Origin of the sequence: Mucilaginibacter sp. CAU 1740 (assembly GCF_039839285.1) — a bacterium.
Lineage (GTDB): Bacteria > Bacteroidota > Bacteroidia > Sphingobacteriales > Sphingobacteriaceae > Mucilaginibacter.
In genome coordinates this window covers 461,371-519,041 of sequence record NZ_JBDOQS010000002.1, presented here as the reverse complement: position 1 = coordinate 519,041, position 57,671 = coordinate 461,371, and the positions used below count along the sequence as shown (strand labels likewise).

General features: G+C 42.7%; 51 protein-coding genes (1 of these 51 running past the window's edge). 15 read left to right on the top strand and 36 right to left on the bottom strand.

Translation table 11 applies throughout. The features are described from left to right. Positions 1 to 350, top strand: partial view of an Hsp70 family protein gene (locus AAFN85_RS06460; protein ID WP_347526223.1) — the 3' end only. 919 nt of this gene lie to the left of the window's left edge; only the last 350 of its 1,269 coding nucleotides appear in the window; the start codon falls outside the window, past its left edge; its stop codon occupies positions 348 to 350. Here AAFN85_RS06460 and AAFN85_RS06455 read toward each other — a convergent pair. Together AAFN85_RS06455 and AAFN85_RS06450 are read right to left on the bottom strand one after the other, a co-directional pair. Further along, the gene (locus tag AAFN85_RS06455; protein ID WP_347526222.1) at positions 347 to 1,258 is read right to left on the bottom strand and encodes a helix-turn-helix transcriptional regulator; all 912 of its coding nucleotides are present in this window, start codon (positions 1,256 to 1,258) and stop codon (positions 347 to 349) included. The two genes, AAFN85_RS06460 and AAFN85_RS06455, sit on opposite strands and share 4 nt — an antisense overlap. 51 nt (positions 1,259 to 1,309) lie before the next feature. Further along, positions 1,310 to 2,125 (bottom strand): SDR family oxidoreductase, encoded by an 816-nt coding sequence (locus AAFN85_RS06450; protein ID WP_347526221.1) that lies wholly within the window; start codon positions 2,123 to 2,125, stop codon positions 1,310 to 1,312. A gap of 403 nt (positions 2,126 to 2,528) precedes the next feature. Here AAFN85_RS06450 and AAFN85_RS06445 point away from each other — a divergent pair, with 403 nt between their 5' ends. Beyond that, on the top strand, positions 2,529 to 2,897 hold the full coding sequence (locus tag AAFN85_RS06445) for a DUF2200 domain-containing protein (protein ID WP_347526220.1): 369 nt from the start codon (positions 2,529 to 2,531) through the stop codon (positions 2,895 to 2,897). Positions 2,898 to 3,037: 140 nt separating this feature from the next. On the opposite strand, the gene AAFN85_RS06440 is transcribed toward AAFN85_RS06445, so the two are convergent. The 10 genes from AAFN85_RS06440 to fbaA form a co-directional block, all read right to left on the bottom strand. After that, complete coding sequence (locus AAFN85_RS06440) at positions 3,038 to 5,713, bottom strand: ThuA domain-containing protein (RefSeq protein ID WP_347526219.1); 2,676 nt, start codon at positions 5,711 to 5,713, stop codon at positions 3,038 to 3,040. Positions 5,714 to 6,091: 378 nt separating this feature from the next. Next, positions 6,092 to 8,404: a glycoside hydrolase family 3 N-terminal domain-containing protein gene (locus AAFN85_RS06435; RefSeq protein ID WP_347526218.1), complete on the bottom strand. Its 2,313-nt coding sequence runs from the start codon at positions 8,402 to 8,404 to the stop codon at positions 6,092 to 6,094. A gap of 176 nt (positions 8,405 to 8,580) precedes the next feature. Continuing rightward, entirely contained in the window at positions 8,581 to 10,389 is a 1,809-nt protein-coding gene (locus AAFN85_RS06430) for a RagB/SusD family nutrient uptake outer membrane protein (protein WP_347526217.1), read from the bottom strand. A gap of 19 nt (positions 10,390 to 10,408) precedes the next feature. Next, positions 10,409 to 13,759: a TonB-dependent receptor gene (locus AAFN85_RS06425; RefSeq protein WP_347526216.1), complete on the bottom strand. Its 3,351-nt coding sequence runs from the start codon at positions 13,757 to 13,759 to the stop codon at positions 10,409 to 10,411. A 203-nt stretch (positions 13,760 to 13,962) separates the two neighbouring features. Then, entirely contained in the window at positions 13,963 to 15,156 is a 1,194-nt protein-coding gene (locus AAFN85_RS06420) for a FecR family protein (RefSeq protein WP_347526214.1), read from the bottom strand. Between the two features lie 59 nt (positions 15,157 to 15,215). Beyond that, positions 15,216 to 15,806: an RNA polymerase sigma-70 factor gene (locus AAFN85_RS06415; protein WP_347526213.1), complete on the bottom strand. Its 591-nt coding sequence runs from the start codon at positions 15,804 to 15,806 to the stop codon at positions 15,216 to 15,218. A 299-nt stretch (positions 15,807 to 16,105) separates the two neighbouring features. Next, a complete protein-coding gene (locus AAFN85_RS06410) occupies positions 16,106 to 16,678 on the bottom strand; it encodes a hypothetical protein (protein WP_347526212.1) in 573 nt (190 codons plus the stop codon). An 87-nt stretch (positions 16,679 to 16,765) separates the two neighbouring features. Next, positions 16,766 to 17,191 carry a GNAT family N-acetyltransferase gene (locus AAFN85_RS06405; RefSeq protein ID WP_347526211.1) on the bottom strand — a complete coding sequence of 142 codons (426 nt, stop codon included), beginning with the start codon at positions 17,189 to 17,191 and terminating at the stop codon, positions 16,766 to 16,768. After that, complete coding sequence (locus tag AAFN85_RS06400) at positions 17,157 to 17,666, bottom strand: low affinity iron permease family protein (protein WP_347526210.1); 510 nt, start codon at positions 17,664 to 17,666, stop codon at positions 17,157 to 17,159. The genes AAFN85_RS06405 and AAFN85_RS06400 overlap by 35 nt, the downstream gene beginning before the upstream one ends. A 105-nt stretch (positions 17,667 to 17,771) precedes the next feature. Continuing rightward, positions 17,772 to 18,851, bottom strand: a complete 1,080-nt coding sequence (gene fbaA, locus AAFN85_RS06395) for a class II fructose-bisphosphate aldolase (protein ID WP_347526209.1) — start codon at positions 18,849 to 18,851, stop codon at positions 17,772 to 17,774. 269 nt (positions 18,852 to 19,120) lie between these two features. Here fbaA and accD point away from each other — a divergent pair, with 269 nt between their 5' ends. Continuing rightward, complete coding sequence (gene accD / locus AAFN85_RS06390) at positions 19,121 to 19,966, top strand: acetyl-CoA carboxylase, carboxyltransferase subunit beta (protein WP_347526468.1); 846 nt, start codon at positions 19,121 to 19,123, stop codon at positions 19,964 to 19,966. 144 nt (positions 19,967 to 20,110) lie between these two features. On the opposite strand, the gene AAFN85_RS06385 is transcribed toward accD, so the two are convergent. From AAFN85_RS06385 to AAFN85_RS06325, 13 genes are all read right to left on the bottom strand, one after another. Beyond that, positions 20,111 to 20,869 carry a DUF2807 domain-containing protein gene (locus AAFN85_RS06385; protein ID WP_347526208.1) on the bottom strand — a complete coding sequence of 253 codons (759 nt, stop codon included), beginning with the start codon at positions 20,867 to 20,869 and terminating at the stop codon, positions 20,111 to 20,113. A gap of 18 nt (positions 20,870 to 20,887) precedes the next feature. Continuing rightward, positions 20,888 to 21,259: a GntR family transcriptional regulator gene (locus AAFN85_RS06380; protein WP_347526207.1), complete on the bottom strand. Its 372-nt coding sequence runs from the start codon at positions 21,257 to 21,259 to the stop codon at positions 20,888 to 20,890. A gap of 6 nt (positions 21,260 to 21,265) precedes the next feature. Then, positions 21,266 to 22,162, bottom strand: a complete 897-nt coding sequence (locus tag AAFN85_RS06375) for a hypothetical protein (RefSeq protein ID WP_347526206.1) — start codon at positions 22,160 to 22,162, stop codon at positions 21,266 to 21,268. 7 nt (positions 22,163 to 22,169) lie between these two features. Then, on the bottom strand, positions 22,170 to 23,003 hold the full coding sequence (locus AAFN85_RS06370; protein WP_347526204.1) for an ABC transporter ATP-binding protein: 834 nt from the start codon (positions 23,001 to 23,003) through the stop codon (positions 22,170 to 22,172). A 219-nt stretch (positions 23,004 to 23,222) separates the two neighbouring features. After that, positions 23,223 to 23,423, bottom strand: a complete 201-nt coding sequence (locus tag AAFN85_RS06365) for a hypothetical protein (protein ID WP_347526203.1) — start codon at positions 23,421 to 23,423, stop codon at positions 23,223 to 23,225. A 77-nt stretch (positions 23,424 to 23,500) separates the two neighbouring features. Further along, a complete protein-coding gene (locus tag AAFN85_RS06360) occupies positions 23,501 to 23,737 on the bottom strand; it encodes a hypothetical protein (protein ID WP_347526202.1) in 237 nt (78 codons plus the stop codon). Positions 23,738 to 23,752: 15 nt separating this feature from the next. Further along, complete coding sequence (locus AAFN85_RS06355) at positions 23,753 to 24,166, bottom strand: hypothetical protein (protein WP_347526201.1); 414 nt, start codon at positions 24,164 to 24,166, stop codon at positions 23,753 to 23,755. A 149-nt stretch (positions 24,167 to 24,315) separates the two neighbouring features. Then, positions 24,316 to 25,329: a type IX secretion system membrane protein PorP/SprF gene (locus AAFN85_RS06350; RefSeq protein ID WP_347526200.1), complete on the bottom strand. Its 1,014-nt coding sequence runs from the start codon at positions 25,327 to 25,329 to the stop codon at positions 24,316 to 24,318. Positions 25,330 to 25,332: 3 nt separating this feature from the next. Then, the gene (locus AAFN85_RS06345) at positions 25,333 to 28,890 is read right to left on the bottom strand and encodes a PKD domain-containing protein (RefSeq protein ID WP_347526199.1); all 3,558 of its coding nucleotides are present in this window, start codon (positions 28,888 to 28,890) and stop codon (positions 25,333 to 25,335) included. Between the two features lie 99 nt (positions 28,891 to 28,989). Next, positions 28,990 to 29,445: a response regulator gene (locus AAFN85_RS06340; RefSeq protein WP_347526198.1), complete on the bottom strand. Its 456-nt coding sequence runs from the start codon at positions 29,443 to 29,445 to the stop codon at positions 28,990 to 28,992. An 82-nt stretch (positions 29,446 to 29,527) separates the two neighbouring features. After that, the gene (locus AAFN85_RS06335) at positions 29,528 to 30,232 is read right to left on the bottom strand and encodes an NUDIX domain-containing protein (RefSeq protein ID WP_347526197.1); all 705 of its coding nucleotides are present in this window, start codon (positions 30,230 to 30,232) and stop codon (positions 29,528 to 29,530) included. Positions 30,233 to 30,515: 283 nt separating this feature from the next. Further along, the gene (locus AAFN85_RS06330) at positions 30,516 to 32,276 is read right to left on the bottom strand and encodes an ABC transporter ATP-binding protein (protein WP_347526196.1); all 1,761 of its coding nucleotides are present in this window, start codon (positions 32,274 to 32,276) and stop codon (positions 30,516 to 30,518) included. Positions 32,277 to 32,319: 43 nt separating this feature from the next. Then, a complete protein-coding gene (locus AAFN85_RS06325; protein WP_347526194.1) occupies positions 32,320 to 34,074 on the bottom strand; it encodes an ABC transporter ATP-binding protein in 1,755 nt (584 codons plus the stop codon). Between the two features lie 236 nt (positions 34,075 to 34,310). Between AAFN85_RS06325 and AAFN85_RS06320 the strand changes: the two genes are divergently transcribed. The 5 genes from AAFN85_RS06320 to AAFN85_RS06300 all read left to right on the top strand — a co-directional run bounded on the left by AAFN85_RS06320 (position 34,311) and on the right by AAFN85_RS06300 (position 40,289). Then, the gene (locus AAFN85_RS06320) at positions 34,311 to 34,946 is read left to right on the top strand and encodes a MarR family winged helix-turn-helix transcriptional regulator (RefSeq protein WP_347526193.1); all 636 of its coding nucleotides are present in this window, start codon (positions 34,311 to 34,313) and stop codon (positions 34,944 to 34,946) included. A gap of 672 nt (positions 34,947 to 35,618) precedes the next feature. Continuing rightward, positions 35,619 to 36,218, top strand: a complete 600-nt coding sequence (locus AAFN85_RS06315; RefSeq protein ID WP_347526192.1) for a GNAT family protein — start codon at positions 35,619 to 35,621, stop codon at positions 36,216 to 36,218. Positions 36,219 to 36,323: 105 nt separating this feature from the next. Then, complete coding sequence (locus AAFN85_RS06310) at positions 36,324 to 37,013, top strand: ABC transporter ATP-binding protein (RefSeq protein WP_347526191.1); 690 nt, start codon at positions 36,324 to 36,326, stop codon at positions 37,011 to 37,013. Between the two features lie 4 nt (positions 37,014 to 37,017). Then, positions 37,018 to 39,576, top strand: coding sequence for an FtsX-like permease family protein (locus AAFN85_RS06305; protein ID WP_347526190.1), 2,559 nt, complete (start codon positions 37,018 to 37,020; stop codon positions 39,574 to 39,576). A gap of 20 nt (positions 39,577 to 39,596) precedes the next feature. After that, positions 39,597 to 40,289: an arylesterase gene (locus AAFN85_RS06300; RefSeq protein ID WP_347526189.1), complete on the top strand. Its 693-nt coding sequence runs from the start codon at positions 39,597 to 39,599 to the stop codon at positions 40,287 to 40,289. A 12-nt stretch (positions 40,290 to 40,301) separates the two neighbouring features. Here AAFN85_RS06300 and AAFN85_RS06295 read toward each other — a convergent pair whose 3' ends face one another. The 4 genes from AAFN85_RS06295 to AAFN85_RS06280 all read right to left on the bottom strand — a co-directional run bounded on the left by AAFN85_RS06295 (position 40,302) and on the right by AAFN85_RS06280 (position 45,011). Next, positions 40,302 to 41,378, bottom strand: a complete 1,077-nt coding sequence (locus tag AAFN85_RS06295; protein WP_347526188.1) for a hypothetical protein — start codon at positions 41,376 to 41,378, stop codon at positions 40,302 to 40,304. A gap of 2 nt (positions 41,379 to 41,380) precedes the next feature. Next, the gene (locus tag AAFN85_RS06290) at positions 41,381 to 42,457 is read right to left on the bottom strand and encodes a hypothetical protein (protein ID WP_347526187.1); all 1,077 of its coding nucleotides are present in this window, start codon (positions 42,455 to 42,457) and stop codon (positions 41,381 to 41,383) included. A gap of 229 nt (positions 42,458 to 42,686) precedes the next feature. Beyond that, a complete protein-coding gene (locus AAFN85_RS06285) occupies positions 42,687 to 43,967 on the bottom strand; it encodes a serine hydrolase domain-containing protein (RefSeq protein WP_347526186.1) in 1,281 nt (426 codons plus the stop codon). A gap of 75 nt (positions 43,968 to 44,042) precedes the next feature. Then, a complete protein-coding gene (locus AAFN85_RS06280) occupies positions 44,043 to 45,011 on the bottom strand; it encodes an aldo/keto reductase (protein ID WP_347526185.1) in 969 nt (322 codons plus the stop codon). 91 nt (positions 45,012 to 45,102) lie between these two features. Here AAFN85_RS06280 and AAFN85_RS06275 point away from each other — a divergent pair, with 91 nt between their 5' ends. After that, positions 45,103 to 45,447 (top strand): helix-turn-helix domain-containing protein, encoded by a 345-nt coding sequence (locus tag AAFN85_RS06275; RefSeq protein ID WP_347526184.1) that lies wholly within the window; start codon positions 45,103 to 45,105, stop codon positions 45,445 to 45,447. 48 nt (positions 45,448 to 45,495) lie between these two features. Here AAFN85_RS06275 and AAFN85_RS06270 read toward each other — a convergent pair whose 3' ends face one another. Beyond that, positions 45,496 to 46,533, bottom strand: a complete 1,038-nt coding sequence (locus tag AAFN85_RS06270) for a substrate-binding domain-containing protein (protein ID WP_347526183.1) — start codon at positions 46,531 to 46,533, stop codon at positions 45,496 to 45,498. Between the two features lie 241 nt (positions 46,534 to 46,774). On the opposite strand from AAFN85_RS06270, the gene AAFN85_RS06265 reads away from it, so the two are divergent. The 3 genes from AAFN85_RS06265 to AAFN85_RS06255 are packed head-to-tail and all read left to right on the top strand — an operon-like array spanning position 46,775 to position 49,997. After that, positions 46,775 to 47,122 carry a hypothetical protein gene (locus tag AAFN85_RS06265; RefSeq protein WP_347526182.1) on the top strand — a complete coding sequence of 116 codons (348 nt, stop codon included), beginning with the start codon at positions 46,775 to 46,777 and terminating at the stop codon, positions 47,120 to 47,122. Positions 47,123 to 47,134: 12 nt separating this feature from the next. Continuing rightward, positions 47,135 to 48,649 carry an FAD-binding protein gene (locus AAFN85_RS06260; RefSeq protein ID WP_347526180.1) on the top strand — a complete coding sequence of 505 codons (1,515 nt, stop codon included), beginning with the start codon at positions 47,135 to 47,137 and terminating at the stop codon, positions 48,647 to 48,649. Positions 48,650 to 48,656: 7 nt separating this feature from the next. After that, positions 48,657 to 49,997, top strand: coding sequence for a hypothetical protein (locus tag AAFN85_RS06255; protein ID WP_347526179.1), 1,341 nt, complete (start codon positions 48,657 to 48,659; stop codon positions 49,995 to 49,997). 69 nt (positions 49,998 to 50,066) lie between these two features. Here the strand turns inward: AAFN85_RS06255 and AAFN85_RS06250 are convergent, their stop codons facing one another. Next, complete coding sequence (locus AAFN85_RS06250) at positions 50,067 to 51,035, bottom strand: hypothetical protein (RefSeq protein ID WP_347526177.1); 969 nt, start codon at positions 51,033 to 51,035, stop codon at positions 50,067 to 50,069. Positions 51,036 to 51,311: 276 nt separating this feature from the next. On the opposite strand from AAFN85_RS06250, the gene AAFN85_RS06245 reads away from it, so the two are divergent. Further along, positions 51,312 to 52,619: a PQQ-dependent sugar dehydrogenase gene (locus AAFN85_RS06245; RefSeq protein WP_347526176.1), complete on the top strand. Its 1,308-nt coding sequence runs from the start codon at positions 51,312 to 51,314 to the stop codon at positions 52,617 to 52,619. Between the two features lie 72 nt (positions 52,620 to 52,691). Here the strand turns inward: AAFN85_RS06245 and AAFN85_RS06240 are convergent, their stop codons facing one another. Further along, positions 52,692 to 53,213, bottom strand: coding sequence for a hypothetical protein (locus AAFN85_RS06240; protein ID WP_347526174.1), 522 nt, complete (start codon positions 53,211 to 53,213; stop codon positions 52,692 to 52,694). Positions 53,214 to 53,572: 359 nt separating this feature from the next. Here AAFN85_RS06240 and AAFN85_RS06235 point away from each other — a divergent pair, with 359 nt between their 5' ends. Together AAFN85_RS06235 and AAFN85_RS06230 are read left to right on the top strand one after the other, a co-directional pair. Next, complete coding sequence (locus tag AAFN85_RS06235; RefSeq protein WP_347526172.1) at positions 53,573 to 54,157, top strand: Crp/Fnr family transcriptional regulator; 585 nt, start codon at positions 53,573 to 53,575, stop codon at positions 54,155 to 54,157. 70 nt (positions 54,158 to 54,227) lie between these two features. Next, complete coding sequence (locus AAFN85_RS06230; RefSeq protein ID WP_347526170.1) at positions 54,228 to 54,554, top strand: multidrug efflux SMR transporter; 327 nt, start codon at positions 54,228 to 54,230, stop codon at positions 54,552 to 54,554. 107 nt (positions 54,555 to 54,661) lie between these two features. On the opposite strand, the gene AAFN85_RS06225 is transcribed toward AAFN85_RS06230, so the two are convergent. The 4 genes from AAFN85_RS06225 to AAFN85_RS06210 are packed head-to-tail and all read right to left on the bottom strand — an operon-like array spanning position 54,662 to position 57,530. After that, positions 54,662 to 54,904: a hypothetical protein gene (locus AAFN85_RS06225; RefSeq protein ID WP_347526169.1), complete on the bottom strand. Its 243-nt coding sequence runs from the start codon at positions 54,902 to 54,904 to the stop codon at positions 54,662 to 54,664. 34 nt (positions 54,905 to 54,938) lie between these two features. After that, positions 54,939 to 55,688 carry an ATP-binding cassette domain-containing protein gene (locus AAFN85_RS06220; protein ID WP_347526168.1) on the bottom strand — a complete coding sequence of 250 codons (750 nt, stop codon included), beginning with the start codon at positions 55,686 to 55,688 and terminating at the stop codon, positions 54,939 to 54,941. After that, positions 55,685 to 56,554, bottom strand: a complete 870-nt coding sequence (locus AAFN85_RS06215; RefSeq protein WP_347526167.1) for an ABC transporter permease — start codon at positions 56,552 to 56,554, stop codon at positions 55,685 to 55,687. The genes AAFN85_RS06220 and AAFN85_RS06215 overlap by 4 nt, the downstream gene beginning before the upstream one ends. Position 56,555: 1 nt before the next feature. Further along, positions 56,556 to 57,530: an ABC transporter substrate-binding protein gene (locus AAFN85_RS06210; RefSeq protein ID WP_347526165.1), complete on the bottom strand. Its 975-nt coding sequence runs from the start codon at positions 57,528 to 57,530 to the stop codon at positions 56,556 to 56,558. Positions 57,531 to 57,671: the final 141 nt, after the last annotated feature.

Below are 57,671 nucleotides of genomic sequence, written 5' to 3'. Positions count from 1 at the left end.
TTCAATCTATCGAAAAAACAAAGATCACCCTTACTGCCGAAGATAACGCACCATTCAGTTATCATAAAATGGACATCAGCATTGATGAACAGATAAGCCTTGAAAATTATGAGCAGATCATAGCCAAAGATGTAGACCGCATAGCCGGTTACCTGGATACATTCCTCGCTCAAAACAATATCAACCCGGAAAACATCGATAGTATGTTTTTAACCGGCGGTACATCCATGGTGGGCGCTATTCAAAAACTGTTCAAGAACAGGTTTCCGCATGTTAAACTTAATTCGGGAGATAACTTTAAAAGCGTGGCTACGGGCTTAGCCTACAGTGGATATTTATTTGAGGATTAGTTCATCCCCCTAAACTCAACCGGCGTTTTTCCGGTTTTTTGTTTAAAGAGCTTGTTGAAATACTGCGGATACTCAAACCCTAACGAATAGGCTATTTCCCCTACCGATCTGTTGGTACTCAGCAATATATTCTTAGCCTCTTCAATCAAATGAAAATGGATATGATCCTGGGTGTTTTTACCGGTTTCTTTTTTGAGCAGATCGCTCAGGTAGCCCGGGGATAAATACACTTCGCCTGCGAGATATTTCACTGTAGGCAGGCCTTTTTCGCTAAGGTTGTTTGTTTTGAAATAATCATTCAGGATCTTTTCAATTTGAACAACTACCGAACTGTTGGAACTTTTGCGGGTTATGAACTGACGACCGTAAAAGCGGGTACAATAGTTTAAAAGCAGTTCGATGGTTGAAACAATGATGGCCTGGCTGTGGATATCGATATTTTCCTGTAGCTCGGCCCCGATCTTCAACACGCAATCATGTAATATTTGCTTCTCCTTATCCGATAAATGAAGGGCCTCGGTAACCTCGTACGAGAAGAAACTGTAATCCTTCATTTTATCATTTAAGGAAGTAGTGCGGATCAGATCCGGGTGAAAAAACAGCCCCCAGCCCTGAAGCCCATCTGGCTGACCTTCGTCATTATCCATTTCAATGATCTGGTTGGGAGCCATACAGATCAGGCTGCCATCATTAAAATCTACTACTTTACGGCCATACCTTACGTTATTACCCGGATAAACTTTAAAGATAAGCGCATAAAAATCGGCCGAAAGCCTCACTCCCGCCGGGATATGGCTTTTGGCCTCGCTAAAATCAACCGCTGCCACCAGTGGATGGCGCACCGTCCGCTCTAATCCGAAGAATTTAAGTAAAGCCGAGATATGTTCGAGGTGGATAAAGCTGCTCATAATTATAAAGGTAAAACTTTGCGGCATTGCGTAAGCAATGCCGCAATTAAATTAGATACCAAATTGATTTTTGATGGCGTTAAGAAAAGTTTCGTCATCAGCCTCATCACGCAGGCCTACTATCGCTTTAGCATCTTCGCCGGCAGTATAACGCAGCTGATCTGTACCATCGGTTGCAGCCTGGTAAATAACATTAGCTACCACACTTGCCGGCGACGCGCTCTCAAACATAGTGCCTACGGCGGCCATTACCTTGCCTAATAAGGGCTGATATTCGGTAAGGCTTTCATCGTTGCTGATATCGATAGAGCGGCTGGTAAAATCGGTAGCGATTGCGCCAGGTTCAACTATTTTCACCTTGCCGCCAAATTGCTCAACTTCGTATTTTAAAGCCTCAGAGATACCCTCAACCGCGAATTTAGTTCCGTGATAAAGTGCCCCTAACGGGAAACCCATTTTGCCGCCTATAGATGAAATATTAACGATAGTACCGCTTTTATTTGTTCTGAAATGTGGCAACAAAGCTTTGGTTACATCCAAAAGGCCAATAACGTTTGTATCAAACTGGCGAACGATCTTCTCTCTCGAAAATGCCTCCAGCGGGCCGTAAGCACCGTAACCGGCATTGTTTAACAGAACATCAATTTTGCCGAATGCCTTGATGCCTTCATTTACGGCATTGGTGATCGAATCCTGATCCAAAACATCCAGTTTGGTTACTAAAACATTACCTGATGATGTTAGCTCGGTTTCGTTTTCGGGGTTGCGCATGGTGGCTATAACGTTCCAACCTTTGGCTAAAAATAGTTTCGCGGTTTCTTTTCCTATGCCGGTACTTGCGCCGGTTATTAAAATTGTCTGGTTCATTTTTTTGTGTTTTAATTATGATGTAAAGGTCGGTAGTGGCAGGTGGGCACCGATAATACTAATTAAGGTTAGTTGTATGCTTTTTGCTGATTCGGGTTATTTGATCAGGGAAATCGCTTTTAACAAATTTTCGATACGAGGCTCCTATGGAGCCTTTAAAATCTCTTCAAATTTTCTCTACAAACACGTTACCCCGCCGGGGTACTTTTACAACTCCGTTAGGAGTATCGTGTTTATAGCAATATATTCGAATCGAAACAGGCTCCATAGGAGCCTCGTGTTTTAAAAGCGATTTCCCTGGATATATGATGAGTTTAAACCTCCAGTTTTCCGAAAAAACATAACTTTACGTTAATTCATTACAAGCATTAACCAGCTGCAATAACCTTTCATTATCAAGAAAATGAATACCAGTAATACACACGATGAGCGCATAGCGAAAATGATATTTGGATCGGTATATCCATTATATATCACCAAAGTGGAGAAAAAAGGCCGCACCAAGGCCGAATTGGATGAGGTTATTAGCTGGTTAACGGGCTTTACAGAAGATCAGCTTCAAGATCATATCGCTCAAAAAGCAACCTTCCAAACTTTTTTCGATCAGGCTTCGCTAAATCCTAACGCATCGCTTATTACCGGGCTTATTTGTGGGTATCGTGTTGAGGAGATCGAAAATCCCCTAACACAAAAAGTACGCTACTTAGATAAACTGGTAGACGAGCTTGCCAAAGGAAAGAAAATTGAAAAAATATTGCGGGCGACTATTTAAAACGTGCGATTACTTCACAAGGCATGTAAACCAGCTATTGGGTGAGGCCGTTTGTTATATAGCCAAAACCTAACTGCCAATAAACAACAATACCACCTCATACAAAGTACAAGGTGGTATCGCGCTCAAAACAAGATCTATTATTTCAATGAATAGATCCAGTTGATGATCTGTTTTAGCTCGGCAGGCTTCAGGTTAGGATGGGCGGGCATATCTACATCTCCCCAGTTACCGTGGCCACCTGCAATCACTTTTTTGGTAAGGCGATTGGTTGAACTTTCAGTATTAGGATATTTTTTGGCTACTTCTGTAAATGCCGGACCGACAGATTTTTCGGCCACTTTATGGCAGGCCTTACAATCTAACGATAACATCAATGCCATACCCGCGCTGTTTGCCTTCATGTTGGCCAACTTTTTCTGCATATCCGGCGAATCTTGTCCGGCCAAAACGACTATGCTTTTGCTGATAACAGCAGCTCCCTCTTCGTCCTCAACCTTTACGGTTACGTTGTAGTTGCCACGTTTAACATAAGTATAAGGTAATTTAGGGACTGTGGTGGTTTTCTTTACACCGTTACCTAAATTCCAGGTATAGGTCATTTTGTTGTTCTCGGGATCGGAAGCGGCAACTGTAAATGTTACTTGCAGGGGTAGCTTGCCGTACAATTTGTTAGCAGCGATGCTTTTTACTTCCGGCGCGCGGTTGCCGGTATTGTAGTCGATCCGTGCTAAACCGGCATCTTTGTTTTTACTGAACCAGCCCGAACCGTACTCTAACACATAAATACGACCATCCGGCCCTAATTCCATATCAATAGGCGAGTTAAACTTGGTACCGGCCATAAACGGCTCCATCTTATCCAGATCGCCGTTGGGTTGCAGGGTAAGTACTTTTATCCAACCGCGGATCCAATCGTAAAAGAATACCTTCTTGTTATAATAATCAGGCATGCGGGCACCTTTAGGAAACTGGTCGGCATAATAAATAGGTCCGGCCATGGCGGTACGCCCGCCGGCACCCAATTGCGGAAACTCTTTCGATTCGGCATAAGGATACCAGATCAAAGCCTTTTGCGCTGGCGGTAGTTCCCTGATCCCGGTGTTATTTTTTGAATCGTTAATGGGATGTAGGGGATCAAACTCTGGTCCCGATTCGCCGGTTGCGTAGTTATAAGGATGGTAAGGAATGTTGGGGCCTATAAAAAGGGGCCAGCCAAAATAACCCGCTGCTTTGGCCTGGTTAAATTCATCGTAGCCCCGTGGCCCCCTTGTAGCTAAGCTATCATTATTGGCATCGGGGCCAACCTCGCCCCAGTACAGGTAACTATTCTTTTTATCTACGGCTATGCGGTATGGGTTCCTGTCGCCCATTACATAAATTTCGGGCCTGGTGTTGGGAGTGCCAGGCTTAAATAAATTGCCCGAGGGAATAGTGTATGTACCATCGCCTTTTATTTTTATCCTTAATATTTTACCTCGCAGATCATTACTGTTACCTGCCGAACGCCTTGCATCGTGATTTATAAAACCAGGGCGGTCATCTAAGGGAGCAAAGGCATGGGTATCATAAGGTTGTTTTTTACCTTCATCAAAAGGTGTGCTGTTATCGCCGGTTGACAGGTACAACATATGGTCAGGCCCGAAGGCTACAGAACCGCCGGTATGGCAGCAAATTTCGCGTTGGGAGTATAGCTGCAATACAACTTTTTCGGTTTTGTTATCAATAGTATCGCCGGTTACCGTGAAGCGGGAAAGGCGGTTAACCGAAGTATCTGCCGGGCTGTAATAAATATAAACGTAATGATTATCCTTAAAATCAGGGTCGATCTGTAAACCTAAAACACCTTCTTCGGCATTAACACCTTTGGTGTGGCTTTTAAAATAGGCATCCAGAAAACCGGCTTGTTTTACCTTTTTGGTATCGTATTTATATAACATGATCTCGCCCCGGCGCTGGGCAACCAGGATATCCAGGTTAGGTAATACGGCCATTTCTGTTGGTTCGAAAAATACGCCTTGTATCAATGAGGTTTTGCTGAAGCGGTTTTCTTCAGGTACGCGTAACGCCGTACATTTTGAATAATCGGGTAATTTATTGTCGCCAATAGCATATTGGATCCCGCCCAGCAAGTGCTTCAAGTAAACGGGATCACTGTACGACTCATCGGTATGGCCAAGCTCGGTGTAAAAAGCCCTTCCGTTCTCAAAGTTATGGTACCAGGCCATTGGATGGTTAGCTCCGTTTTTGCCTCCTTTGTAGCTTTCCTCGTCAATATTTAAAAGTACATGAACATCAGGGTTTATCTGTTTAAAGTTATACCATTCGTCGGTACGTTTCCAATTCTCGGGTAAATTACGGGTAGCCGGATGCTTTTTATCTATCACTTTCAAAACAGCTTCCTGTATAGCAGGGTGGCTATCAAAATAGCCCCCCACTAAACGGCCGTACCAGGGCCAATCGTATTCGGCATCGGTAGCGGCGTGTATGCCCACAAAATTGCCGCCTGCCTGCATATAGCGTTCCAGATCGGCCTGCTGATAATTATTGAGCATATAACCAGTGGTGCTCAAAAACACCACTGCCGAATATTTAGCCAGATTAGGTTCTGTAATTTTCGCAGCGTCGGACGTGGTATCAACCAAAAAATCATTTTCGGCCCCCAGTTTCATAATAGCAGCGGCACCAACCGGGATAGATGCATGGTGAAAACCGGAAGTTTTGGTAAATACCAGTATTTTAGGTTTGGGCGTTATTTTGGCAAAACAAAATACCAGCACACAAAGTGTGAGTAATAAAGTAGGTTTTAATCGCATAAATTAAATTAGAATTAGGGCTGTTATCAATTGGATTTTTCGCGGCCAAATCTAATAAAAACAATCGATTGCGAAAATGTATAACCCAATTATTACATAACTTTTCTACGTGGATAATGAAGCAGTAACATTTAATAAAAATTGTCATTTCGATAGAGCCGGGAGGGAAAGAGCGCGGGAGCGAAAGAGAAATCTTCTACGCCTTGCTAAGCTGTAAAGCAAGGTGCAGAAGATTTCTCCTCACCCCAAACGCGCAATCCGATCCTTGTTCGTCGAAATGACAATTGGGTTTTATAGATGAGGTTACTCAGTTATGTTTTTAAAGGTGATTTATGCCTAAGCAATTATCATTACCTTAAAAAATCCACTGACATTAGTTTAGTTTTTATACTCCAATTGCTGTTTCAATACAACTTCATTGGCCGCTTTAGCTATCATCACATCAAATGTTCCCGGCTCGGTAACCAATTTCATCTGGCGGTTCCAGATAGCGATATCCTTAGCGTTAATGGTGAAATTAACTGTTTTGGTTTCTCCCGGTTCAATGGCTATTTTGCTGAACCGCTTCAGGGCAACAACCGGTGTACTCACCGAATTTACCTTATTGCCCAGGTACAGCTGCACAACTTCTTTCCCCGCTATCTTCCCTGTATTTTTTACATCAACAGAAACAGTTACCTGCTCATCTTTACTGAACGTTGTTTTTGATACTTTAAGGTTACTATAATTAAAAGAAGTATAGCTCAAACCAAAGCCGAAAGCAAACAGCGGATCGGTAGATGAAAACACATAATCCCTACCCGGTTTTTCAATTGTTCCCGGCTCGCGGTTGTTTCCACGGGATGAGTTTACATAGTTGTAAAATACAGGGATGTGACCGGTTGATTGCGGCACAGTCATGTTAAGCCTTCCCGATGGATTCACTTTACCAAACAAAATATTGGCGATAGCAGTACCGCCTTTTTCGCCGGGATACCAGGCCTCCAAAATAGCCGGTACATTCTCTTTTTCCCAGCTAATACTCCATGGGCGACCATTCTCTAACACCAGTATAACAGGTTTGCCGGTTTTATAAACCGCCTGTAACAATTCGCGCTGAACGCCCTGCGGACCGATATCGGTAACATCATACCCCTCGCCGCAGGTAAAAGGATCTTTAGGTTCATTGCCCGGTGCTTTTCCGTTCCAACCCACACCCTGAAATACAACACTTGTTGTACCTAACACTACAACTATCGCATCACTTTCATTAGCGGTTTTTACAGCCTCGTCAAAACCGCTTCTGTCAAGGCCGGTAAGTTCGCATCCCTGGGCATAATTCACCTTAACATCATTACCCACAAACTGCTTTATGCCTTCCAGTACATTTACGCCCGATAGGTTATCCCTTGTAAAGCTATAATCACCATATTGAACCTTATTGGCATTTGGGCCAATAACCGCTATGGATTTCAGCTTACTAAGATTCAAAGGCAACAGGTTATTGTTATTTTTTAATAGTACGATAGATTCTTCGGCTATTTGCTGCGAAAGTTTGATATGATCGGCAGTATGTACCCTATCTTTTATGCGCGCGGTATCGGCCAAAGGTTTTTCGAAAAGCCCGGCTTTAAACTTAAGGGTTAGGATACGTGCTACAGCAGTATCAATTTGAGCTTCTTTGATCTTGCCTGCTTTAACCAACTCAATTAAATGAGGATATATATCAGGGCGGGCAGCTTCCAGATCAACACCGGCAGTGATACCGAACATGGCTGCATCCGCCTTGGTTTTAGCGATCTTATGAAAATCAAACAGTTGGCTCAGGCCGCCGTAATCAGAGAAAACGTAACCTTTAAAATTCCATTCTTTGCGTAACACCTGTTTTAATAAAAACTCGTTGCTATGGGCTGGAACGCCGTCTATTTCATTGTACGATGGCATAATAGCAGCAATATTAGCATCCTGCACAACATCCCGGAAAGGTGCTAAAAACATGCTGCGGAGTTCGCGTTCACCTATTTCGGCAGGCGCTATGTTAATGCCGGCAATGGGCTTGCTGTAAGCCGCGAAATGCTTGCCGGTACACATTACTTTATCAAATGCAAAACCGTTTCGTGTTTGTGCGGGATTGCCCTGCATCCCCCTTACAAAGGCCGAACCAAGCTGGCCTACCAAATAAGGATCCTCGGCTAAACATTCTTCTACCCTGCCATAGCGTGCATCCCTGATCAAATCAAACAATGGTGACAATGCCTGATCAACACCCGATGTTGATGCCTCGTAAGCTATCGCCTGCCCCATCTTTTCTATCAGCGCCGGGTTCCAGGTGCTGCCCTGCGCTATAGCTTGCGGAAAGGTTGTTGCACCCGCGGCAAGCTGCCCGTGCAAACACTCGCCTATCTGTATCGGCGGGATGCCTAAGCGTGTTTGCTCGCGACTGTATTTTTTTGCGGCCGCCGATTTTATAGCTACATCCCTCACGTTGGTAAAAGGGCTTTCCAATACCCCGTAGGCAATTTTGCTATCCTTAGCTTCGGTAAGCGACGACATACTCATCTGCCCTATTTTTTCTTCGAGGGTCATTCGTTTTAATAGGTCGGCCACACGTTTCGGTACAGGCGCTTTAGGGTCTTTGTAAAGCTGGGCATTTGCCGTTATGGCAAGCCCCAGGCTTAACACGGATAGGAAGATGGATTTACGATTGAGCATCTGATTTTATTTTAAGTTGAAATATCCGGCCTTTGCGGGCCGGATACTTTTTAATGCTTTAAAATACCGGTGCAAGCTTGCTTACACCGGTTGCCACGGGCTATTATATTAGGGGTATTGTTTTATTCCCAATAAATAAAACAAACAAAGTATAATTTCCGGGGTTATTTATTCACTTAATAATTAGGATTCTGCTTAACATTCGGGTTCCTGTCAATTACCGGTTGCGGTATTGGGTTCAGGTTCATTTTTGATGTAAACACATGTGGGTGCCCTAACAATACAGGTTCATATTTCCACACACCTTTATTATCGGTTGGCGAAGTATTGCTGATCTTCATGCCATGCCTATCTACATTAAGCACATCAACGCCTATCCCCCAACGCACAATATCATAATACCTTTTGTTTTCAAAAGAAAGCTCCACCCTGCGCTCGTTACGGATAACGTTGCGCATTTGTACCTGGCTTAAATTCTGGCCGCCATAGGTAGCCTCAAGCGTTGGCAAGTTTGATCTTACCCTGATCTTGTTAATAGCCGAATAAACATCGGCATTAGGGCCGGTCGCTTCGTTTCGCGCTTCAGCATAATTTAACAACACCTCGGCGTATCTGAAGTAAACATAGTTGATACCATTGCTATTGCCACCCGAAGGTACAACATCCGGGTTAAGGCGTTTTCTGAAATAATAAGCAGTGTTTGATACATCTGATGAACCAAAGTCGATCTCGTTCAACGATGGGTGAACCTTATCTATCCTGGTGTAGATAGTATCAGTTCTGCTCATCCAGTTTTGTTTGTACGGAGCACCATCATAAACTATCCAATCGTAAAAACGCTTCTCACGGTGTAAGTACGGATGCTGGGGGTCATAGCCCGATTTTGGATCGCTGATAGGCAAACCGTTATCCATCCTGAATTGATCAACCAATTCTTGCGTAGGGTCGTAATTTCCCCAGGTGTAATACTGGCCCAATATGTAAACCGGTCCGCCAAAAAGGTTATATGCACCACCCGTAGTATTGGCAACTTCCTGTTTATCAAATATAACTTCGGAGTTGTATTCGTTAGTTTCCTTCCAAAAGGTTGTCATATCCGGAAACAAGGCATAAGTACCTCCCAGTTCGTCAATAAACTTTTTGTTGGTTGCCGCGGCTTTTGCATAACGGGCCACATCTGTACTGCCAAAACTGAAAAATTTGTTAGGATCAGAACCTATCACCGGCGAACCTGTATTGAACGATGGGCTTGCGGCATACAACTCGATCCAGCCTTTTAAAGCCAACGCCGCACCTATCGTAGCGCGACCGGCATCACCTTCGCCCGAATTATATTTTTTTGCGAGATATTTGTTATTCACCACCGAATCTAACTGGGTATCGATAAAATTAAAGGTATCACCAAAAGTGCTCCTCGCTTTAAACAAATCGGCCTGGCTATCTTTAGTCCTATCCTGTGGTACAGTTATTATTGGCAAACCACCAACATGCATCCACAAATAGCTATAAAAAAATGCACGCAGAAAACGCACTTCATCAATCCTTTTATTCCTGTAATTTTGCGACAGATTTTCCGGGTGCGCGTTTACCTGTTGTATAAAAGTATTGCACTTTCTGATCTTCTGGTAAACCGCGTCCCATTCCTCGTAATTTGATGCACCACCATCGTTTTCCTGTGGGGTACCGTCTTCAACGCCCGGACCGATAATGCCTTGTCTCCAGCGCCATGATTTCCAGTATGGGCCGCCATCGTTATCATCGGTATAGCTATCTAAAGGGTCGGGGGTATCACCCTGGTCGTTTATCTGGTGGTAAATATCATTTAAAAACAGATCGGCAGTGGTTTCGCTGCTCCATTGTACGTCGCCTGCGATAGAATCTTTGGGCGCATTATCAAGGTATTTTTTGCAGGATGCTATAGGGAGCACCAATACGACCAGCAACAGCCAGCTATAATAGGTGCTATTTTTATTTAATTTCTTCATGACTTTAATTACGCTATGGTTAAAAAGTTACGTTCAGACCAAAAATGAAGGCTTTTTGAACAGGGTACGATTCTTCACGTGATGAGTAACCTGTTTCCGGATCCATAAACTTAAGCGGGCTTGCAGTAAACACATTCTGTCCCGAAACATATAAACGCAAGCTTTGGATGCTAAACTTCTTTGTTATAGCAGCCGGAATAGTATAACCTATTACCGCTGTTTTTAAACGCAGGAAGCTTGTGTTAGCCATCCATAATGATGATGAGAACGCGCCAAAACCATCGCCGCTTATTGGGTTGGTTGTGTTGTTGGTGTTTTTAGAAGCGTATGATCTTGGATATTTGGCATCCTGATGATCAGGTGTCCAACGGTTATCAAAATACTCGTAAGAGGTATTGGTGTTGTTAATACGGAAAGGAACGGTCTGGTATCCCTGGATATTCAGGCTCGCGTTGGCCGCGCCCTGGAAAAACAAGGTAACGTCAAAACCTTTCCATGAAGCGTTCACATTTAAGCCATAAGTAATTTCGGGGGTGGTTGGGTAACCTAGCACGGTTTCGTCTTTATCGTCTATTTTGCCATCGCCGTTCAGATCGGCATATTTCACGTCGCCCGGATGCAGGGTACCAAACTGGGTTACGTTATAACCATCCTTGCTGTCAATAACACCATCGCCGTTTTTATCGTCGGATGTTTTGAATAAACCTAAAGCTTTATAGCCAAATGGTGTTCCTAATTCGCGACCTGTACGGCTGCGTTGAGGATCATTTTTGGTGGCATTGTTTTCAAAAACCTGTAATAGTTTATTGCGGGCAAAGCTAAAGTTACCCGATACGCCTAATTGCAAACCATTGCTAAACCGGTTGTTTGTACCAAGCACCAACTCAATACCATGGTTGCTCATAATACCTGCGTTGGTTTGCGGTAAAGCCAAACCATATTCAACCGGAACGGTGGTTATAGGATCAACCAGCATGTCCGACCGTTTTTCGTAAAAGTAATCTGCTTCAAAGGTTAGCTTACCACCCCACAAAGAGCCATCAAGACCAACGTCGCTTTTGGTTGCCCTTTCCCAGGTAATTTCCGGATTTGATTCCAGCGGGATATATGATCCCTGAACAAGGCTCGAGGTGCCGAAAGAATAAGCGTTGCCATACAAATTGTATTTTGTAAGATATTGGTAAGGCCCGCCTGCAAGGTTACCCGATTTACCCCATGATCCCCTCAATTTCAGGTTATCAACAAAGGTGAAGTTATCTTTAATGAACTTTTCTTCAGATAAACGCCATCCTGCTGAAAACGCCGGGAAAAACGCCCACTGATGACCGGGCGCAAAATAATAATGCCCATCATAACGACCGGTAGCCTCAAGCATATATTTACCCTTGTAAGCATAGTTTAAGCGGTACACATACCCTAATGAACTACTGGTACTTGATGAACCTCCGTTATTAAAATTCAGCTTATCAGATGTACCTAAATCAAGCTCATCTACATCAACACTAAAGCCCCTGCGTGATGCGCTGAAATTGCTACCAATTCCATTACGTGCTTCGGCAACCACTAAACCGGTTATGTCATTATTACCAAAAGTGCGATGGTAATTCAGATACCCCTGGTAAGTGAAGTTTTGGCTTTTACCAAAGTATTGCGAAAGTGTGGTAAAGCCATCACCCAGTTGCGTTTTTTTGTAGGTAGCCGGCGAAGTTGTACCATCGTAGATGTAATAGTAGCTTGGGCGTGTCCAGTTTTTAGTGGTAGTTGTAGTTGGGTCGTAACCAAATACACCTTTAATACTTAACCCTTTTACAAAAGGTAATTGCTGCTCAACCGCTATGGAGTTTAACGCGGTATTGCTGCTTATTTTATTATAGCTGCCGCTTTCAATATCGCCCGCAGGTGAGTACCCTCCCGATTGCCCCCATAAGCCGTTGCTGTAATAAATAGCAGCTGTAGGGATATAGGAAATACCCTGAGCTATTGGCCCGGTCTGGTTTTGCTCGATGGAGTTATTTAGCGCAACACTTACTTTAGTAGTTGGGGTTGCGTTGATATCAAGTTTAGCATTATAATTATACCTGTTATAATTTAGAGGATTGAAAATACCATCTTGCCTTAAAAAATTGAACCCCACATAGTATTGCATGATGTTGGTTCCGCCCGATAATTGCAAATTATAGCTTTGCTGAGGCTTGTTCAACTTAATCAGTTCGTGCTGAACATTACTATTAGGATACTTATCAGGATTTTGCGCATGCAGGTTATCATAGTTATTGATCAGGTCTGTAGCAAACTCTGGCGATAGACCGGAGTTTACATCAGCCTCGTTTTTAAGGGTCATGTAATCTTTAGCATTCAACATATTTGGCGGAAATGTTGGGCGCTGGATACCGTAGTAAGCCCCTAATGATAAAGTAGGCAAGCCCGTTTGCCCATGCTTGGTTGTTATCAATATAACACCATTGGCACCGGCCAAACCATAAGGAGCTACCGCGGCCGCATCCTTTAATATCGAAACAGATTCGATCTGGTTCTGGTCTATCTGATCAATATTAGATCGGATGATCCCGTCAATTACAATAAGGGCACCACTGCCTCCTATTGTTCCTATGCCCCTTACGTGAATATCCGGATCGTCCTGTCCGGGTACGCCACCGTTAGGGCGGGCAGAGATACCGGCAACACGGCCAGCTAATGATGAGGTAATATTGGGCACCGGTGCTTTAGCCAGTTCACTTCCTTTAACCGCCGAAACTGCCGAGGTTAGGGATGTTTTGCGTTGCGTTCCGTAGCCCACAACCACAACTTCGCTGATATTTTGGTTGGCTACCTTTAACTGCACATTAACTACGGTATTAGCACCAAGTGCAACTTCGGTAGTTTCAAAACCAACAAAACTAAAAACAAGGGTTGCCTTAGCATCATTAACGGCAATTTTATAATCGCCATTAACATCGGTAACAGCTGTTGTATTTGTGCCTTTAACTAAAACCGTTACGCCCGGAAGCGGTAACTTTTTATCGTCAAGCACCTTACCGGTAATGGTTACCGGTTGCTGATCGGCACTGCTAACCAACATCGGTTTATTTTTAATAACAATTACATTATTAGTTATGGTGTAGCTTAATGGCTTATTCTTTAAAAAAGCGTTAAGCGCGTCTTCAACAGTTACATTTTTCAGGTTAAGGTCTGTATTGCCTAAGCCATTCACCATCTCTTCGGTATACAGCACTTTGAAAGGGGTTTGGATTTGAATAACCTGCAAAAATTTCTCGGCCGAGATGCTTCCTTTATAGGTAATACGTTGGCCATAACTGGCTTGCGAAACCTGTAAAAAAGCGGTAATTAATAAAATGAGCGTGAGCTTCATTACAAGCAAAATTTTAGGAAAACAGGCAAAACGCCGCCCCCCTGTTTGAAAATAAAATTTCATACATTTGAATGTTTTGGGTTTAAATCTGACTTAATAATTGGTAGTTCGGTTATCTGGCGGTTTATATCCCTGGCATTGCCGGGAAAGCGTTGGTAGCGCTTCCTGGCTTTTTTTATGGAAAAGCCGCCGGTAAGTAAAGGTTATGGCATGGCGGTTATTCTCCTTTCTGTAATTTTAAAATGCACTAATCCTGTTAATTCTAAATATTTAAAAACCTCGCTTATTTGTTCTGAGCGCGGTATGGTACCCACAAAAGTTGCATTGGTAACTTTACCTTCGTAAGCCACATCAACATCGTACCAGCGGGCTATTTTGCGCATAATGCCTTCCAGTTTTTCGTGTGCGAAATTGAAATTGCCGTTTTTCCATTCTACCGCTTCGTTCACATTTACATTGGCTACGGTGATATTCTGATTAACCTTTGCCTGCTGGCCCGGAACTATCATTTGTTCGATACTCCCTTTTTTAATTTTCACCGAACCTTCCAGCAAAGTAGTAGCGGTAGCGGCCTCATCCTTGTAGCCCATTACATTAAAATGGGTACCAAGCACCTCAACCTCCATATTATTGATATCAACCGTAAAAGGATGCGCTTTATCTTTGGCCACTTCAAAATACCCCTCGCCGGTTAAGGTAACTTGCCTGCGTGAGCCGGTAAAATGTGCAGGGAAGCGCAGGGACGACTCAGCGTTGAGCCAAACTTTACTACCATCAGGCAATTGCACCTGGTACTGGCCTCCCCGTGGAGTTGTGATGGTGTTATAGGCGATTTCACCACCTTTTTGATTTACTGCCGAAGCATCATAAACAAGCTGGCCATTTTTTTTCTTAATGATCTGTACGCTGCTTTGATTAGCCAGCATTCCGTTATGGGCCGAATCGAGTGTAATGGTATTCCCGTTACTTAACGTAAGGATGGCCTTATTGCCGCCCGGAACTATTTTTGTAGCACGGGCAATTTGAACCTCAGTTTCGGAATGTTTTTTTTCCTTAGATAAATAATGAAACAAGCATACCCCTACCAACAATGTTGCGGCTATGGAGATACTTTTTACAAAGGGAGATAAAATACTTTGCCTCTGATGCAGATCAGTTTCAGAAAACGGTGTATCCGCTTTGTTGATCTTACTTTCAATAATACTTACCAATTGGCCATCTTCGGGATACAACTCATCTGGCTGTTCCTGAAAATACCAGCTATACTTTTCCAAAACCTGATCAACTTCGGCCTCCGACGCGGTTTTAAACCACTCGGTAAGCTTCAGGTGATCGCTTTCATCAAGCTGATGACTTTTGAGTTTTTCGAAAAATTGTTCGGGTATAGATTGGCTCATATACACTTAAGACGAACATCTTAGCCTAAAGAACCCCTCGTGGTAAAAATAATTTTAAATTAGTGTGAAGAAATGATCAGGTAAAAAATCAATACCGCTATTTCGCTATGCTCGTTAATGTATTTACGCACAAAGTTCACACCGGCATACAGTTGTTTTTTTACTACAGATTTGGAGATATGGAGTTTTAAAGCGATCTCATCGAGCGACAGATCATCATTTAAACGCAGTTTAAAAATCAACTTGCGCTTTTCGGGCAATAGGTCTATCGCCCGTTGAGCGATCTGGTAATATTCGCCGTAAGCCAAACTATTTTCCGTATAGTTTTCGCCTGCCAAAGCGTTCAGCTCAATCACGTCCATTACCCGGCTTTCAACACGCGATCTGCGGATATGATCTAACAGAAGGTTTTTTGCGCACTGGTATAAATAAGCTTTGGCAGATTTTACCTTACCCAGGTTTTCCCGGTTTTCCCAAACCTTTAAAAAGAGTTCCTGAACTATCTCTTCGCTAGTTTCTTTTGAATAACTGATACTGAAAATATACTTGTAAATATTTTTCAGATAAGCCCTGTAAAATTGAGCAAATGCTTCCCTATCGCCATTGGCTATCAGGTTAATTAATTCGGGTTCGTTAACAAGCACTCTCATCAAATTATCACAAAAACAAAGGTAAATCCTTTTACCAATAATTACGCAATCGATTGCGTAATTATTGATGTAAAAACTGTATTCAATTAACTTGCTTCAAAAATTTTCTTGATCTTTTGGTTTAAAACAGATTATACAAACATATAAAATTCGTTTTATTAAAAAAACAACAAAAATTTTGAATTTGGAGATAGAGCAGTTAACGCTGAGGATTGAGAGCTATTTTAATAGCATGTTTGTTTAAAAGCAGAAAAACTTACGAAGTTTTAAAAACTTCGTAAGTTTTGGTTTGCGGCCTGTTAATTCAGTTTTTTAACATCCACACTAAAATCCACCCCAACAATCGGGATCTTTTTCCAGTTTTCAGAATCTGGAGATTTGCAAAACGTGCCGCCATTTAATACGCCGCTGGCAAAACTGATATTTGAGCCTGATCTTGTTTCCAAAAACTCAATAGCTACTACTATATTACCGGCTACTTTAATGTTGTAAGGTGCAAGGTCAACCGTATTTAGCTGCACACCTTCGGTGGTGTATTTTTTGATATAGCCTTTCACTTCGCCTGTTACCAGGTTGGCTGTATTAGGGTATTTACCCGCCATTTGATAAACGTTAACTTTAAAAGCAACACTATCGCTGGCGTGGTTTGAGGTATGAAACCTCAGTTTCATTAACTGCACCTGCTTTTTGCCGGCATTCATTTCAATACCTACCAAATAACCTTTAATAGCAGCAAAACTGTTGTTGCTTGATCCGGTGCGGGGCTTATTGCCAATGGTTTTGATTTTATCCTGGCCAAATGCGCTTAATGAAATAACGCAACAAAAAATGGCGATCAATAATCTTTGGGGAGTAAGATTCAGATTTAACATAATAATCAGATTTAGATGATGTACTAAACAGAAGATGCCACAACCTTTAAAATGGTTGCAGCATCTTTTAAATATTTTTAACCGGCATTATTTCTTCACCATTTTATAATGCTTGATACCCGCCTCTTCAAACTCGGGACCGCTTTCTTCAAAACCTAATTTTTTGTAAAAAGATACCGCGTGTGTTTGCGAGTTGAGATAGATGTGTTCAGCGTCGGCAGGCAGATCGGCCAGTACGGTTTTCACCATTTCCCCTCCTAAACCATAGCCCCTAAAGTTTTTAAGTACGGCAAAGCGCTCCAGCTTATAACCATTTTCGGTTTTACGCCAGCGGCAGGCACCGGCCGGTTCGCCATCAACAGTGGCTAAAAAATGTACAGAATCTTCATTATGCTCAACCTCGAGGTGTGGCGGGCAGTTTTGTTCTACGACAAAAACTTCATACCTGATGGCATTGATTTTATCCAGATCGGCCTGTTCAGTGGCTTTTTTTACTGTGATTTTTGCGGGCATTGATGTAATGCGGTTTCGTTTTAAAATTATTGAGTTTGGTGGTATGGTTTTCTTTGGCAGCATCTATCGAGTGCGTACAGGTGATATCATCTTCCTCTTCGGCCAGATCAGCAAGTTCAACATAAAACTTGTGCAGCTGATCAAGCTCTTTTTCGGTAATATCCTCAATATCAACCATGCGGTTACTGGCACCCTGGTGAGATGCAATCAGTTCGTTAAGCTTCAAATGTATGGCTTTCGAATCTTTATTCTGCGATTTCTGGATCAGGAAAACCATTAAAAAAGTAACAATGGTAGTACCCGTATTGATCACCAGTTGCCAGGTATCCGAATAGTGAAACAGCGGACCAGTTATTCCCCATATAATAATAACCGCGAAAGCTCCAATAAACGCCCCCGAACTACCGGTTGCAATAGTAGCCCAATTGGCAAAGCGCTCAAATAAATTTTTCTTTTTAATACGAAGTTCTGTCATTACAGTAAATTTTTAAGTTTTATGGGGGAACCTCGTTGCTGACTATAAACAACAAAGCGCCTGCACAACAAATGTACAGGCGCTTTTGTTAGTTTTTGATGAATATTATAATTTGCTGTTTACGTCGATACAGTTAAGATCTTCAAAAGCTGCAGACAAACGTTTTACAAAGTTTTCTTCGCCTTTGCGTAACCAAACGCGTGGATCGTAGTATTTTTTGTTTGGAGAATCCTCACCATCCGGGCTACCGATCTGAGTTTGTAAATAACCTTCTTTTGATTGGTAGTAATCTTTAATACCTTCCCAATAAGCCCATTGCATATCGGTATCGATATTCATTTTGATAGCACCATATGAAATAGCCTCACGAATTTCTTCCTGAGATGAACCAGAACCACCGTGGAATACGAAGTTGATAGGTTTCTCGGCAGTTAAACCAAATTTTTGTTTTACATACTCTTGTGAGTTATGCAAAATAACCGGTTGTAATTTTACGTTACCTGGTTTGTAAACACCATGCACGTTACCAAAAGCAGCAGCAATCGTAAAACGTGGGCTAACTTTTAAAAGGTGTTCGTAAGAGTAAGATACTTCTTCTGGCTGTGTATATAAACGTGAGCTATCAACGTCAGAGTTGTCAACGCCATCTTCTTCACCACCGGTAACACCTAATTCGATCTCGATGGTCATGTTCATTTTGGCCATGCGCTCAAGGTATTTAGCCGAGATCTCGATGTTTTCTTCTAAAGGCTCTTCAGATAAGTCGAGCATGTGTGATGAAAACAATGGTCTACCTGTTTCGGCAAAGAATTTTTCGCCGTGCTCTAACAAACCGTCAATCCATGGCAACAATTTTTTTGCAGCATGGTCGGTATGCAAAATAACCGCTACACCGTAGTGCTCGGCCAGCAGGTGCACGTGCTTTGCAGCAGATACGCCACCTAAAATGCAGGCCTGAAGTTTTGAATTATCCAATGATTTGCCGGCGTAAAACTGTGCACCGCCATTTGACAGCTGAATAATAACCGGAGAGTTAACAGCCTTAGCTGTTTCCATAACTGCATTGATAGTGTTAGTACCAATAACGTTTACTGCCGGTAAAGCAAACTGATGCTTTTTTGCTGCTTCAAATAGTTCCTGCACCTGATCGCCGTGCAGAACACCTTTATAATTTTTTAAATCCATTAGCGTTTATTTGGGGCTCGAAGTTATAAAAATTCTTTAAAACGGTTAATTATTCTTAAAAGTATATTAAAACCATAGTAAAAATAGGCTTATATTAGTAAAGTGTTACTGGTTGTTAATTAACGGGCGTTTTTATTGCCAATTTGATACTAAAACGGTTGTTTAAATTTAAGCAAACAATTTTGCCGTTCACATCTTTTTGAATACGAACCCCACATGTTTAATATTTTTTGTTTCTTTGTAGCCAATTGAAAGAGTTAGACACAGATATGGCATGGTTTAAACGAGAGTTGAAAGGGATAATTACGACCACTGAGGAAAAGAAGGAAGCCCCCGATGGCATCTGGAACAAATGCCCCAATTGTAAAAAACCCTTACACTATTCTGAACAGGTAGAAAATCAATATGTGTGCCACTACTGTGGTTTCCACCTGCGCATAGGTTCAAAAGAATATTTTTCGGTACTGTTTGATAATAACGAATTTACAGAGCTTTTCCCTGATCTTACATCAGGCGATCCACTACACTTCGAAGACACCAAAAAGTACGTAGACAGGGTTAAAGAAACCCAAAAGAAAACAGGATTAAAAGATGCTATCCGCTCGGCAGCAGGTAAAATTGAAGGCCAGGATATTGTTATTGCCTGTATGGATTTTAACTTCATTGGCGGTTCGATGGGTTCTGTTGTTGGTGAAAAGATCGCACGATCAATCGATTACAGCATCGAACATAAAGTTCCATTCCTGATGATCTCAAAATCGGGTGGTGCACGTATGATGGAGGCCGCGTTTTCATTAATGCAAATGGCCAAAACATCGGCTAAACTGGCTTTATTATCGCAAGCAAAAATCCCGTACATTTCATTGCTTACCGACCCTACCACTGGTGGTGTAACAGCATCATACGCTATGCTTGGCGATATCAACATTGCCGAACCAGGTGCGCTGATTGGCTTTGCAGGCCCAAGGGTTATCAAAGAAACCATTAAAAAAGACCTACCAAAAGGTTTCCAAACTGCCGAATTTGTGCAGGAACACGGTTTCCTTGATTTTATTGTAGATAGAAGAGAAATGAAAGAGAAACTGGCTTCGTTTATTAAAATGATGAACAATTAAGTTTCAGGTTTCGATAACAATATCAAAAGGCCGCATTCTGAAAAATGCGGCCTTTGTTTTTATAAACAAAGAGGCTGATCATGATTAATGATACAGCCTCTTATTTTTTGTTAAGGTTTAGGTTAATCTTTTTCAGTGCAGCAATTAGTGCAGCTGCTTTTGCAAAATACTTGCTTTGCCAGTTAAATTGATCATGGCGGCACTATCCACACGCCGGGCTACGTAGCGTTGAGCAGGGCTTCCATCAACATGTAATATACTTTTGCCTTGAATGGAGTAATTAAGTGTGCCTATCTTATTGCTTTGAAGGATGCTGACAGATGAGCTATCTTTGGCAACAACCGTAAGTTTTTGAAGCTGTAAGTTTTGAACGTTGAAGCGACTATAGTCTCCTACGGTAAGGTTCAAAGAGTCGGTTAAATCAGGATTTTTGCCGATAGTAACATTTGCAAAACGAATACTTACCGATTTTACCTTACTCGCGTATATCTTTACAATATCGCTTTCATGGTTCCAGGTTGTTGAAAATCTATCATACTTCCCTGTAGCATGAAATGATATAAAAAGGGTATCGTTTTTCACAGTAGCTTCCAGATTGTCTTTTAATTCCTCAAGTGCGCCTACCCTGTTGTCTGCTTTTAACGAGCTATCAATGCCCCCCACCCATACATGGGCCATCCACTGTTCAAAGCCACCGTTGCCTACATTAAGAGAACCATTAATTACAACATGTGTAAATTTTGGCAATCCCGTTTTATTAACGTAAAAACTATTGTTTTTAGGGTATAAATCGCGTACCACATTCCCTTTTTTATATTCTGCTTTTAAAATGAAGTTATAAGCGAGCAAAGAAGTTGGGATGCACATAAAAAATATGATGATAAGCTTTGTGCTGGTTTTCATTGTATTGATATTAAAATTTTAATTGGTTTGGTTATCGATAAATTGTTGATAATGAAGCTGCAAATCGCTAACCGGAATATTTAACAGTTGCATTTTTTTAAACAAAAGAGGTAATTCTTCATCCACAAACCGCTCTCGCCTGGTTTTAAGGATATTTTGCGCTGCGTTTGCCTGGGCAAAATAGCCCATGCCACGTTTGGTATAAATTATTTCCTGGTTTTGCAAATACTCGTAAGATCGCGCTACCGTATTGGGATTTACCTCCAGCGTAACGGCAAGCTCACGTACCGACGGAATCTTTTGATCCTCCAGCCATACTTTAAGCTGTATTTTATCGCATACATAATCTGCTATTTGCAGGTATATAGCCTGTGTGTTGTTAAATTCCATGGTGGTTTACAATTCTCTTTCTTTAAGCCTAAACCAGGTGATCACCCATAAAAAAGGAATACTCATGATAAGCAATAGCACAAATAAGTTGCTATATGGATTGGTTAGGTATGTGAAATAGGCGTTATAATCAATTCCCTTAACTTTTCGGTTCACCTCCCAATTGGTGATCTCCAGATCTGAAAAAGGAGTAGCCGACCAAATGCTACTATATAAAAGTTCTTTAGTGATTTTAGTTTCAACTACATTGTGCTTTATATCATAATAGTTTTCTTTAACCGTAGCAGCAAAAGGTGTACCCTGATGTACTTGTATGATCGACCTTGCCAAAAAAGGATTTAAGATTATTGTACCGAAAAAGACCAACGATACCATTATTACCCCCTTTACCAGCACATAACGCTTAAATAAAACTGTAGAAAATAATGCGGCACTCTGTAGTAACAGGAACGCAATGTATATATAAAGGATTTTCAAGTTTGCCTTTATAGCATATAACGAATTTGGGCGTCCCATAACATCATGGTCTATATAATGCCCCAAGACAATCAAAGGATATACAATAGCAAGAAAGCAGACAGGAAATACGATCATACCATATATCACAGCCATTGTAAGCTTTTCCAAAGCGGAAGCCGGCAACATCAACGCGTTTATGCCTGTAATTTTTTGATTAAGCTGGCTTAATACAGTTGTAGAGAAAACAAAACCGCTTGCCATTAAACCGATGATCAATATATTTTCCTGCATACGCGGCTCGAAGCCCGGCAGATCAACAAGGTTAAATATGATGCATGCTGCCATAATACCGGCAACAGCCAATAACCCTAAAATGTATAACTGTTTATTTTCGGCCCATTGCTTACGTACAAGGAGCCATACCCTGTGTATTGAAAATTGCATGTTGTTATTAATTAAATTGTGATAAGATCTGTTGCTTTTCGGATTGTATGGCGTTAAAAAACATTTCCATATCCAGGCGTGAAGGTTCCTGTTTGCTATTTGCTGCCACTACTGCGTAACCTTTTAAAGCGCCCTCGCTGTAAATAGGTGCCGCTATTTCATCAAGGTTCATTACTTGTTTAAAGCTTAGCTTTTCGGTTATTTGATCAACCGATTGGTTTAGTATGATCTTTTTATCTTCCAGTATCAGCACCGAATCTATCAGGCTATCGAGGTCTTTTACCTGGTGGGTACTGATGATGATTAGCTGATCATCCTTAACATTGCCGGCTATTATTTTACGAAACTGTTTTTTGGAGGGAATATCAAGGCCATTTGTAGGCTCATCCATCAGCAATACTTTGGCCTGGGTGGCGAGCGCGAAACTGATCATCACCTTCTTTTTTTGGCCGTAGCTCATGCTTTGCAACTTGTTGTTAACGGGGATCTCAAACTCTGTTAAAAACTGAAAAAACATATCACGGTTAAATTCGGGATAAAACGGGGCGTAAATGTCGAGGTAGCTTTTGATAGATAGATTGGGCAAGTAAACATCCTCGGGCAATAAATACACCTGCTGTAAAAATTCGGGCGAGCGGTCGGCCGGGTCTTTATCTGCTACCCTGCAGTTACCAGCATCAGGGAATAACAGGCCACATATATTATGCAGCAGGCTTGATTTACCGGCACCGTTACGGCCAAGTAAGCCATAAATATGGCCGGGTTTTAAATACAGATCGAGATTTTCAAGTACCACTTGTTTTTTGTGGTATCCGAAGGTTAGGTTTTGGATGTTGATCATTGCTGATTTGTGATTTAGTGTACTATTTAATTAGTACACTACAATAATAGACAGTTGATTTTACAAATCAAAATTTTTGTTGAGAAATTATAAAGGGTGAAAAGAAATAGTGTTATTAAAGGACCTTAGTAGAAGCAGTGTGCTATTGCGGTTAGACTTACGAAGTTTTAAAAACTTCGTAAGTCTGGGTTAGATTATGCGATCGTGTAGGAAAAATCCTTAGTCTTTCATAGCATCATGAAAAAAGATCAATAGCAATACACCAATAATACCGGCATAAATTGCAACGCTTACAATAATCAGGATCAGGTAATACAACCATGCCCCTACCCGGTTACCTATCAGCTTTTTCAAACCGGATTGAACTAAAGCAGCGACAATAAGTATAAAAGGCAAATGGTATAATAGCTCCCAGTTCATTTAAAACGCGTTTGCCCCAAATATAAAAAGCAGCCCGGTTTTCGGGCTGCTTTTGCAAATAAAGTTTTTCAATAAAATTAGTGGGCACCTATGGTGCCATCACCGGCTCCGGCGCCTTCAACATCCTGATCAGGAAGATCGGCAAGGCTGCCATCTTCGTTCAAAACATTAAAAGGCTTTTTTTGCGAACCTTTAGTTTCAAGGTTGCCGATTTGTTTGATATCCCCTGCATTTGTAATATTAGCATTACCGCTTTCGCGTTCCTCTTTAATATTACTATCGCTACGGTCTATATCATCTTTATAATCATTCATGATAACCTCCTTTTATTAAATGCCTTCGGTGCCTGGCTCGTGGCCTAACATACGGCCGGTAGTACGGCCATGCGGACGGCTTTCAAAATCGGTTTTAGATGGGCCAACTGAAGGGAACTCTTTTTTATTCGGTGGAGTTACATCGGTTTGCTCGCTGTACGAGGTATTTGCACTTCTTTCAACCTGGTTAACTTCAGGTTGCGAATGGGTACCTACACCTTCTTTTTTAGGCTTTTCAACTTCCGGTTTGCGGTTTTGATCGTCATAGTCATCAACTATGTCGTTGGTATCATCCAGATCATCGCCGTCACTTTCCAGTTCATTTCTATCGTAGGCTTTATCGCCGTTTACCGAAAATGAATTGGTGTTGTTTTCAAAATCTCCGTGCTCGTTATCCTGGCCTTTCCAGCTTTCATTATTGGTATTCATAGGTTTTTAATTTTAGTTGTTATTAATTAGAACCGATGAAATAGCCGGATTGTTTTATTTTATTTCGTTATAAGAAATAAAATTCCATAAAATACAAATGCGATATGCTATTCAACATAACATATCGCATTTATGATAAAAGCTTAAAATTAAAAAGTGTGCTGCGGGCAGGTTACTTTGTAACGGTTATTAAGCAGGATGCCCAACACGATCTCGTGTGAACCATGACTTACCGTATTCAGCGCCGAGGTGGTAAAATCATACGAATAGCCAACATTAATCAACGAACTCAAATTAAAGCCAACCAATGCCGCATACGAATCATTGCGCCTGTACGAGCCGCCGATCCAGAATTTATCCTGGAACGACATTTTCATATTCACGTCAAACGTAACCGGAACCGGCGCTATAAACTTTAATAATGCCGATGGCATCAGCGTAATATCGTCAGATACAAAAAGCTTTACACCGCCTGTTACAAAATAATGCGGTACTGTTTTGTTCTGGCTTGCAGTATTAGCTCCGGTAACATATAAGTTTTGCGGCAAAATTTGCTGTGCCGATACACCAAAAAAGTAGTTTGATGAATATGCCCAAACACCTACACCCAAATCTGGCTTCCATTGGCTTGGGGTAAGGCCTTGTATTGTAGGGTCATTCTGATCAACATAAGTTAGCTTGCTTATATCAATTAAATTGTGGCTCATCCCGGCAGATACGCCAACCGCAAGGTTAAGCGTTTCGGTAATACCCAGGTGGTATGCGTAAGTAGCATCAATATTGGTTTGTGTTATTGGCCCCGTTTTATCAGATACGATGGTTAAACCAATACCATGGTGTGGCTCGGCAGCCATATAGTTTTGAGTGTACGACCTGCTTGAAGGATTAAGACCGCCACCCGCCGGAAATGCGGTAGCATCGCCCTGTAAAAAGTTTTTACCTATTGGCGCGTTAATGGTAAAGTACGATGTTACCGGGGCGCCATCAAGGCCGGTCCATTGGCTACGGTAACCCAACTTAACGTCGGTGTAGTTTTCAATACCGCTTAGGGCAGGATTTAGCAGGTAATTATTGAAAACATATTGCGTGTACTGCGGACGTTGTTGTGCCCTCGAAAACTGCGCGGCTAATATAAATGTGATAATGTATAAAACTTTTTTCATCTACTATCTGATAATGGTTACGTTACCCGCAATAACCTCACGGCCATTTTTAGGGTCGATGATGTAATAGTATGTTCCCGGAGGTAAATAAGAACCATTTAAACGGCCATCCCATGGGGTGCTATAACCAATGGACGAATATACCCTTTCTCCGTATCTATTGTACACGTCTACCTTATTATTGGGGTAGGTTTGCAAATATTTAACATCCCAGGTATCGTTTGAGCCATCACCGTTGGGAGTAAAAGCGGTGGGGATCACCAAAAACTTCAAAACTTTAATCGATACAGAGGCGTTGGCCTGGCAGGCATGGGCCGTGGTTACGGTAACAGTATAGGTAACATCCTCCTTAGGGCTGGCCACCGGGTTGGCTACATCATCATGATCCAAACCGGTTGAAGGAGTCCATTTGTAGCTTAAGCCCTGGTCATTTACCTGGGGTTTTAAAACACGTTTTGTACCCTCAAGCATAGTAAAATCGGCACCCAATGAAACTACCGGAGCTGGATCAACCGTTATTTGCTGAACAACTGTGTCTGCGCAGTTATTTTGAGTAGTATAGATGTACCTTATATCGAAAGTTCCTGTACCTGAAACAGCCGGATCAAATACCCCGCTACTATTTACCCCAACTCCGCTAAAAACACCTGTACCTGCAGGCCCCTCAAGTTTAGGAACAAAAGTATAAGGATCAGATTCGAGGCAGCGAAACGGAGCTGGATCAAAAGTAACAACCGGCGATGCTTTTAAAGTTATTGGCACTGTAATGACATCCGAACATGCCGTACCCGAATAGGCTATCACCTTAATACTTACCGTGCGCGGACCGGTTGTAGCCGTAGGATATTTATGCCTGAGCCTCAATCCATCCACCGGGCGATCATAAACAACCAGCGAAGATGGGTCGGCATCATCATAAGTAACTTCCAAACGGGTGATTTCACCCAAATTAACCGAAGAGTGATTTTCAAAAAACACCTCCTGGCTACTGCAAAGATCCGCGGGGTTTAATACCGTTAATGCCGCCTTGGGTATGCCACCGTTAATGGTTAATGTTTTAATAGCCGAAGTTACCGAGCAATTATATTTTGAGGTAACCGTTAGGCTTACCTGGTAAGTACCGGCAATGAATTTATGCTTCGGATCTTTTTCGGCCGATGTATTGGGATTAGCCGGTGTGGCCTGTGCATCGCCAAAATTCCAGGCGTAAGTAAAACCAGCTTCCGTACCGTCGGCAATTGAGCTACGGTCGGTAAACTGGGCTATATCTCCTTCGCAGGCATCCGGCAACAAAAAATCAACCACAGGCACAGGATTAACGGTTACTTGATGAGTGATTACTTCGCTTGTACAACCGTTAGTATTGGTAACAGTTAACCTAATTAGGTAATCGCCCGTAATAGTGAACACGTGCTTAAACGGATTTTTATCCGTTCGGGTTTCAACGGGTGTGCCATCTCCAAAATCCCATTGCCATTGCGTAATATCGCCCTCAACCGAGGTGGACTGATCAGTAAAAACAGTCTCTTTTCCTATACAGCCTACCGATGCGGTGAAAGCAGCGATGGGTAGCGAATTAACGTGTACTTTTAAAGCATCAGATAATTGCCCGCAGCCGTTCTCGTTGGTAACAAACAGCTTTACCATATAATCGCCGGGCCTCGTGTATTTATGCATGGGATTTTGCACTACATCAGTAGTACCATCACCAAAATCCCAGGCCCAGGTGGTGATCTGGCGCGTGCCCGATGTCGACTTATCCGTAAATTGCACATTGGCACCCTGGCAGGCGCTCCCTACATTAAAAGCTACCACTGGTGGTACTGAAATATTGAAATCAAACTCAATAGTTTCGTTCGATCCACACTCGTCGGCAACCGGGTTAAATACAGTTGCAACTACACTGTAATCGCCATCGGTGTATGTTTTTTGCCCCGGATATTCATAAGTATAAAGCGTTTTAGAATCTTTCACAATCGTACCCGTGGGGATAGGATTATCAACAACAAGCGGTACCGAACCATCTTTAAGGTCCCAGGTTATTTGGGTAGTTTGATAAGGTAAAGTAAGCTGTAGCTTGTAATTAGTATTGGCACAACCGTTAAGCTGAATAGTTTTATTATCGGGGTTGAGCAGAGCGATGAACTCGTTCAGATCTTTAAGATTGGTACCTGCCGCGTAACCATATGATTCCTTTTCACCAAAGCCATAAGCAATGGCGTTAAAACCATCAGATGCTTTGATATTATGTACACCCGCGCCAACGCTGATCTGAGCGTACGAATAGTCTGCAGCGCCGGTCATAACCGTAAAATTAGTATAGGGTACGCCATCCAGCGAAAATGTTGGCACCGCAGCCGACTTGATGATCACGTTAATGTAATTCCGCGTTATTTCGAAATTGCTGGTCGAGTTTAACGTAACATGATCAAGCGTTTGCTCAATTGGCGTTAGATAGATCATTTCGGGGTCACCAACATCGCCCTGCAAAACAGTGCAATCATTACCTTCGTTCTCGGTAATAGCGTACTGCGCAACCTGTATTGGGTTATTTGATGTGATCACATTTGGGGCCGACGATTTAAACTCGTAGTAAGACCCCGTTATTTGAATATTGTTGCCATTTAAATTAATTGACGTGCCGGGCATGCTTGGTATCACCCTAAAAACATCGTAGGCCCGATTTTTCAGAGGAACTGTCATATAGTTTTTACCCCAGACAGAAAGCGGATAAACCTGCTGAAAGAGATTATCGGATGAGCCATTGGTACCCATGCAACCGATACTAATTTTTGAACTGCCCGAAAAAACAGCTATTTTTTTACAACTTCCGTTTGCCGTTACTATTGATCGTACCCTTGTACCCGTTAAATCTGTTGCTGAAAGTGCCTGGTAAACTTCGCCCTTTTTTAAGTTTAAGGTAAAGGGCACACCTGCGGGGGTACCGTCAAGCAATACCTGCGAGGGCGTAATTTCAACTGTTGTGTTATCTTCAGTAGCAATAACCGCGAAAGTTGAATACGAAGGCTTGCCCTCATTACCTCCTCCGCCGCCGCCGCCCCCGCCATTACCACCACCGGTATTAGTTGAGTTTGAGATCTGCGTAAAATTGATAGACAGGTAATCCTTACCTAAAGTATTAACGGGAAGCAACAGCGTAGCACCCGAAACACTCTGCGCAAAAATATGCGCATAAACGGCGATGGGCTTGATAGATTTTATATGAACACCTTTTAAAAATTTGCCCTGTCCACCCAAAAAGGCGCTCGCCGGGATAGCCACAGCTGTTACGCTTTTTGCCGTTATTTGGAAAGTACTTGTAAAAGAACCGTCGGCTACTTCAACTGTGGCAGCTGTATTTACATCAGATGTGATGTAAAGCTGCATTTGGCTGCCACCATTAATAGCTCCTGCTTCGCCTGATGCGCCGTTAACGTGGGCCATGTAAGCGGTATAAAACTCCGTACCCTGGTTTGTTGAACCCTGCGCCTGCGTGTAAATATTAAAACATACCAGTGTAACGAGCACTATAAAAGCCCGCGAAAAAATGGTTCTGATCAAAGGTGTTTAGTTGATTTTGGTTTGATAGTTTAATACTACCGCTTAAAAATACAAAAAACCTTTATTGCTGGTACGCAATGGTATGTAAAATATACCACGCTATTTATTGGCTTTTGAAAGCTGATAATTGGCCTCGTACAATTTATAAGTAAGCTCGATGTTGTGTTTGCGCAAATAATAAACTTCAAGCGCGTTTTTAACCACGTTTTTCAGTTCGTCGTTTTGCCAAGGTTTGGGAAGGCAGGCATAAAGCAAACCTTTATTTATGGCATCGTTAACATCATCGGCATCCGAAAAACCGGTGAGTAAAATTTTAATAGCACGCGGATGGCTTTGCGCTATACTTTCGCAAAAGTTGATACCGTTTGTTCCGGTTACAAGATGATCAATAATGATCACGCCAATTTCATGCCTTGCAAGCATGCCTTGCCCTATGGCGATAGATTGAGCCGTGTAAATATTAAACGATTTACCGAACAAGTTCTTAAAATCGTCAAGCCTGGCTGCTGTATCATCAATATATAAAACACCCGCGTCTATGCTTTCCTGGTTCATTAAAATAGGTTTATAAAAAGCTGTAAAAGCCCGTTTGTTTTAAATTTAGCCGGGCGCTTTTTAAAAACCTAACAACTCTACCCTAAAAAAACTTATCTGGGTTTGGCACCAGGTTCAGGAATTTCTCAAAATTCTCTTCGTAGTGCGATTGATCGAGCTTGTAGTAAAAAGCTCCTTTTTTTGATGAGAGCTTATCTTTTTCGGGCAGTTTCACTAATAGCCCGGTCGAGAGTAGCTTACGGCTAAAGTTACGATCATCAAATTTGGTTTGATAAACGCCTTCGTAAAGAGCCTGCAATTGCGGGATGGTGAATTTTTCGGGAAGTAACTGGAATAATATAGGGTGCATTGCAGCTTTGTACCGCAACTGCCTTTTGGCCAGGCGCACCATTTCGTTATGGTCAAAGATCAGATCGGGCATTTCATCCAGCAAAAACCATTCGGGGTGATACTCTTCGCTCAGTTGTGCCTCATACTGATGGATATCGATCAATGCGAAGTAAGCGATGGATAGGGTGCGCTCAACAGGGTCGCGCTCGGGTTTGCCGAATACCTGGAACTGTTCCATGTAAACGTTTTTTAAACCTGTACGTAGTTCAAGCACACGGTTGGCTGCATCATCCGGCGATTCGGTTGGTTTAATGAAACCGCCAATCAGGCTCCATTTATGTATTTCGGGTTCCAGGCCACGCTGAACCAGCAATAATTTAATATTTGCCCCGTCAAATCCAAATATGATACAATCTGTTGCAACTAAAATGCGCGTTTCGCCGCTGTACTTATGCATAACTTAGGTTAAGTTTATATGCAATGGTAAAAATAATTTGGCAATTATTTAGTGTACGATAGACAACTATTTAATATGAACACAGTTTTTTATGGATTGAATTGGGTTGTGTTAAAGATGCATCAGGAATTTAGTAGGTTACTAATATAAAGTACTGAATAAATTTCCACACGAATTTTTACAAATTATCGAATTACACGAATTTGTATTATTTTTTACTAATTCGTGTAATTCGATTAATTGTGAACAGATTGCAAATCATTCGTGTGAAAATTCTTCTTCATTAGCTAACCCGTTTCCCCTGCAAAAGCAAATCCATAGCATCATTAAATGATCCAGCTTTGATCACCTCACCGGAATTTACGAAGAATATCTCGTCGGCATTTTCAATGGTATTCAATCTGTGAGCGATAATAACGCGTGTGGTAGTTTCCGGTAGCTTATCTAAAATATCGCTCAACAGTTTTTCAGTAATGGTATCGATATTGGCTGTAGCCTCGTCCAAAATCAAAATTTCGGGATTACGCAGCACAGCACGCATAAAGGCAATCAATTGTTTCTGCCCTAAACTAATGCTGTCCCCGCCCGATAGTACTTTAGTTTCCAACCCTTCTTCAAAAATGGCCAGCAAACCACCCAGGTTGGCATCGCGGATAACCTGTTCCATTTGTTGGTTGGTGTGATCTTTATAAAGCGGATTACCGTACAAAATATTATCCCGAACTGTACCGGTGAAAAGGAAAGGCTCCTGCAAAATAAAACCGATCTTCTGGCTGCGTTCCTCGGCAGTAAGTGTGCGGATATCTTTGCCGCCAAGCAATACCACTCCTTTGGTAGGATCGTACAAACGGGCGATCAATGATGCCGTTGTAGTTTTACCACCACCCGTAGGGCCAACCAGCGCATAGGTTTTTCCCTGCTCCAGCTTAAAGCGGATATCATGCAAAATCTCCCGGCTCTCGTCATAACTAAAATGCACATGTTTAAACTCAAGCAGTCCGGCGTTTTCCTCGGTAAGACCGGCGGGCAGTATGGGCAAATTACTTTCGAGCGATAGGATCTGCGAGATCCTGTCCCAACCAGCCATAGCCGTTTGGAAGTTTGTCCATAGCGCGGCTAATTGCCTTAGCGGGTTATAAAAGTTGGTTGAATAGGATAAATAACTCACCATTAAACCAATCGAGAACATGCCTTTACTGATAAGATAGATCCCAAAGCAAAGTACAATCAGCTGAGCCATACTGGCAAACAGGCCATAAACAGGGACAAACACGTTATTGGCTAAGCCTGCGCCAATAGCGGTTTTATAGTTATCGGCATTTGCATGCTCAAAACGTTTTCTGAAATAATCCCGACGGTTAAAAGCGATGATCACCTTAAAATTATTGAGGCTTTCCTGGATCTCGGCACTTAAACCGCCGGTGCTTTTCAGGTTGGCGGCGTTTTTACGTTTTATCCATGGCGATAAAGCCAGCGTCAGAAAAAGAATCACCAGTGATGGCGCCAAAGCTGCCGCCCCCAATTCAAAGTTAATCACCAGCAAAAATATCCCCGCGCCTATCATGGTGGAGATGTTGCCTATAAACTGCATCAGCGATTGCGAAAAAAACTGGTTAAGCTTATCGGTATCGTTGTTTACGCGCGATATCAGATCGCCGGCTTTGTTTTGGTTAAAGAAAGCTAGCGGCAGTTGCTGTAGTTTATTGAAGATAGAGTTGCGCAGGGTAAACAGCATGCGCTGCCCTACCCCACCCATTAGCGTAGTTTGCTTGTAGCTGGTAAACAGCGCGATGCTGTACATAGCCAATAGGATGGCCGCATTGCGCAGTACGCCGTGAAAATCTTTATGCTCCACATAATTATCAATGGTATGGCCAATAATAAGCGGACCAAGCAAGTTTAGCGTAGAGTTGGCGAGGATGATAAAAAACGCGATGATAAGCGTAGGCTTCTCGTGCGCTATCAATTGCAGCAGCTTTTTGAGGCCCGCCAGCGTTGATGTTTTTTGCTGAGTTTTGCTCAGCTGGTTAAGATCGTAGTTCATTGTTCCTGTTCGATATATATTTATCTGCTCTTAACTTCAAAAATTAGTGGGTAATGCCCTGCTCGTAATTACTGGTGCTTTGCTGCGAATTAAAGATCTGCACATAATCCGGACTGGTTTTCATCAGTTCATCGTGCACGCCACGGGCAACAATTTCGCCCTGCATCAGTAAAATGATCTGGTCGTAATGCTCAACCGAAGCTATTTTTTGCGTTACCGAGATGAGCGTTAAGCCGGGATAGTTTTTCTGGATATTGGCTAATATCTTACGCTCGGTATTGTTATCAACCCTTGCGGTAAAATCATCCAGCAATAAAACCTTAGGATTAACGGCCAAGGCCCGCGCCAGCATAATACGCTGTTTTTGCCCGCCCGAAAGGCTTGAACCGCGCTCGGAAACAATGGTATTTAGTTTATCCGGCAGGCTATTAATAAAGGTGGTTAACTCGGCTGTTTCAATGGCTTTTTGCAATGATTCATCGGTCACGGTATCGCTAAAGGCGATATTTTCGCGGATGCTCATATTGAAGATAATACTATCCTGAAAAACAAAACCCACCTGGCGGTGAAAAGCTTCGCTATCATAGTCGGCAATGGTTTTGCCATCAAACAAAATTTTGCCCGATGTGCTGTTGATCAACCCGGTAAGCAAATAAAGCAGCTGCGTTTTACCTGCCGATGTTGGGCCAATGATGGCGATTTTTGATCCTGCCGATACTTTAAACGATACATTTTTCAGTACCGATTTTTGGCCGTAGGTGATGGTTACATCTTCCATTTCCACATCGCCGCGCAAAGTATCTTTTATACTGCCGCCTTCCTTAACATCGGGCGCATCCAACACTACGCTAATACGGGTAAACGATGCGCTGGCCTGCGCTATCAGGTTGCTCATAAAACCCAAAATGAATATCGGGAATATCAACAATGACAAATAGCTGTTAAATGCCGCGAAGCTCCCTAAGGTCATGCTACCGTTTATTACAAAATGCCCGCCCATCACCAAAATGGTTAGTGCAGCCATGTTAGCGGTGAACGTAACGATTGGGATAAGGCCGGAAAAGAAACCGAGGATGCGCAGACCGTAATCTTTAGCCTCGGTATTAGCCAGCAAAAATTTATTATACTCCAGTTGCTGCGAATTGATCACCCTGATAAGTGCCGAGCCGAGGATACTCTCGTTAATTACTTTATTTAACTGATCGATAACGCCGCGGCTTTTGATAAACAGCGCCCTTACTTTTTTAAGCACATAGGCAAACGTACCGCCGATGATTGGGATAATGGCAATAACAGCCAGCGCCAGTTTCCAGTTAATGAGCAGCAGCATTACACTACAGCCGATAATGATAAACAAGGACGAAATGATGGATACCAAAGCCTGCGACACGAAGAGTTTGATCGAATCGACATCGGCAGTTAAGTTAGTTAGTAACTTGGATGGATTGGCTTGCTCGATAAAAGCTGAACTTTGGCGCGAGATCTTTTCTGATAAACGCCTGCGCAGATCGCGGGCTACTTTTTCTGAGGCGAAGGTTTGAATAATGGTTTGCAAACCGGCAAACAAAAACACCAGTACCGTAGCGATCAAAAATTTAGTAACAATATCGCCCAGCACAAAACGATGCCCTGTATAGTCGTCAATACCACTGGCAATCACCTTAGGCAGCCAAAGGTTAATGGCATTACCAAAAAGCGCGAATAATAGCAATAAAGCCACAAGGCCTTTATAAGGCAGCAGTAAACTAAACACGCTTGGTGGTTTAGGGGCTGCTTTTTTTGTATGATCGGGTTGCATAATTCTTATTGTTTTAGGCTGAGGCTATATCAACCGACAGCTATTTTGTGTGACGATTGACCGGATAAAACATTTTTAATCCCAGTTAAAATTATCGAAATAAATTGGATTGGCATTTTTTATACGGTTCAACATATATTTCTATTTCGAAATAATTATTCAAATATATTTCCATTCGGGAACAAATAAAACTTTTTAGAAATAAATTTTTAATTTTACTTCTAAATAGTAATAAAATGAAACCAATAGTACAGTTAGTTGAGGAATGGACTGCCTTTGAAGCCGAAAGCGAGCAACACAGCGTTGAAGCCTTTTGCCGTTACTACCTTCAAAAGCAGCGCCCTAAGCCTAAACATCCAGGCAAAAAAGGCGAGCGCATCATGAACGGTGCCTTCCTGCTAAAAACTGTTGGTCGCATAATGAGTGCATATTCTCTGTACTTCCGATCGGCTGTGGCTCATATCGAGGCTGGTCCGGCCGAGAATTTTTACTACCTGAATAGCTTAATGCACCTGGGCGAGGTGCGCAAAAGCGATTTGATTAACCATATGTTTGCCGAAACCACCACAGGCATGGAGGTGATCAACCGACTTATCCGCCAGGAGGAGGTTGAAGAACGCCCCTCTCCAGATGATAAACGCGCCAAGCTGATCAAGATCACCGATAAAGGAATGAAAGCACTTGATGAATACTACAAAGTATCAGGCAAAGTGGTAGAGATGACTTTTAAGGATGTTGCAGATGAAGTGTTGCTTGATTGCTACGAGATGCTGAAATACTGCGAGCAGCGTAACTCGGTAAAGGCTATTGAAAATAAGAATAAGCCTTTTGATAGGATGTATGAGGATATTATGGAGGATAAGGGTAATTAAAAGCATTGCTACCGCGGGTTTAGCGATTGCGTAACCCGTGGGAATAATTGGTTAAGTCTCCGACTTAACCCCAACAAACCAACATGGCATTCACCACCAACTTAGTAATAGCTTAACCTGTGGTGAATAGTTCATTCAATCTGGCGTTGCTGTTTATTACTTAAGTCAGAGACTTAAGTAATTTTACACCACGGGTTACGCTATCGCTAAACCCGCGGCAGATTAAGCATAGCGCAAAATTATCGCATGCATATTTACTCACCCCGACTTCGCTACGCTTTTCACCCCTCTCTACGCTGCGCGTAAAGAGGGGATTTTTGTTCTTGGTTTTTCTTTTCCTACCCTCTTTGCGGCTTGCCGGAGAGAGGGGTGAAAAGCGTAGCGAAGTCGGGGTGAGTAATGGCTACGCAAGAGCAACAACTGAAATCCAAACCAAATAACTGACAATCAACCACATACACAAAAACAACTGACAAACTGGGGTTAACACCAATTTTCAACTAACTAAATGATTATCAAATATTTAAACACAATGTTAACCCTTTTTTGTTAACCCCTGTTAACCCCCACCGCGGTACAAATTTAGTGGCTCAATGTGTATGTAGGTGATACTACATTCCTATTGTTCAACTCACCTTATAAACCTATCTTTCCGGTTCAGTATCCATCACTATGTACACCACCTTCAACCCCGAGGCCAACTATATTTTAGAAGATGATAGCGTAATGTTACGCCCTTTAACAACCGATGACCTCGAAAACCTGCTCCCCTTCGCCCTTAAAGAACCGGAAACCTGGAACTACTCATTAACCAGCGCCGCAGGCGAAGAAGGCATGAAAGCTTACATCCAGGCAGCCATACACGGACGCGCCTCCGGAAAAGAATATGCCTTTATAGTTACCGATAAAACCAGCGGACAATACGCAGGTTGCACCCGGTTTTACGATATCCAACCCGCGTACCAAAGCCTGCAATTGGGCTATACCTGGTATGGCGAAAAATTTCGTGGTACTGGCTTAAACAAACACTGCAAGTTTTTAATGCTGCAATTCGCTTTTGAAGAATTGAATATGCAACGGGTAGAGTTTAGGGCCGATGCCCGCAACCAGCGGAGCATTGCCGCCATGAAAAGTATAGGCTGTACAGTTGAAGGCATATTAAGAAGCAATATGCCGCTGGCGGATGGTACCCGTCGCGATTCGATAGTATTGAGTATTTTGAAAAGTGAGTGGGACAACGAGGTGAAACAGAAATTGAAAAGCAGGCTATAACCGCAATGTCAACCAAAAGTAAAGATGGCATAATACTTGAACATTCAACAGTCCGCGCTGGTAACAAGCCGGGCTTTTTTGTATCTATACCCTAAAAAACACCCTGTGGACAATATCCTCAACATTACCAACCTCAGCAAAACATACCAAAGCGCCGGGCGCACGCTCACCGTGCTTGATAATATTAATTTTTCGGTAGCTACCGGTTCAACCGCTGCCATTGTTGGCCCTTCGGGCAGCGGTAAAACTACCTTGCTCGGTCTCTGCGCGGGCCTCGACCGCTCAACTTCAGGCTCGGTAGAGCTTAATGGTATCAACATGAGTAACCTTACCGAAGATCAGCGCGCGCAGGTGCGCAACCAGCATATCGGTTTTATCTTTCAAAATTTCCAGCTGCTGCCCACCTTAACTGCTTTGGAAAATGTGATGGTACCGCTCGAACTCCGCGGAGAAAAAAACATTAAAGCAAGGGCGTTGGACCTGTTAGATAAAGTAGGCCTATCCGAACGCGGCCACCACTACCCGTTGCAACTATCAGGCGGCGAGCAACAGCGTGTATCACTGGCCAGGGCATTCTCCAACGCGCCGAAGATCCTTTTTGCCGATGAACCTACCGGCAACCTCGACGCAGAAACAAGCGACAAGGTGATCAAACTCATTTTCGACCTAAACAAAGAAGCAGGCACCACCCTGGTAGTAGTCACGCACGATCTTGAACTGGCCGCCAAAACCCAACGCATTATCCGCATAAAGGGCGGCAAACTAATATCGGACGATAAAACCGTTAACGCCTAAGCTAATGGATAACAATTTCATCGCCCCGAAACGAAAAACAAACATACCCTGGCTATTCAGAATGGCCTGGCGCGATAGCCGCAGAAACCGATCGAGGCTATTCCTCTTTATATCGGCCATTGTATTTGGTATTGCCGCGCTGGTAGCCATCTACTCGTTTAAATACAATGTACAAAATGATGTGAATGATCAGGCCGCCACATTGATTGGTGCCGATCTTTCTATTTCAGGAAACAAACCGGTTGATGCTTCTTTGAAGCACATGCTCGATTCGTTGGGCAATGACAGATCAACCGAGCGCAGCTTTGCATCTATGCTGTATTTCCCGCGTACTAAAGGTACCCGGTTGGTGCAGATCCGTGCTTTGCAGGGCGGTTTCCCCTACTACGGTACTTTAGAAACCACACCCGAAACTGCCGGAACAGAATTTAAGCAAGGCCGCATGGCTTTGGTTGATAAAACCCTGATGCTGCAATTCAATGCCCGCGTTGGCGATTCGGTGAAAGTGGGCAACATCACTTTTAAAATAGCAGGTATTTTAAACAAAGCCCCCGGCCAAAGTGGTGTAATGGCAGGCATAGCGCCGGTGGTTTACATCCCGATGCAATACTTGGAGCAAACAGGTTTGGTTAAAATAGGCAGCCGGGTAACTTATAGCTTTTACTACAAAATAGATAAAAGCACCAACATGGATAAGCTCACCAAAAAGCTCGACCCCATGTTGGATAAAGCAGGAATGCGCTTTGAAACCATCGAAAGTAAAAAAGAAAACACCGGTCGTGCCTTTGGCGATCTGAGTCGTTTTTTATCATTGGTAGGCTTCGTTGCTTTGCTTTTAGGTTGCGTTGGTGTAGCCAGTGCTATTCATATCTACGTAAAGGAAAAAATAGCATCCATTGCCATCATGCGCTGCCTGGGTGTAAAAGCGTCCGAGGCGTTTTTGATTTACCTTATCCAAATCATCGGCATTGGGCTTATCGGGGCTATTACCGGATCTGTTTTAGGGACAGCGATCCAACACCTGTTACCGATGATCTTTGCTGATTGGCTACCGTTTAGCATATCGGTACAAATATCGTGGATGGCCATTGGGCAAGGTGTTTTATTGGGTGTTATTATTTCCATCCTGTTCGCGCTGTTACCATTGATCTCGGTCCGGAATGTTTCGCCGCTCAATACCTTAAGGATGTCGGTTGATGAAAGCGCCCGCAAACACGATCCGTTGCGTTGGCTGGTTTATCTGCTGATATTGGGTTTCGTATTGATATTTACTTACCTGCAACTGGATAGTTGGGTTGGCAGTTTGTTTTTCACTTTAGGTATCCTGGTCGCCTTCATGATCCTGACCGCCACGGCCTGGCTATTGATGCGCATTACCAAAGCCATTATCAAAGGCTCGTGGAGTTATTTATGGCGACAAGGGTTCGCTAACCTGTATCGACCTAATAATCAAACCATCATTCTTATTGTATCAATTGGTTTGAGCACCATGTTTATCTGCACCTTGTATTTTGTGCAAACCTTGCTTATCCAACAGGTAAACCAATCAACCAGTGGCAATCAATCAAACATGATATTGTTTGATATCCAAAGCAGCCAGGAAAAAGGCGTAGTACAGCTCACCAAACAACAAGGTTTGCCGGTATTACAACAGGTGCCGATAGTGACCATGCGCATTGAAGAGATCAACGGCAAAACCCCCGCCGATTTAAATAAAGACTCCACCATAAAAATACAGCACGGTGTATTTGCCTGGGAGTACCGGGTAACGTTTAGAGATTCGCTTACCTCATCCGAAAAACTCATTGACGGGAAATGGATAGGCAAGGCCGATCCGGCTAAAGAGATCCCGGTTTCGGTAGAAGAAAACCTGTCACAACGCGGCAACCTAAAAATTGGCGATAAACTGGTGTTCAACGTACAGGGCGTACAAATGCCGGCTTATGTAGCCAGCATCCGCAAGGTAAACTGGGGCAAGGTGCAAACTAATTTCCAGGTGGTTTTCCCTACCGGCGTTTTGGAAGATGCGCCGCAGTTTCATGTGTTGATGACGCATGTACCATCCAATAAAGTATCTGCAGTCTTCCAGCAAATGGTGGTAAAAGCATACCCAAATGTTTCTATCATTGATTTAGGTTTGATATTGAGTGTGGTTGACGAACTGCTAAGCAAAATAAGCTATGTGATCCGTTTCATGAGTGCATTTAGTATTATTACAGGCATAGTGGTTTTGATAGCCTCGGTACGTATCAGCAAATACCAGCGCATCCAGGAAAGTGTTTTGCTACGTACGCTTGGCGCGAGCCGCAAACAGATCTTTACCATAACCGCGTTGGAGTATTGGTTTTTAGGAAGCCTATCTGCATTAACCGGTATTTTGATCGCTTTTGCCGGCACGTGGTTCCTTGCAAAATATAGTTTCGGCATTCCATATGCAGTTAGTATGTTACCGGCACTTGTGTTATTTTTGATAGTGAGCCTGCTTACCGTTGTAATTGGCTTACTAAACAGCCGTGGGGTATTAAACAAACCACCACTCGAAATTTTAAGAACAAACGCCTAAGCGCGTTGTATTTATTGAGTATGAACAAAACTACATTAACCGGTATCCTGTTTACAGCTATAACGCTTGCAGGCTGCGGTAATAATGCAAAACCTGCAAACGAAAATGCTTTGGCACCAGCTACTGAAACCGCTAAAACAGATTCGGCCTCAAAAAAAATAGTTTTATTTTTTGGCGATAGTTTGACCGCCGGTTATGGTTTAGATGATCCGGCCAGCGATGCCTTCCCATCTGTAGTAAGCCATAAAATTGATTCATTAAAACTGCCATACAAAGTTGTGAACGCCGGTTTAAGCGGCGAAACAACCGCAGGCGGTAATGGCCGCGTTAACTGGTTGTTAAAACAAAAGATAGATGTGTTTATACTGGAACTTGGCGCTAATGATGGCTTGCGCGGTATCCCGGTAAACGAAACTGCTAAAAACCTGCAAGCCATTGTGGATAAAGTAAAAACCAAATATCCCGATGCCAAACTGGTATTATTAGGCATGCAGGTGCCACCAAACATGGGGGCCGATTATAGTAACAAATTTAAAACCGTATTCCCAGACCTGGCCAAAAAGAACAATATGGCTTTAGTTCCTTTTCTGCTACAAGGTGTTGGCGGCGTGCCATCACTTAACCAGGGCGATGGCATCCATCCTACCGCGCAGGGCGCTAAAATTGTGGCTAATAATGTTTGGGCGGTTTTAAAAGATGTATTAAAACAATAGCAGTTCGGGCTTTTAATTAATAGGCGTTTGTTTCTGTAGATAAGCTTCCAGGCCGTTAGCGTAATAGCTGATCCTGTTGCCGAAAAGGTTTTGGTAATTGGGTTTTGCCCCCTCTCCTTTTGATACCACATCAACTTTTAATTCGCCTTTTCGTTGCCTGCCGTTAACCCCGCGCATAATTATAGATTTGATAGCGAGGTCTTCGCCAGGCATCGAATACCCCACAAAAACAAGCTTATCGGCATTCCGAATAGCTTCCATCGCGCCTTTCCAAACCTGTAATAAATTTGAATCTCTTATATCGCGGACCAACGATGGTGTTACCATTACACTTTTTAAAACCAACAAATCGTTACAGATGCAAGTGTTATCTGCTTTTCCTTTTTTTTCGAAAGTTTGATGTAAAATACTACCATAAGGATTAATATAATATTGCCCGCAATATTCACACTTAACCCAATTAAGCGAGCCATAATACCTTAAAAGAGAGTTATCGGATTGATAAATTAATTCGCTTTCATCTGTTTCGGTATTTCTATAGTTTATACCATAATTAACTCGATGCTCTATGGCTGAGTCTCGAAATTGTTCGTCGATAATGAGATCGTAATTGGTAGTAATGATACATACATTGCTTTCTCTTTTCTCATTCCGGATCGGATCAAAAAACATTTGAAGAAGAGCGTTTTCCTTATCAGTATAGTTTGTCATCTCATAATTTAGCAATAGTTCTTCCAGCGCTCTTTTTAAGAGGCTTTGAAAAACCCTAAGATTTTCTTCGCCCAGTTTAGGATGCGGCGGAACATTATAAAGGCAACAGTGATCAACAAATGATAAAACTTCGGTAATATTGGGTATATGCGCTGCAAAATCTTTAATATTATCTTTGGTTAAACTTGCCAGACCAGGATAAATCAGGTACAAGTATTCCAACAGTTCATTCTCGCTCTCCCTGTTTCTATGTCCACCAAGATTTTCAAGTTTACCCCCCAGCAATGTGTGCAAAATTTCGGGCATGATCTCGGTAGTTAGCGGGTATCCGTAAGCTTTACTGAAACCCGCTCCTAAAAAATACACTATGTTTTTCATTGTTAAACAGTAAGGTCTTTTTTGATAAATATCTCTTTACCGGTTTCGTCAGTAATAAGCAGGGTAAAGGTGGTTAAAGCGGCATCGGCAGCAGGAACAGTATATTTAACATGAAGCAGCTTATCCGTAATAACTATATCGCCCGTTGGTATAGCCTTGTTATTTATGCTGATGTTTAACTTTTTCTTATCAAGATTTTCGCCCGTTACGATAAGATCATTAGGGTTTGTAACGCTGATCTTTTCGGGGGTAACGGCGGTTATCGAAACTTTCACATCCGGTTTAATTTTATCAGGCCTGTCGTCCTTAGTATTAAACATAGTTTTAAAAACTTCTTTAAGTTTTTCTGTAGCGGCATCGGTAAACAGCCCCACAAAAGCGGCGATAGACATTACACCATAAATATTTAAATTATTGCCGGGATCTGAAGAGCTAAGAAATCCAGCTCTGAAAACGAAGTACATGATCATGGCCAGGGCAGATGCTGTAAATGGCTTAACAAAATACCACAGTACCCAACTTTTTTTAAACTGCCCCGACCCAACAAAGGTGGTAAAGGAGGTAGCTATATGTATCATATTACCCAAAAAGCCGGCCGCTGCAACAAGGATCAATATGATAGTATTAAAATCGATGGTGTCATTAATATCAATGGTTGCTTTTGCGGAAGGGCAATTCCGCTTTTTTACCGAATCTGCTTTTTGGAGAAGCTGCTTTGCGAGAAGCTTTTGTGCTGCTAACTTTTTCTTGTTCGAATCTAACTTCGCAGTATCCTTTTTCGCGACCAGAGTACCTGCATTTTTTACAACAAGGCTATCGTACGATGATGATTTACAGGAAGATTTTAGCTGGCAGCTATCTAACAATGTAATGTTAAATGCTTTGTAGTGATATTTTGCAAGTTTACCAGATGGCGGTAGCTTATCTGGCCAAAACGCGACTACGATAGTTGCTGCGGATAGTATAAATAAAATAAGAAGAGCACCCGCAAATATTTTTCCATTGCTCGTAATTTCATTAACACCAGGATTAGTTACTTCAGCGCCTGGGTTGTCGGATTGAGAGGTTGTGTTGTCCATGGGGGCTATTGTTAGGTTTAAATGAATTATGGTTAACTTTCAATAAATACAAAAATCTATTTATCAACAAGTTAACCAACATAAACCTACGGCAAACCCATCAGAGAATCAACCCGTAAAATCCCCCATTTTTAGGCACGTATTTTTACGCACTTTTAAAAATGGAGAAAAGGAAACCATTTTTGGCGAAATAAAATATAGATTTTATAACCTCTCAAGAAATAACAAATCAATCGTTTAAAGCCTGGTACACCATCGCCCTGAATTTATCCTGCATTTGGTTGTGTGGAAAAGGCCAGTTCTGTACAAAAAGCAGGCAAACCAAATGCTCCTTCGGATCAACCCAATAAAGCGTTCCAAAAAAGCCGCCCCATGCAAATGAGCCTTCACTAATACCCAGCTTGGCCGAACTGTTTTGGGTTGTAAGTCCAAATCCCAACCCAAACTTATCTTTGTCAGGATTGATATACAGATCGCCGATTTGGTTGGTGGTCATCAGATCAACTGTATGGCGGGCCAGCAGGCGCTGGCCATTATATACTCCACCGTTTAATAGCATCTGCAAAAATGTGGCGTAATCTTTTATGGTTGAGCTTAACCCAGCCCCACCTGCGTAATACGTACCGTTAGCTTTAGGATAGTCAACATTAAAGGCCGGGAATGTAGCTGTAGTCCATTTGGTGATCTTGTTATTGTTATCAAAGGTATAAGCAGCAACCAATCGGTTTTGCTTTGCGGCCGGGATATAAAAGTAGGTATCGTTCATGCCGAGCGGTGTAAAAATCCGCTCTTTCAAAAATTGGTCGAGGCTTTTGCCCGATACTTTCTCCACCAGGTAACCTAAAACATCGATATTCATTCCGTAGGTCCAGCGTTCGCCGGGTTGATGAAGCAGCGGCAGTTTGCCTAATTTGTTCATGGCATCCGCCAGCAAGATCTTATCAGCCACAAAACCAGCCGGGATCCCGGCCTTGGCATAGATTGCCTTCATTTTAGGCGAACCAATTTGCGCGTACTCGATGCCCGAAGTATGGGTAAGCAGATCACGAATGGTGATTTCCCGCTTTGCCGGGATGGTGGTGTACGATGAATCGCGCTCGTTAAACTGGTCAACCACTTTTGGGTGCGCAAAGGTTGGCAGGTATTTAGAGATCGGATCATCCAGCAAAAATTTTCCTTCCTCAAAAAGCATCATCACAGCCACGCTGGTAATGGCTTTGGTTTGGGAGGCGATGCGGAAGATGGCATCATTGGTCATCAGTTTTTTCTGATCCTCATCGGCCAGGCCGAATGATTTATTATAAACTATTTTACCATCGCGCGCTATAAAACCTACCGCCCCCTTTACATACCCCGAATCGATATTTTGCTCGATCATATCATCGATACGTTTCAGGCGCTCTGGCGAAAATTTTGCAGCCACCGGATCGGCCGGCTTTAAAACATTCCCTTGCGCAAATGATCGGGCAGTTAAAGCTACGAGCAGTAAAAAGGTAAAAATTCTTTTCATGATGGTTTATAATTGCATCCAAAATAGGCAATTATAAATTGAGGTGAAAGAGTAGATGCTGCTAAATGATCCATGCTAAGAACTGTGCTGAACTGTTTTTAGCAGATCGTGGGGATATCCCAGCGTTATAGCGCTAACGCTATCTAATCGGGCAACCTGATCTTCCGACAACCGGATCTCAGCAGCCTTTAAACCATCTGTTAAATGATCAATAGTACGCGCGCCAATTATCGGGAAGCCACCCTTCGTTAATGTCCAGGCTAAAGCTACCTGGCCGGGAGTGGATCCTATCTCTATCGCGATAACTTCCAACTCATCAATAATGGCTTTAGTTGTCGCGTCTTCCTGATGATTTGCCGATCCGGCAAGTGTTAACCTACCCTTTGCCCCCTGCCGATATTTACCTGTAAGCAATCCACCGGCTAAAGGCGAATAAAACATGGTACCTAAACCAAAATGTTCGGCCATACCTATCAACTCGCGTTCGGCTGTTCGTTGTGATAAATTGTATTCCATTTGCAGGGCGGTTACAGGTATAGCGCTTGCGATAATGGATGCCTTCCAGGCCGGAAAATTGGCCAGACCTGTATAGAGTACTTTACCTGCGGCGACCAGATCTTCAAGGCCACGTGCAATTTCCTCCACCGGGGTTATGCCATCATCATAATGGGGCATATAAATATCTATATAATCTGTTTTCAAGCGCTTCAAACTTGCATCTACTGCCTGTCGCATTGCCTTACGGTGATTTCCGGAGTTAACCGGCGAGGGGGTAGCTTCACTGCTTCGGGTATATTTGGTACAGATAATAAAGTTATCGCGTTGATGATTGATAAAGCTTCCAACTATTTCTTCAGCTTCCCCAAGTTGGTACTGATCTGCTATATCAATAAAATTACCGCCGGCATCGGTATAGGCTGCTAAAATTTTAGGCACATCTTCCATAACTGCACCGTAACCACGGCGCTGGCCAAAGCTGGCCGCTCCTAATATCAACTCACTGGCAGGCAAACCAGCCTGCGTTCCGAATAATTTATTTTTCATAATTCGAAGGTCGCTGCAGCATCTCCGAAAATCAAGTACGGCTAAATTCAGCCGTATCAGATCAGACAATGAAATGACCTACCTTTGCACTATGTACGAAAGAAAGTTGCCTATCGAACTTGAATGTGGCCTTCATTTGTTTATGGAGGTGATAAGCGGAAAATGGAAAATCAACCTGATATGGTGTATTCACGGGGGGATTAAAAGACCTGGAGAATTGCACAGGCGGATCCCTAAAGCATCGCGACGACTGCTTGACACCCAACTGAAGCAGCTGGTTGAACAAGGCATTATCGCCAAAACAATTTTCGAGCAAAAACCATCAAAGGTAGAATACGAGCTTACCGATTTGGGGAAAACATTAATACCGGTTATTGAAGTTACAGCGCGATGGGGCGAAACACACCGTCAGGTACTGGAACCCTTGTTTCAATAACCGGTATCTACCAGGCAATAAACCAGGTATTAAAAATTATTAATCTCCTTATTTAGACGAATCCCTAACAATCAACTCTGTAGCCAAAGTAATATGCTGTTTTTTCTGCTCTTCGGTAGTGGCATTCAAACGCTCCATCAACAGGTTAATTACATTATCGGCAATCTCGCTGATGGGTTGTGATATGGCTGTTACGGCCGGTGTGTACAATTCAAAAAGTTCATAATCATCAAAAGCTATCAGGGCGATATCTTCCGGTACGCGTTTACCTGCTTTGCGGGTAGCTTTTAATCCACATTTACCTAAATGATTATTACCGAACAAAATGGCATCAACCTCAGGGTATTTTTCAAAAAACTCCAGCATTAGGCTAACAATGCTATCGGCGCTGGCATAAAAATCAATTTCGGTAACATTGGTTTTCAGCTTGCTTTGGTGCATTGCTTTTTCGTAACCCTCCAACCTTTCTATCATTTGGGTTTGGATAGAACTGTAGGTAATAAAAGCTATGTTTTTATGGCCGTTATCAATTAGATATTGGGTGGCATTATAGGTGCTGAACAGGTTATCAACCACCACATAATCGGTAGGGACATTGGGCAGGTACCTGTCAAAAAGCACAACCGGGAAACCGTCTTTGATCAGGTCATTGATGTCTTCTTCTATCCCATCGGGTGGGGTAATGATGTATCCGTCAACATGCCTGTCGCGGAACATCGCTATCAGTTCCTGGGTTTTTTGAGTATCGTTATCTGTACTACTATAAATGATCTTGTAGCCGTTTTTATAGGCCAGGTCTTCTATCTGCCGGGCAATGGTGGCGAAAAAATGATTGGAGATATCCTGCACCAACAAGCCAATAATATGTGATTTACCGGTACGCAGACTTTTGGCCAGGGAATTAGGTTTATACCCTACCTCTTTTACATACTGCTGCACGCGTTTCACCAGCTCTTCGCTAATGCGTTTTTCCTGGGCACGCCCGTTTAATATAAATGATACTGTTGTTTTTGATATGTTTAAACTATTGGCAATGTCAACTATAGATAGCTTTTTCTTCACGAGGCTTTTGGTATTTAAACTCAAATATATAATATAAATAGCAATGCTAAATAGGTTTAGTAATAACTCAGCCTATAAAACACCTGCAATATCCTTCATCATGCTTTAGGGGCACATTGATATAAAATACTTAATAATACTTAGCCAAAACAAAATGCGTAAAACTACGCATGCGATATGTTGATTTTACTCTATTGAAAAACAACGGGTTAAATTACTTTAGCGGTTATTCATCGCCTTACCTAACCAATAAACCGCCTATCCTATGCAATTCAAATTACTCCGGAAAGCTTTATTTAAAAATACGCTTATCATATCGCTGCTTACAGCCTCGTTAAGTGGTTGTTATACTACAAGGGTTGCTACGCAAGCACAACCAGGTTCGGAGGTGAACAGTAAAACGGTAAATTCTTTTTTTTGGGGATTGGTACAAAGCCCTAAACGGATAACCACGCCCATTTGCGACTCGTTAAACAGTAATGGCATGGCCGAAGTAACGGTTAAAAACAATTTTGGCTACTCGCTGATCACGGTTGTAACACTGGGCATCTGGAGCCCTACACGTATTGAATGGAAATGCGGCAAACCTTGTCAAAAAGTCGGCTCACTTTAATAATCAAGACAAATGAAAGTAATTAAAACAGCTGCCCAAACTTGGGAAAACAGGCACGAAACATTTGTAGAGAATATTAAAGACCTATACGAGTTAGGCAATGAGGCCGCACTCGACGCTTTAAACAGCTATAACGACGCGACCAAAGGTTTACAAAAATTAATTGCCGATGCCACAAGCACCAATACGCCACTGCGAATGCTTGGAGCAGGCTGGTCGTGGACTAAAATAGCGACAGTAAACAACGGTATTATGCTTGATGCCAAACCGCTCAACACGGTTTTCAATATAACAGCAAACAGCGTTTCACCTAACTATGCTGGAAAGCCAGAGCATTTGATCTTTGCCCAGGGCGGCACCGGCATTTGGGAATTGGGTAAGTTTTTGAAGCAAAAAGGACTTTCGTTAAAAACATCTGGCGCGAGTAACGGCCAAACCATAACTGGTGCTATAGGTACAGGCGCGCATGGTTCGGCGTTTGATTTTGGTGCCGTGCAGGATTTTGTTGTAGGGCTGCACATTGTGGTAGGATCCAACAGGCATGTTTGGGTTGAGCGGGCCTCGTACCCCGTTGCCTCGGCCACGTTTATACAAAACATTAATGCGGAACTGATACAGGACGATGATATTTTCAACTCGGCGCTGATTAGCTTCGGAAGCTTCGGCATTATACACGGCGTAATGGCCGAGGTTGAAGACTTGTTTTTGCTGGAAGGCTATATGCGCCGCATCCCCTACGATGATGCGCTAAAAACGTTGATGACCACCCTTGATTTTACAGGATCGAATTTACCCGGTGGCAGCGAACGGCCATACCATTTCGCGGTGTTGCTTAATCCTTATGACATGGATAAAGGCGCTTATGTAACTACCATGTACAAAAGACCTTATGTTACCGGCTATCAACCACCGGTAGATAACCCCGAAGGCATTGGCCCCGGCGACGACGCACCAAGCTTTATCGGTTTGTTAACAGATGCCATCCCCGCTTTGGTACCTACACTGGTTAATAAGTTGCTAACCTCAAGCCTCACCTTATACGAGAAGCAGTTGGGTACCGTAAGCGAGATTTTCAGTAACACTACCCTGCGCGGTAAATTGCTGAGTGCAGCGGTAGGCATACCATTGGAGGAAGTAACGCGTGTTGCCGAATTGATGATCGAGATCAATAAAACCATTGGGCCTTTTACCGGCCTGTTCTCTTTCAGGTATGTAAAACAAACCAAAGCAACCATGGGCTTTACCCGTTATCCATATACCTGCGTTATGGAACTGGACGCCGCCTTCTCTGATAAAACCTATGCCTTTTATACCAAGGTTTGGAAAAAACTGGAAGACGAGGGCATTCCGTTTACTTTCCATTGGGGCAAGGTAAATGAGCTATCGCCGCAAAGGATCTCGGCAATGTATGGTGCTGATGCTGATAAATGGGTAGCAGCACGTAACAAACTGCTGGATGCCGATACTATTAAAATATTCAACAATCCACTTTTAGCACAATGGGGACTGGATACCATATTGCCATAATTTGCTTATGATGGCCAATGTAAATCAGCGATATATCAGGCTTTTGAATTTGCTTGCATTTTGTTGCCTCGCTATAGCCTGCATGCATCCGGCGATGGTTTTTGCGCAGTCCTCCTCGCAAATCATTCAGGAATTGGGCAATATCAACAGCAAACTTACTGCTATGCCTTATACCAACGGGAAAAGTATGCTGATATCCAATAAGGCGATGAACATCTTTTTATCCAATAAAGTAAGTTCATATTTATCTGCTGATGAAGATCTATCTCTGTATAAGAACTATGTAACACTAAGCACTGCCGAAGGGAAACTTACCATCGATCACAACTTTCACCAACCGGTAGATTCGGACGATTATGTGCGATCATTTACCATCGTGGGCGCGCAGGTAAACGTAGCCAACACTTATGCTGCCAGGTTTTCGAATAAATATTTTGATAACCAGCTTGGCGTGAGGATCAAGCAGACCTGGATGGGTAAACCGATTACCTTTCACAATAAAAGTGGCAACCAAAAGCAATTGATGGATGCAAGCAGGGCTTTGATACTCCATAGCCTCGAAACAGAGATCAACAAAAAAGCCGCCGACTTTGAGCAATCGATTAGCTCGATCAAGCAAACCGACATTCCAGGGCAAAATATAACAACAGCTAATGAGGCTTTAAAACGCTCTTTTTATAGTGACCTGCGGGCAGAATATCTACAGAAATTCGCCGAAGCACAATCCGACCTGTTAATCAAATCCGGAAGTTATAATTCGGTGTGCGATAGCTGGACGAGTGTAAGTGCTTACCTCCCTGTTATCAGGCAACAATATAAAGTAAGTACCGGCACGCAAACTAATAACCATTATAGTTATCCTTTTGAAGTTTCAGTCACGCACACCCGCTTTTTGGAAAGCTTTAAAGCAGGCAGGATCTTTTTCACCCTAAATGCAAAGGCAAAACTTAATAATACCATACAAAACGGTTTGCTGTACTCCGCAAATATGATCGGCGAGGTAGACGGAGGAAACAACACCGTTATCAATAACGGCAACGTTTGGGTTGGCGATTTCAGAAATTTTATCACACCTGTTGCCGCTTGCAAACTGGTTTATATCCCACCAAACTCGCATGTTGGTGCGAGTTTTCGCGTTGAACAAAACATTGGCCGGTACCATGCGCTGAATGCCATGATTGGGATCCCGATTGTATTGATAGATAAAAATGGCGTGCCGGCCATTACGTTTGAATGCCAGCTATTGTACGCCGATTGGAACAATTCGATAAAATCGAATCGGCTGCCGGGCAATAAAACAGCCGTTGGCGTAACTGTTGGCATCCCATTCAGTAAAATAGTTTATTGATATTCATCTCCATAAAAAAAGACCGCCCATAACAGGCGATCTTTCAGTTATATATAGGGAGTTAGAATATTAAAATCTGCGACCGCCGCGGCCGCCCATGTTTTGTGCAAAACGGTCGCCACCATTACCGTGGTCTCGGTCACGGCCACCACCGCCGTTGTTTGATGGTTGGCCACCATTGCCGCCATGGTTATCATGGCCACCACCGTTACCAGGTTGCTGACCATTACCCCAACCACCGTGGTTACCACCGTTACCGGGTTGGCTATTGCCTGGCTGTTGACCGTTGCCCCAGCCACCATGGTTACCTTGGTTACCATTACCTGGTTGCTGACCATTGCCCCAACCACCGTGGTTGCCCTGGTTACCATTGCCTGGTTGTTGGCCGTTACCCCAGCCGCCGTGATTATCATTGTTGCCATTACCTGGTTGAGGCCTGTTGCCCCAGCCGCCACGGTTATCATGGTTACCCCAGTTGCCATTAGGCCTGTTATCGTAAGGGTTTGGCCTGCGGCCCCAATCGCCTCCGTTCCTGTTACCACCCCAGCCTCGGTTATCATAACCGCGATAAGCGTAGCCACCTTGTGGTCTTCTATCAAAACGATGGCCCCAGTTGTTACGGTCGCCGCCCCAGCCGCCCCAACGTGAGCGGTAAATATCATGGTGTAAGTAAGGACGTGGTGCGCGCACTTCGTATCTTACTGCTGTACGCCAATTATAATCGCGGTATGCACCGGGCAGGTATGCACAGCTAACCCAGCTGCTTCCGTTGTTGTAGTAATAGCACCCGGCACCTACGCTGTAGTAAGCTTCAACTTCGGGCAAGTAGTAATAATCATCGTCGTAACTAACGGGAGCATCTACTTCGTCGTCATCGTAAACCGGCTCATCAACAACCGGTGGAGGCGGAGGAGGAGTTGGAACATAAACCCTATGAGTAGGGATATTGATACCGAAATGGATAGATACCTGTGCGTTGGCTTGAGTAACAAATAAGCTTCCGGCGGCTATTGCTGATAATATGACTAACTTTTTCATAATTGTAACATTTATGTAGTTAGGACGATAGTTATCGGCGATGGTTTAATCAATATTCACTATATATGTTTAAACACAATTAAATCAATATTTAATTTTAGCACAAAGCACAGTTAATGAAATTATATTTCGAAAAACATCATTCGCAATCTATTGCAACCAAATTTTATTAAAACACTTTTTTTCAACGAGACCCACCTTGTCACCGTATTACTACAAACAGATTTTTGTAATACCTGTATATTTACTTAATTTGATAACAATTAATCAGTTACCATGAAAAACCGCAACTTATTACGCTCCGTGCTGCCTTTGGCAGTTGCCGGAAGCATGATGTTATTTAATGCCTGCAAAAGCAACAGCGATTCGAAAAAGACCGACAGCACCAGCACCCCTCCTGCCTCGACAGCGGAAAATGCCGGACTAACAACCCCTCAAGGCTTCACAGCAAGCATTATTGCCGAAAACCTTGGCGGCACCAGGCACATTGCCGTTACACCACAAGGCGACCTGTACGTTAAACTTACCAACGTAAAAAACAATAAAGGCATCCTGATGCTGCACGAAGAAGGCGGCAAAGCAACTGTAAAAAGCAGCTTCGGCGCGTTTAGCGGTACTGGTATTGCTGTTAAAGATGGTTACCTGTATGCTTCATCTGATGAGGAAGTTTTCCGTTATAAACTGAATGATAAAAGCGAGGTGATCAACTCTGAGCAACCCGAAAAAATTGTAACCGGTTTAATTAGCCGTCACGAGCATGAGGCCAAAGCCATTACACTTGATAACGCAGGTAACCTGTATGTTAACATAGGCGCCTATTCAAACGCCTGCCAGGTTGAAGATCGTAAAAAAGGTTCGCCCGGCCAAAAAGGCTGCCCTATTTTGGATTCGGCAGGTGGCATCTGGCAGTTTAAAGCTGCAAAATTAAACCAGCACTATGGCGATGGCGTGCGTTATGCAACCGGCTTGCGCAACGTGGTTGGCATTACCTGGAACCAGCAAAACAACCAGCTATTTGTAATGCAGCACGGTCGCGACCAGCTATTTGAGTTTTTTCCGCAATATTTTACCGCCAAACAATCGTCAATTTTACCTGCCGAATGTATGTATGCTTTGAAAAAAGGTGACAACGCAGGTTGGCCTTATATGTATTATGATCAGGAGCAACATAAAAAAATGTTAATGCCTGAATATGGCGGCGATGGCAAAAAAGAAGGCGGACAAGATGCTATCGACCCGGTAGCTGCTTACCCTGGTCACCTTGCCCCTAACGGCCTGTTATTTTACACCGGCGACCAATTCCCGGCCAAATACAAAAACGGTGCGTTCATCGCTTTCCACGGTTCATGGAACCGCGCGCCTGAGCCACAGGCCGGTTATTTTGTGGTATTTCAACCGTTTAAAGATGGCAAACCAGATGGCCAGTGGGAAGTTTTTGCCGAAGGTTTCTCCGGCTCGAAGGCTAACACCGCATCAGGCGCGGCAGAACACCGCCCGTGTGGCTTAGCACAAGGTACTGATGGTTCGCTTTATGTAACCGACGACGTAAAAGGCAACATTTATAAAATCGCCTATAAAAAGTAACTCCTAATATTAAAGAAGAAAGGCCTCCGGTTTCCGGAGGCCTTTTTCATAAAACAGTGTAAATCTTACTTGTTATTCGGTAACAATATAAGTGTACGCCTGCGTTTGTTTCATTTTTAACCGAACGCGTTTCAGGCTTTCTTCAATGTCCTTCCTGTCGTCCTTTTCGGTTACTTCCATAAAAGCGTCCTGGTAAGCGGTTAAAGCTTTATTCCAGCTTCTTTGCTTTTCGTAATACAAGCCCATTAGCTCATAAATACGGGATTTTTCAACTCCGGGAATAGTTAAAGCCTGTGCCGATATTGCCGCTACCTGTTTTTCCATATTAAGGAAAATAACCAGGTCGAGGTAATGCGTATAGTTATCCGGAAATGCCGGTTCCAGTTCCATACAGGTTTTAAAATGATAACCCGCGGTTTGATAATCCTGGATCTTGTAATAGTGGATCATCCCCAGTTGATAATGCGCCCGGGCATAAAAAGGCTCATCAGCAATGATCTGGTTTAATATATTAAGTCCTTTAGGTGCTTCGCCGAATGAAAGCTCATCAACTGCCTGCAGGTACTTTTCTTCAATTGAATAATAATTATCCATATAAATTAAAAATTCGTTTAAGCTTACAATAAAGTAACGCTTAAGGTTATGGTACTAAATGTGGTAAATGTAAAAACGGTGAGGTGCTGCGAAAGCGCTATACCGGGGTTGAGAAGAGAATTATCGATGCAAAACCCTTCTGCTGCGACACCATGGGCCACATTACTCTTGAGCAGATTGATTGATTGAATAGCATCGTTTTGTATTTTAATTTACACAAAAATACAAGTAAAGATCGAGAAATGCAAAAGTGGTGATAATGAGGTAAGTGATTAGCCTCCTCAAACAAAAGCTTTTAAGTAAAAGTAAATTACCTTTACCGTTTAGATGATCGATCAAAAAGCAATAAATAAATAGTGATGAGTAAACAGGTATCTCAAGTTGATCTTGATCAAATCGTTAACAAGTTCAGAAAACTGCCCCAACATTCTCTCATCGCGTTGAAATCACATATAACCGAAGTGAAATTTCCCAAAGGCAAAATTCTTCTTCATGCAGATAAAGTAGAGCGCAACTTATATTTTTTAAAACGAGGAATTGTTAGGGCTTATGCCGATCAGGCAAATGGCCCGGTTACATTTTGGTTTGGCCAGGAAGGTGATGTGCTGGTTTCGATGAAAAGCTATATCGTCAATGAAAAAGGATACGAAAACATCGAATTACTGGAGGATTGTGAGCTTTATGCAATTCCTACCAAAAAATTAAAAGAGCTTTACCAGGTTGATATCGACCTTGCAAATTGGGGACGAAAAGTAATTGAACACGAGTTTCTTAAAACAGAACAACGACTTATATCCATGCAATTTAAAACAGCGCAAGAACGTTACAACGAACTGATAAATACACAACCCGAACTGTTTAAGCGTGTGCAATTAGGCTATATCGCATCTTATTTAGGCATGAGCCAGGTAAGCCTTAGCCGCATCAGGGCTGAGGTTAAATAATTCTCTTTTTTAACATTTGTAAAAAGATATGTAGTTATAGTTGCAGTCCTTTGCAGCACAAAATATAACTATGAATTGGATCTATGTAATTATTGGTGGGCTATTTGAAGTTGGCTTCACCTTTTGTTTAGGAAAAGTAAAAGAAACAAACGGCACAGCATCGTACTGGTGGTTTTCGTGCTTTATCCTCTGCCTTTTTGCAAGTATGGGATTGTTGCTCAAAGCAACCCAAAGCCTGCCAATAGGCACAGCTTACGCAGTATGGACAGGCGTTGGCGCCGTTGGATCTGTAGCTGTTGGCATATTAGTATTTAATGAACCAGCTACCCTTTGGAGATTATTGTTTATCACAACACTCATCGGTTCGATCATCGGGCTAAAAGTTGTTTCACACTAACTATACGAAGCCACGATTTCCGCGAAATTACTTTCCTGAAAAATCGGTGTAATCGAAAGCCAATCGGTGTGATCCCAGTAAATAATCGGTGTAATCCCAAAAAACGGCTACGCGGCAATGTTCTGTTTAACAGCTTCTATCAGGAAATTATTTTTGAGTTCTTTTTCAGAGATCATCACGCTGAAATCATCAAACTTAACGCCGTGCTCAAGCGGGTAGAGCACATAGCCGCGTTTGGTGGCATCATATGCGCCGAGTTCAAAAATTTCGTCGTGTTTTTTGCCTTTTATTTTTGCGCCGCTTACTAACTGGTAAGCATCGAATATGGATTCAAAATTATTGTTTTTCATGGTACTAAGACCATTGCAATTACTTTGCCAATTTTCAGGCAAACCAATCAAACAGATCATTTTGCTTTAACGAAGCCTTCTTTTTTTGATTTAAATCATTGATAATTAAACCTTCCGACATTTGTATTATTCGTGTGCCGTATGTAAAAGCGTCCTTTAAATTATGCGTAATGAGTACAGCGGTCAACTTAAATTCGCGGATCAGCGAATCGGCTGTACGCATTACTACCTCGGCAGATCGTGGGTCGAGGGCGGCTGTTGGTTCATCTAACAGCAATACTTTGCAGCTATCCATAACACTCATCAACAAAGTAAGCGCTTGGCGTTGTCCGCCGGAGAGCGTGCCCATAGGCTGATCTATCTTGTCTTGAAGGCCCATACCCAAAGTGGCTATTTTTTCCTTCACCTGTTTTTTAAAAGCGTCATTAATGCCTATGGATAATCCTTTGGTTTTAGTACGAAGGGCTGCCAAGCGGAAATTATCTAAAATGCTCAGATCGGGCGCTGTACCGCTCAGTGGGTTTTGAAAAACGCGGGCTATCCATTCACTACGTTTATAGTCGGGCAGTTTGGTCACCTCGCTCCCATCAATACTGATGGTTCCGTCGCCGGGTAAAACTGTTCCTGCAATTAAGTTGAGCAAAGTAGTTTTGCCCGATCCATTCGAGCCCACTATCACCAAAAACTCTTCATCAGCAATATCAAGGCTGATACCGTTAACCGCGTTAACCTCGTTAGCCTTTCCTTTGTTGAATACCTTGTGTACGTTGTTTATCGCTATCATGATGATTTTAATAAAGATAAACGCGGTAAACTAACAATAACCAACACGAAGCCGGCTGTAACCATTTTCAATAATTTAGGATCAACACCTGCGGATAGTGTGAGTGCCAATACTAATTGAAATATAACCGCCCCGGCCAAAACCAGCACAAGGCTTAACCATACCGAAGTTATTTTAAACCAATTGATAAGCGTTTCGGCAATAATAACCGAGCCTAAGCCTACTATTACAATACCTATCCCCATGCTGATATCTGCAAAGCCCTGAAACTGCGCGATCAGATAACCGCTAAGCGCGGTGAGTGCATTGGCTAATGCCAAACCGGTGATCTTCATTCTATCGGTATTTACGCCCAGCGCCCTGATCATGCTTTCGCTGTTACCGGTGGCGCGCATGGCTATACCAAAATCGGTTTTAAGCAGGTAGCCTATCATAAACGTGATCACCACAACAAAAACCGCAAGGATCCAGAAGGTATTTTGATTAGGATCGCTTACGATATTAAGCAACGTAAACAACGATGGCAAATTGATAAGCGGCACGTTCGACCGGCCTAAAATGGATAAGTTAACCGAGTAAAGCGCCGTCATCACGAGGATCCCCGCGAGCAGCGCGTTTATTTTTAATTTGGTATGGATAATACCCGTTAAAGCACCCGCAGCAGCGCCAGCCAAAATAACAGCCGGTAAAATAACATACGTTGGCTGGTGATTGGTAAGTAATACTGCCGTAACTACACCACCCAGCGTATAACTGCCATCGGTAGTGATGTCCGGAATGTTAAAGATCTTCATGGATATGTAGATCCCCAGCGCTATGGCCGAAAAGCAAAGGCCTTGCAGTAAAGCGGTAAGATAAAAATCCATTTTATTTTACAGCCTCAAAGTTTGAAGGAATGGTGATGTTATATTTTTTGGCAGCCTCCGGGTTATAAACACGTTTCCTGATTTTTACCATTTCGGCTTTGATACCGTCTGTTTTATGGGTTTTAAGGTATTGTGCAGCTTGCTCACCTGCCTGGTAACCCCATTGGTAAATATCGGCACCAAAAGCAGCTACCGCTCCACGTTTTACCAAACCTGCTTCGCTTGTAAAAATCGGGATGTTTTTCTGGTTGCAGTTTTTCAGGATGGTTTCGAACGAGGCGAAAACCGTATTGTCCGGGTTGGCAAAAAAAGCGTCGATATTTTTATCAAGCAGTGATTGTGTAACCAACTGCGCATCGGCAGATGTATTTAACGGCAAAGCAATGATCTCAACATTCAACTTAGCGGCAAGCGATTTGATCCTGTCCAAAGCATCGGCCGATTGTGGCTCGGATTGATTGTAGATCATACCGATCACCAGCTTAGCACCTTTTGGTTTAAGCAATTTAGGGATGATAGAGAATGAAGTATCGATATAATTTAGTTCTTCAAGCGCGCCAAACAAATTTGCAGGGCCTTTTCCGCTGGCGTCAAGTACTTTCATCCTTTCGGGCGTAGGTGATACCATGGCAAAAACCGGAATGGTTTTAGTTTTTTGAAGCGCGGTAACAGTTGAAAGTGTGGTACAGGTAGCCAGCAGATCAACATTATCTGATACAAAGTGGTTTACGATCTGAGTAAGTGTAGGAATATCGCCCTGCGCATTACTGTATTCTATCTGTACGGTTTTCTTTTCTTCGCTAAAGCCATTCTTTTTTAAAGCATCGGTAAAACCGGTACGCGCCTGCGATATGGTGGCATCTTCAAAAGCATCAACAAAACCAACAACAGGCACTTGCATGCTTTTAGTTTTAGGTTTACAGGATACGATGGCAACGATTAAAAAAGCGGCAGAAATATATTTGATGAACTTCATTTTACTAAATTAATTTATTGGCGTTAAAGCTGAAAGTACAATAACAAAAGCCGGTAATTGTTTTACAAATCGATGGCTTGTTTTACTTATTCCCGCTGTAAATCGATATAAATAACAGCGCATAGGTTTACAAAGCCGAAA

Bases quoted from the DNA above. Each gene is read 5' to 3' on its own strand.
- AAFN85_RS06400 (WP_347526210.1), bottom strand. From the start codon at position 17,666: ATGACAGAACTTCGTATTAAAAAGAAAAATTTATTTGAGCGCTTTGCC.
- AAFN85_RS06235 (WP_347526172.1), top strand. From the start codon at position 53,573: ATGAGTAAACAGGTATCTCAAGTTGATCTTGATCAAATCGTTAACAAG.
- AAFN85_RS06225 (WP_347526169.1), bottom strand. From the start codon at position 54,904: ATGAAAAACAATAATTTTGAATCCATATTCGATGCTTACCAGTTAGTA.
- AAFN85_RS06280 (WP_347526185.1), bottom strand. From the start codon at position 45,011: ATGAAAAATAAATTATTCGGAACGCAGGCTGGTTTGCCTGCCAGTGAG.
- AAFN85_RS06440 (WP_347526219.1), bottom strand. From the start codon at position 5,713: ATGCGATTAAAACCTACTTTATTACTCACACTTTGTGTGCTGGTATTT.
- AAFN85_RS06415 (WP_347526213.1), bottom strand. From the start codon at position 15,806: ATGAGAGTGCTTGTTAACGAACCCGAATTAATTAACCTGATAGCCAAT.
- AAFN85_RS06360 (WP_347526202.1), bottom strand. From the start codon at position 23,737: ATGAATGATTATAAAGATGATATAGACCGTAGCGATAGTAATATTAAA.
- AAFN85_RS06240 (WP_347526174.1), bottom strand. From the start codon at position 53,213: ATGGATAATTATTATTCAATTGAAGAAAAGTACCTGCAGGCAGTTGAT.
- AAFN85_RS06350 (WP_347526200.1), bottom strand. From the start codon at position 25,329: ATGAAAAAAGTTTTATACATTATCACATTTATATTAGCCGCGCAGTTT.
- AAFN85_RS06445 (WP_347526220.1), top strand. From the start codon at position 2,529: ATGAATACCAGTAATACACACGATGAGCGCATAGCGAAAATGATATTT.
- AAFN85_RS06265 (WP_347526182.1), top strand. From the start codon at position 46,775: ATGCAATTCAAATTACTCCGGAAAGCTTTATTTAAAAATACGCTTATC.
- AAFN85_RS06420 (WP_347526214.1), bottom strand. From the start codon at position 15,156: ATGAGCCAATCTATACCCGAACAATTTTTCGAAAAACTCAAAAGTCAT.
- AAFN85_RS06305 (WP_347526190.1), top strand. From the start codon at position 37,018: ATGGATAACAATTTCATCGCCCCGAAACGAAAAACAAACATACCCTGG.
- AAFN85_RS06290 (WP_347526187.1), bottom strand. From the start codon at position 42,457: ATGGACAACACAACCTCTCAATCCGACAACCCAGGCGCTGAAGTAACT.
- fbaA (WP_347526209.1), bottom strand. From the start codon at position 18,851: ATGGATTTAAAAAATTATAAAGGTGTTCTGCACGGCGATCAGGTGCAG.
- AAFN85_RS06410 (WP_347526212.1), bottom strand. From the start codon at position 16,678: ATGTTAAATCTGAATCTTACTCCCCAAAGATTATTGATCGCCATTTTT.
- AAFN85_RS06295 (WP_347526188.1), bottom strand. From the start codon at position 41,378: ATGAAAAACATAGTGTATTTTTTAGGAGCGGGTTTCAGTAAAGCTTAC.
- AAFN85_RS06375 (WP_347526206.1), bottom strand. From the start codon at position 22,162: ATGCAATTTTCAATACACAGGGTATGGCTCCTTGTACGTAAGCAATGG.
- AAFN85_RS06380 (WP_347526207.1), bottom strand. From the start codon at position 21,259: ATGGAATTTAACAACACACAGGCTATATACCTGCAAATAGCAGATTAT.
- AAFN85_RS06330 (WP_347526196.1), bottom strand. From the start codon at position 32,276: ATGAACTACGATCTTAACCAGCTGAGCAAAACTCAGCAAAAAACATCA.
- AAFN85_RS06435 (WP_347526218.1), bottom strand. From the start codon at position 8,404: ATGCTCAATCGTAAATCCATCTTCCTATCCGTGTTAAGCCTGGGGCTT.
- AAFN85_RS06245 (WP_347526176.1), top strand. From the start codon at position 51,312: ATGAAAAACCGCAACTTATTACGCTCCGTGCTGCCTTTGGCAGTTGCC.
- AAFN85_RS06285 (WP_347526186.1), bottom strand. From the start codon at position 43,967: ATGAAAAGAATTTTTACCTTTTTACTGCTCGTAGCTTTAACTGCCCGA.
- AAFN85_RS06320 (WP_347526193.1), top strand. From the start codon at position 34,311: ATGAAACCAATAGTACAGTTAGTTGAGGAATGGACTGCCTTTGAAGCC.
- AAFN85_RS06355 (WP_347526201.1), bottom strand. From the start codon at position 24,166: ATGAATACCAATAATGAAAGCTGGAAAGGCCAGGATAACGAGCACGGA.
- AAFN85_RS06255 (WP_347526179.1), top strand. From the start codon at position 48,657: ATGATGGCCAATGTAAATCAGCGATATATCAGGCTTTTGAATTTGCTT.
- AAFN85_RS06430 (WP_347526217.1), bottom strand. From the start codon at position 10,389: ATGAAGAAATTAAATAAAAATAGCACCTATTATAGCTGGCTGTTGCTG.
- AAFN85_RS06300 (WP_347526189.1), top strand. From the start codon at position 39,597: ATGAACAAAACTACATTAACCGGTATCCTGTTTACAGCTATAACGCTT.
- AAFN85_RS06230 (WP_347526170.1), top strand. From the start codon at position 54,228: ATGAATTGGATCTATGTAATTATTGGTGGGCTATTTGAAGTTGGCTTC.
- AAFN85_RS06250 (WP_347526177.1), bottom strand. From the start codon at position 51,035: ATGAAAAAGTTAGTCATATTATCAGCAATAGCCGCCGGAAGCTTATTT.
- AAFN85_RS06220 (WP_347526168.1), bottom strand. From the start codon at position 55,688: ATGATAGCGATAAACAACGTACACAAGGTATTCAACAAAGGAAAGGCT.
- AAFN85_RS06365 (WP_347526203.1), bottom strand. From the start codon at position 23,423: ATGAACTGGGAGCTATTATACCATTTGCCTTTTATACTTATTGTCGCT.
- AAFN85_RS06455 (WP_347526222.1), bottom strand. From the start codon at position 1,258: ATGAGCAGCTTTATCCACCTCGAACATATCTCGGCTTTACTTAAATTC.
- AAFN85_RS06325 (WP_347526194.1), bottom strand. From the start codon at position 34,074: ATGCAACCCGATCATACAAAAAAAGCAGCCCCTAAACCACCAAGCGTG.
- AAFN85_RS06215 (WP_347526167.1), bottom strand. From the start codon at position 56,554: ATGGATTTTTATCTTACCGCTTTACTGCAAGGCCTTTGCTTTTCGGCC.
- AAFN85_RS06315 (WP_347526192.1), top strand. From the start codon at position 35,619: ATGTACACCACCTTCAACCCCGAGGCCAACTATATTTTAGAAGATGAT.
- AAFN85_RS06210 (WP_347526165.1), bottom strand. From the start codon at position 57,530: ATGAAGTTCATCAAATATATTTCTGCCGCTTTTTTAATCGTTGCCATC.
- AAFN85_RS06340 (WP_347526198.1), bottom strand. From the start codon at position 29,445: ATGAACCAGGAAAGCATAGACGCGGGTGTTTTATATATTGATGATACA.
- AAFN85_RS06370 (WP_347526204.1), bottom strand. From the start codon at position 23,003: ATGATCAACATCCAAAACCTAACCTTCGGATACCACAAAAAACAAGTG.
- AAFN85_RS06425 (WP_347526216.1), bottom strand. From the start codon at position 13,759: ATGAAGCTCACGCTCATTTTATTAATTACCGCTTTTTTACAGGTTTCG.
- AAFN85_RS06450 (WP_347526221.1), bottom strand. From the start codon at position 2,125: ATGAACCAGACAATTTTAATAACCGGCGCAAGTACCGGCATAGGAAAA.
- AAFN85_RS06385 (WP_347526208.1), bottom strand. From the start codon at position 20,869: ATGAAAACCAGCACAAAGCTTATCATCATATTTTTTATGTGCATCCCA.
- AAFN85_RS06260 (WP_347526180.1), top strand. From the start codon at position 47,135: ATGAAAGTAATTAAAACAGCTGCCCAAACTTGGGAAAACAGGCACGAA.
- AAFN85_RS06335 (WP_347526197.1), bottom strand. From the start codon at position 30,232: ATGCATAAGTACAGCGGCGAAACGCGCATTTTAGTTGCAACAGATTGT.
- accD (WP_347526468.1), top strand. From the start codon at position 19,121: ATGGCATGGTTTAAACGAGAGTTGAAAGGGATAATTACGACCACTGAG.
- AAFN85_RS06405 (WP_347526211.1), bottom strand. From the start codon at position 17,191: ATGCCCGCAAAAATCACAGTAAAAAAAGCCACTGAACAGGCCGATCTG.
- AAFN85_RS06275 (WP_347526184.1), top strand. From the start codon at position 45,103: ATGTACGAAAGAAAGTTGCCTATCGAACTTGAATGTGGCCTTCATTTG.